This window comes from Cohnella phaseoli (genome assembly GCF_003386235.1).
Classification (GTDB): Bacteria; Bacillota; Bacilli; order Paenibacillales; family Paenibacillaceae; genus Cohnella; species Cohnella phaseoli.
This window is the reverse complement of the sequence record NZ_QRDZ01000023.1, coordinates 115,343-169,444: the sequence shown is the minus strand read 5'-3', so window position 1 is coordinate 169,444 and position 54,102 is coordinate 115,343. Positions and strand designations below refer to the sequence as shown.

Below are 54,102 nucleotides of genomic sequence, written 5' to 3'. Positions count from 1 at the left end.
TCCGTAACTCAAGCATACAAAAAAACGCCCAAGGCTGACGGATTTCATTCCGTTTTGTGCCTTGAGCGAAGCGAAAGGAATGGGAATAATCATGAAAATTACCGAAGTTGAAGCGATACATTTGCGCTTGCCCGATCTGGACGCGGAGCAATGCGACGGCACGCAGGATACGTTAATTATCCGCATTCATACCGATGAAGGAATCGTTGGCGTAGGCGAGGTCGACTCTTCTCCGCTTGTCGCCAAAGCGGTCGTGGACGCCCGCGCTTCCCACTCGATCGCGACCGGTCTTCGGAGCTTGCTGATTGGGGAAAACCCGATCGAGATCGAACGGCTGTGGGACAAAATGTACCGGGGCACGATTTATTTCGGCCGCACCGGTCCGGCTTTGCACGCGATCAGCGGCGTGGACATCGCGCTGTGGGATATTTTTGGCAAGGTGATGAACCGTCCCGTGTGCGAGATGATGGGCGGCATTTTCAACCGTAAATTGAAAGCCTATGCAAGCGCGCTCATGCCGGAGACGCTTGAGGAAGCGGCTCGCATGGCGGAGCAGTACGCCAAGCAAGGCTATAAAGCCATGAAATTCGGATGGGGACCGATCGGTCGCGATCCGAAGTTCGACGAGGCGCAGGTCAAGGCGATCCGGGAAGCGATCGGCGACGACATCGATATCATGATCGACGCGGGACTCGCTTGGGACTTGAAGGGCGCGCTGCGGATGGCCGACGTCTACGAGAAATACGGCGTCTATTGGCTGGAGGAGCCGGTGCATTCCAACGATATCGCCGGATACCGCGAGCTGGCGGACCGCACGAGAATTTCAATCGCCGGCGGCGAGCAGGAGAGCGGCAGAATGGCGTTCCAACGGCTGCTCGACGAAGGGCATCTGGACATCATTCAGCCCGACCTGGCTCGCGTAGGCGGATTGACCGAGGGCAAGAGAATCGCGTATTTGGCATACGATCGGCACAAGAAGGTTGTCCCGCACGCGTTCAAAACCGGCATTCTGGTGGCGGCAAGCACGCATTTTGCGGCAGCGATTCCGAATGGCTTTATGATCGAATATACCGTATCGAATTCGCCGTTGGCGCGGGACCTGGTCAGCCGCGAGGTGGAGTTCAAGGACGGCTACGTAACCGTTCCGGTCGATCGTCCGGGCTTGGGCGTGGAGATCGACGAAGAAGTATTGAACCGTTATCGGGTCGAGTGAGGAGGCGATAAGCATGTCATCGATGATGCGAGCGCTTGTATATGAAGGCCCCAGGCAGATGAACGTCCGCAACGTTCCGGTTCCCTCGCTTGGGGAGAGGGAGGTTCTCATTCGGGTCGAGCGAGTCGGCATATGCGGCTCCGAGCTTGGCGGCTTTCTTGGTCATAACTCGCTGCGCGTGCCGCCTCTCGTCATGGGCCATGAATTTTCCGGCGTTGTGGCGGAAGTAGGGGCAGGAGCGACGAAATTCCGGCAGGGCGACCGGGTTACGGTCAACCCGCTGAGTACATGCGGCGAATGCGAGGATTGCCGCGCAGGCAACGAGCAGCTGTGTCAGAGCCGCAGTCTGCTCGGAGCGCATGCTCCGGGGGCCTTCGCGGAATATGTTGCGGTACCCGAGCGAGACATTCACCCGATTCCCGATTCCGTCTCCTTCGATCAGGCGGCCTTCGCGGAGCCGTTCGCGTGCGCGGTTCATCTGTGCCGACTGCTGTCTTTGAAGCGGGAAGATCGTCTGCTCGTCCTGGGAGCGGGCCCGATCGGCCTGTTCGCGCTCGCCGCTGCAAGAACTTTAGGATTGGAAAACATCGTTGTAGCGGATCTGAACGCCGATCGGCTGCGCATTGCGGCGGAGCTGGGCGGCATTCCGGCGCGGGGTGACGAGGAGATTGAGGCGCTTAAGCCTGCGGAAGGGTTTCATGCGGCGGTGGATGCGGTCGGAGCCGCTTCGACCCGCCTTCGCTGCGTGCAATCCGTACGACGCGGCGGCAGAATCGGGCTGACCGGCCTTCACGAGGCCGATACGACGCTGCCGATCAATTCGATTATCCGCGAAGAGCTTAAGCTGTTTGGCGCTTTCGCGTATTCGCGGAGCGATTTCGAAACGGCTCTGCGCTGGATCGGGGAGGGCAGAATCGATTTGCTGCCCTGGACGGAGCATCGTCCGCTGGAGGATGGCCAGAGCAGCTTCGAGAAGCTGGTGTCCGGCCCGGGCGCTATCGCGAAGATTATGCTCTGTCCCAACCCATAGAAGGAGGAGTTAACTTGAAGCTCGCTGTGATCGATCAGGAAGGAAAACAGACGCTCGGCATATGGACGAGCGTCGGCATCGTTAATATGGCGAAGGCCGCAGAGGTTTACGGAAACGGCGGGACTTCGCTGCCCGGCGAGATGATGGACGTCATTCGCGAGGGTGAAGCAGCGGTTGAAGCCCTGCGGTCCCTGCTGGCGCAACTGCCTCCGCAGCCGGATCGCTCCGTCCTTATTAGCGACGAGGAGCTATCGTTCGGCCCTTGCGTTCCGGTCCCTCAGAAAATCATCTGCGTCGGCTTGAATTACCGCAGGCACGCCGAGGAGACGAACTCGCCGATTCCCGAGTATCCGATTTTGTTCAATAAGTTCAACAACTCGCTGACCGGACACCAGGCTTCAGTCGCGGTTCCGGGCGTGACGGCCAAGCTGGACTACGAGGCGGAGCTGGCGATCGTAATCGGGAGACGTGCGAAGAACGTATCCCAAGACGAGGCGCTCGATTACGTATTCGGCTATACGGCCGTTAACGATCTCTCCGCAAGAGATTTGCAGCTTCGCACGCAGCAATGGCTGCTTGGCAAAAGCTGCGACGGGTTTTGCCCGATCGGACCGTATCTCGTAACGGCCGATGAAGTCGGCGATCCGAACCGGTTAGCGATCCAATCGATCGTGAACGGAGAAATCCGCCAGGATTCCAACACGTCGGATATGATTTTTGCGTGCGACGAAATTGTCAGCTATATTTCCCGACACATGACGTTGGAGCCCGGCGACGTGATTCTGACCGGCACGCCCGAAGGCGTCGTCCTCGGATTGCCGGCGGAGCGGCAGGTTTACCTGAAGCCCGGCGACGAGGTCAGCATTTGCATCGAGAAGATCGGAACGTTGACGAATCGTTTTGTCGCGGAAGCTTAAAGCGATTTCTCGGAATGGGAGGAAGACAGGATGGATGTCTTACCGTTTCTATCAAAATATGCCTTGAACATGAGAGCCTCCTGTTTTCCCGCGCTGACCGCCAGACGGAGGAAGCATGCGACAACGGATTTAGAAATTCTGATGCTGGGGGACAGCCATGGCTGGGGCCAAGGCGCACCGGGCTACGACGTGATTTTTCCCGCTTATTCCTCTCATATGGCCGTTCCCTATAACAAAGGTTTTTTTGCGAAGCTGCGGGAACATCTTTTGAACAAGTACGACTTCTATCCTTCCGCGATCATTCCGGAATCGGACGATCGCGCCGAAGATAGCTCCCCTCTTATCCGGGGAAACTACCAGATCGTTCGAGAAAGCATAGTCGAGCCGGTTGCGGCTGAGGGCTTCTACGCATCGCGCGGTGAGGATCGTGCAGCGGTGAAGCATCTGGGCGATTTGGCCGCGACCGATCGATTTACCGACTGCTTGTATGCGATCGTTCCGGAGGAAAACGGAAGAGGCGGGGCGTGGTGCTGCGTGGATATGAAAGCCCATGCGACCAAGGCGTATATCGGCGTGCTTGCAGGCAGATGCGGGGGAAGGCTGGAGATCTTTTTTCGGGAAAAGGGAACGGGTAATCGCCGGAATACCGGCGGCTATCTGTATCCGCAAGCGGAAGGGTATCCGAGGGTGACCAGACTTCATCAAGGCCAGCACGTCGCGATCGAGGTCCCAGAGGTTGAGATAGGCTCTACAAGCGTCGTCCTTGATACGTATAGACCCGACGGCGACGAAGAAATCGTCTATTGCATCGATTACGGTCAGAAGCAGATCGGCAGACTTTGTCTCTCCTATGGCGGTGCGCACCCGGATGCTGTCGGTTTCGAGCATCCGCAGGTTGCGGCTTTCGGACAAGCGCGACCGGCGCTTAGAATCAGAGGAATCGTGTTCGACAGCTGCGACGTTCGCAATTTCTCGATGGGGGGACATACGGTCGGTCAGTGGCTGGGGGACGGAACGGCGAGCTTTAACGATCCGTCTTATCCGCATATGGATGAGCTGCTCCGTTTCGTCCGGTTCACGCCGACCTTGGCCGTTATCCAAGCTCCCATTGTTAACGAATACTTGCGACAGACGCCGATCGACGTGTTGAAATCGAACTTGCGCGCCTTGATCGAGAAGCTGAGCCGTCATCTTAACCCGGAGGGCGACAGGAAGACGGATATTCTCTTGTTCACGACCGTGGGCGACAAATCCGTTATTTTCGAAAACGCGCCTTCCGCTACGATAGGTTACGAGGAATATTTTCAAGCGGTGCAAGACTTCTCCGTATCGAACGGGTATGGGTTTATCGACTTCGAACGATATTTCCGGGAGAATGTGTCGGCCCAATTGCTGGACTACGAATTCCTGTACGACGATGACATTCATCCCGGACCGTATGCGAATGAGTTCATCGGGAAAATGCTTGCGGAAACAATTGATCTGATCATGTGATGACTAATAGTTGCGCATTCCATGAGCCGCGCGGTACGATGTACACAGAACAAAGCGGGGGGATGAGTTGCGTGAAGAAGCAGGCAGAAGCGATTAACGTGGAAAAATCGGCGCTTGGCGAAGGGCCGTTATGGCTTCCGGAGAGCGGTCAGCTCGTATGGGTAGACATAGAAGGAATGAAGATTCGGATGTGGAATCCGAAGACGCGAGAGGACGGAAGCGTTTCTGTCGGGCAGCGGATCGGCGCGGTCGTGCGGGCATCGGACGGGCGGATGGTATGCGCGCTGGAGCACGGATTTTACTTCCTGGATCTGACGACAGGAGAACTGGAGCCGATTGTCGATCCCGAGGCGCACTTGCCGGGCAACCGGTTTAACGACGGCAAATGCGATCCAGCCGGCCGTTTCTGGGCCGGTACGATGCCGAAATCCGAAGATGCTCCCGAAGGCTCGTTGTATCGCCTGGACACGGACGGCTCCGTGCATCGGATGGTCGGCGAGATCAGCTGCTCGAACGGTTTGGGCTGGAGCCTCGACGGTCGGACGATGTATTACATCGATACGGGGACAAGACGGGTCGATCGATTCGACTACGACGCTGCCAACGGCAATATTTCCAACCGCCGCGTCGTCGCGAATATCCCCGTCGATCAGGGATTCCCCGACGGCATGACTGTCGACGCGGAAGGCAAGCTGTGGGTTGCGCACTGGGGCGGCTATGCCGTCAGTCGCTTCGACCCCGACACCGGCGAATGTCTGGAACGTATCGAGCTGCCCGTATCCCAAGTGACCTCCTGTTGCTTCGGCGGCGACGATCTGGACGAGCTGTACATTACTTCCGCAAGCGTGGGGCTCAGTGAGGAGCAGCTGCGACAGGAGCCGCTGGCCGGAAGTCTGTTCGTGTACAAGCCCGGAGTGAAGGGGCAACTCGCCCACGATTATCAGGTTCAGGGCAAGTAGAGTGCAACTGGATGTGGATAAACGAAGAAGCTAGGCCATTGTAGCGGCTTAGCTTCTTCGTTTATTTTTACAAGCATAAAACCTCTTCGTTGCGTCGCTTCGGGTGCGCGCTCTACTGGCTACCGTCGATTTTCCCGATAAGCCTTGCGGTAATTTTCCGGGGACAGTCCTTTGTTTTCCTTGAATATTTTGCAAAAGTAGGCCGAGTTGAACCGCCCGACCAGCCATGCGATTTCATGCACGGGCTTGGCGGTATTAGCCAAAAGGAAGCAAGCCTCGCGTATACGGCGGAGCGTTAAGTAGCGCGAAATCGTAATCCCCGTATTTTGCTTGAACAGATGAGAGACGTGATAGGGGGACAGATGCAGTTCATTGGCCATCCCATCGAGGCTGAATGGCTCCTGGTAGTGGCGTTCCAGCCACTCGGTCATACTCTCCATATATCGCTGCATTCGCGGGCTTGGATGGCTTCCGGCCGGCAGAGCAGGCAAAACCTCGCGTTTCAACTGCCGCAGCAGAAGCAGCAACAGCAGCGCGCGATTCTCCTCGGTTCCATTCAAGTGTTGATTCATTTCCTCATACAGCTCGTCGAGCAGGCCGATCACTCGGCTGTCCGGATTAAGCTTAAATATTTGTTGTGGCATTCCGCCGCGCCATATCCACTGGAAGTATAGCTTCAGCTCCGGGAAGGGCACCAGATAAGGCTCCAGCAAATGCGGGTCGAACGTCAACACAGACCGCGTATAGAGACCGTTGTGGGGAGGTACTTCGACACGATGCATCTGATAAGGCTGAAACCAGACCAGTGTGCCCGGCTCCAGCGCGAAGGTCCGGTTATCCAGCATAATCTCGCCTTGGCCGGTATAGACATAGAGCAGCTCGATTCCGTGGTGGGCGTGAAAAAAGTACGATTCGGACGCCGTCTGCTTATGGTTATAGTAGAAGATGCCGGGATTCGCGGCTTTCCGCGGTGTATCGTCGTCGGGCATGGGCTAAACCTCGTTTTCGCAATATAGTTATATAATAGCACAACAAAATATTACGAGACCTCCTTATAATTAAAGGCATTAGCAAAGCTATTCGATGCGATTGGGAGGAGAAAATTTGTGATGTGGACGCAAGTGATCGAACAGGCGTTAAACACGACTCGGGCCAATATTAGACGGTTCGGAGACCATTTTCCGCATGTCAGCAACGGCGATGGAAAATATGGCCTTAATCCGAATGACGATTGGACGGACGGCTTCTGGACCGGCATTCTGTGGCTAGGTTACGAGTACAGCGGGGATCCCGAATTCCACGAGGCGGCCGTGAAGTCGGTCGCATCCTTCAAAAGCAGGATGGACAACCATATCGTGCTGGATCATCATGATATCGGCTTCCTTTACTCGCTGTCGTCCAAGGCTCAATGGATTGTCGAGAAAGATAAGCAGGCCAGAGCGTTAACGATTCAAGCTGCGGATACGTTAATGAAGCGGTGGCGCGAGAACATCCGAATTTTGCAAGCATGGGGACCAAAGGACGATCCGCAGAACGGCGGCCGCATTATCATCGACTGTCTGCTGAATTTGCCGCTCCTATACTGGGCAACCGAGCAGACAGGCAACCCTCGTTACGCTGAGGTTGCTCGCATTCACGCCGATCAAAGCCTGCGTTTTCTCGTACGCGGGGACGGCAGCTCGTATCATACTTTCTACTTCGACCAGGAGACGGGCGATGCGATCCGCGGCGGCACGCATCAGGGCTACAGGGACGGCTCTACATGGACGCGTGGACAAGCGTGGGGCATCTACGGCTTTGCACTGGCTTACCGCTACTTCCGCGATCCGGAATACTTGGCTGCCGCCAAACGGCTGGCCGAATACTTCATTAAGCATCTACCGGAAGACAACGTCGCTTATTGGGATTTCGACGTGCCGCAAAACCCGACCTCGCCGCGGGATAGCTCTGCGTCCGCGATTGCTGTTTGCGGCATGCTGGAGATCGCCGACCATTTGGATCAGGCGGATCCAGCGCGCGCCAAGCTGCTGGAGGCTGTTCAGTTGGCGATGAAATCGCTGACGGAAAACTACTTCACGGCCGGCAGCGAGACAGAAGAGGGCTTCTTGCGCCATGGCTCTTACTCCGTTAGAGGCGGCGCATCGCCGGACGACTTCGTGATCTGGGGCGATTACTATTTCCTGGAGGCGCTGATGCGCTTGGAGAAAGGCTTGCCGGGATACTGGTACGAGCGTACGTAACCACGAGAAAACTAGGCCGGCTGGGCAAACTGTCGGCATATTGGAATTGGACACGGTTCGCGATTGATGCGGGCCGTGTTTTTTTGGGTTGGAGTAGAGCGCATTCCAAGCTAAGCCCTACTTTTGGCGGCCGTCTATAGGCGGGCCGGTTTAAGGCATCCCGGCATAAGGCGGGCCAGCTTAAGGCGACCCGGTATAAGGCGACCCGGCATAAAGCGACTCGGTATAAGGCGACCCAGCTTAAGGCGGGAAATCCGCGTTAATTTCAGATGTTGGGCGAAAAACATCGATTTAAAGCGGAAAACCCCCTTTATTTTCTCTAAACGGGCGATTTTTCGGAATTATGGTGGAAAATCCGCCTTATTTGGCTCGGAAAGGGTGTTTCAGCCCATTTAAAGCGGGTTTTCCGCTTTAAAGTCATCCCACTCCTGAGCGGATCGAGCAGATCAGGCAACGCGGATTGAACGGGATGTCCGCAAGAATGAACATGCTTCGATGGCGATCCAATCGTTATTTTTTTTGGCCAAACGATCATGAATTCAATCTATATACATCCGAGCCTGAACCGAGCGCGCGTATTCCGACGGCGTCTGGTCCGCGACCTGCTTGAAATGGCGGGAGAAGCTGTGGATGCTCGCATAGCCCAGCAGGTCGGCGATTTCGGTAAAGTTATGGCGACGCTCGCGGATGAGCGTTTTGGCTTTTTCGATTTTCAGGCCTTTGTAATATTTCATGACGCTATGGCCGGTTTTCTGTTTGAACAGACGTACGAGGAAAGTTTTACTGATATGCAAGTATTCGCACATTTCGTCCAACGTGAGATCGTCCGCGAGATGCTCGTTCATATATTCGATGAGCTTCCCGGTCACGTCGTTCTCGCTCCGCTCCTTGGCGGCGGTGGACAAGCGTTTGCCCCCGGTATCCGCGTATCCTTGAGAGACGATGCTCATGAGCAGCAGCTCCAGATAGAGCCTTATCTGCTGCTGCGCGCCGAAAACGGCGTCGGGTTTGGGGACCAGTCGGTGGTTGCGCGGATCGTCGAAAGGAGGCTCGAACGCCTGAAAGCCGAATTTGACGACGGATGCGAGCAGGTTGCGTTCGCGGTCGCCGAGATGGAACGTTTTGTTCTCGAAGCGGCGCATGGCGGGACTGCGACATTCGAAAGCGATAACGATCACGTTAGGCGCGATTCGATTGTTGGCCCATAGACTGTGATGCTCGTTCGGTTTGTGGAAAATGATATCGCCTTGCCGCAGCACGTACCCGTTATCGTCGGCCGTCGCTTCAATTTCGCCCGCGTCGACATAGACGAGCTCCCAGAAGTCGTGCCGCTCACCCGCGAACAGATAGTCTTTGGCAAACTCGAAGTAGTGCAAGGAAATCAAGTGTGTAATTTCAATATCGAGCTTTAGCCGGGTTTTCGCGAATTCCATATCGTATTCCTCCGGGAACGGGGTGACAGGGTATGATCAATGTTGCCAGGTTAAGGCTAAGACTTGTCTCTCCGCGATTCAGGCGAATAGATTGTTCTTTAGCGGATCGAAGCCGTGGAGCAATGGCCAAAATGCTTATTCCCTGCAAACTGAGACGAACCTGCCCAATAAGACCGCACGGCGTGCATATTCCCCACAAATTGAGGCGAACTTGCACGTTATGCCCAAGCCGTGGAACGAACAAAAAAGTAACTTAATGTCCAACTGGCCGGTGTCGCGGAAAGCCAGCTTAACTTGACAAATCGGGGGTGCGATGCAATCTTCTCCTTAAGGTTCTATGTGCGAAACGCCGAATCCTGCGCGATAAATAGGTTGAACCAAAGATTCTTCGAGGAAATCACCCCATGAAATGGAGAAAGGGAATGGTTTTGCCCTGGTTTTGCATGCGCCTTTTGTCTTTGAGTTAAATACCTACAAAGGTATTATTGATCCAGCAACTCAAAACAACCTGTCTGAAGTCGGCAAAGCCATCCCTTTCGGAATGCAATGGGCGTACTCTCCCACTGGTCCAACCTATACAGGGCGGCCAGCGGGCAGATTTGATAAATAATCGGGCATTCTCGGCAAAGCCTCGTCCGAAGATTAGCTCTTATAATGAAGGGGCAATCGAACTGACGAATAGCGGAGGGATTCCGATTATGAAGAAAGGCATTAACGCCTGGTCGTTTCCGGCCGGGATGGGAGCGAAGGAATGCATTCGGCTGGCCAAGTCCGCCGGATTCGACGGAATCGAGCTGGAGCTGGCCGAGACGGGCGAGCTCAGTCTGGCCGGCGGCGAGAAGGAAGCGTTGGAGCTGAAAGCTTATGCGAAGGAAACCGGCATCGAGCTTTCCAGCTTGGCCAGCGGACTGTATTGGGATTATCCGCTCACCTCGAACGACGAAGCGATTCGCCGCAAAGGGCTGGACGTCGCCAAGAAGCAGTTGGAGATGGCAGCGGCGATCGGCGTGGACACGATACTGCTTATTCCGGGGGCGGTGGGCGTCGACTTTATTCCGGGAGCCGAAGTGGTCCCCTACGACGTCGCTTACGATCGGGCTCAGGAAGCCGTATCTCAGTTGGCTAGTATAGCGGCCGAACATCAGGTCAACATCGGTCTGGAGAACGTATGGAACAAATTTCTGCTGTCCCCTCTGGAGATGAGAAATTTCATCGACGAGATCGGTTCCCCGTGGGTCGGCTCGTATTTCGACGTCGGCAATACGCTGGCGAACGGTTATCCGGAGCATTGGATCTCGATTCTTGGCAAGCGGATCAAGAAGGTGCATTTCAAGGATTATCGCCGACAAGCAGGCGGATTGCACGGCTTCGTGGATTTGCTGGCGGGAGACGTGGATTATCCGGCAGTCGTCAAGGCGCTTGAAGCGGTCGGATACGACGATTACGTCATTGCCGAGATGATCCCCGCCTATACGCATCATTCCGAACAAATCATCTACAACACATCGCGGTCGATGGATCGCATTTTGGGAAGGGAGGCGGCACGATGATCAAGATCGGGTTAATCGGGACGGGTTTTATGGGGAAAATGCATGCCGCATGCTACGAAGCTCTGGCCGGAAAGGCAAATTTCCAAGTGACGGCGGTCGCCGACGACAATGCCGACAACGCAGCCAAGATCGCCGAGAAGTTCGGGGCGAAGGTCTACTCCTCGGGCGAGCAATTGATTCGCGAAGCAGACGTCAATACGATCGACATCTGCCTGCCGACTTTCCTTCATACGAAGCATGCGCTGCAAGCGCTGGAGCGCGGACACGACGTTTTCATCGAGAAGCCGGTTTGCTTGGAAGAGGAAGAGGCGGCGCAATTGCTCGAAGCGAAGGCGAAGTCCTCCGGCAAAGTGATGGTCGGACACTGCATCCGCTTCTGGCCGGAATACGAGTACTTGAAGAAGCTCAAGGACGAGGGCACCTACGGGGCGATGATTTCCGGCGTGTTTAAGCGGGTCAGCCCGCGTCCGACATGGGGCTGGAACGATTGGCTGCTGGACGGCAAACGCAGCGGATCGGCAGCGCTTGATTTGCACATTCACGATGTCGATTACGTACGTTACCTGCTCGGAGAGCCGGATTCGACGACGAGCACGGCGGTGAATAACGGCGGTTACGCCGACCATATTTTCAGCACGTATAAGTACGGGAAGACGGTCGTCTCCCTGGAAGGAAGCTGGGGCTATCCGGAAGGGTTTCCGTTCGAAATGTCCTATCGCGTCAAGTTTGAGCAAGCGACGGTAACCTTTACTTCCAGCGGGTTGGACGTGTATACGGAAGCGGGAGAGCATCTCCGGCCCGAGCTGGCCGGGGACGCGCCCGAAGACGGAGCTTCGTCCGATGTCGGCGGCAACGTCTCCTCGCTGGGCGGCTATTATAACGAACTGCTTTACTTCCTGCGCTGCTTGGAGGAAAACAAAGAAATTACCGTGTCCCCTCTAGAAGAGGGCGTAGCCTCTTTCCGGCTTGCCCGGCGCGAGATTGCGGCGGGGATTCGAGAATAAGCTAAGAAAACAAGAGAGACCGTAACGGCCGCATAGCCGAGACGGTCTCTCTTTCGCTTAACACGAACTAAGAAAATGAGCTCAGCCCTTCCGAGGTCCCGTCGTGCCTCCCTCATGACGGGAAAACTCTGTAAAGCTGCAGGTTCTTCTCCCCGAAGCGGGCCGATTAATGAGATCGACGAGCATCGTTACCACTTCGGCTTTCGCCGTCTCCTCCACGTAATAAGTCGTTAACTGAGGGACGCTGACCTTCGCCAGTTCGGTGAAACCCGCGCTGATCAGGCTAACGTCGTCGGGAACGGAGACCCCCATGACTTGCAGCCGCTGAAGGACGCCGAATTGAATGACGGTGTTGGCGCAAAAAACGGCCGTGTAATCCAGCCGCAGCATCTCGGCCCGCTTGCATAGCTCGTAGCCGTTCTCTTCGTTGCTGATCTGAATCAGCGACTTGTCGAGCGTAATGCCGCTGGCTTCATAGGCTTGGCCGAATCCTTGTAAGAAGCATTGGTGGATTTTGTAATCCAAGCTTCCCGTAAACAGCGCTATGCGCGTATGACCGAGCGAGATGAGGTAGCGAGTCGCGTCGTAGGCAAGCTTAACGTCATCGGTCATTGCGTAGCTCAGATCGTCGATATTGTCTTTAAGAGGCAGCCCGAGGAGCACGAAGGGGGGGGGATACCCCCGCAAAACCCGGATCAAATACTCGTCCACATCGCCGGAAACGACAGAGCCATCGATTTCCTTACTGTCCAGCGCTTTGCGCAGCTTGTCCATCGATTCAGGAGCGTTCGTTACGTTCATGTAAATCAAGCCGTACCCGTGCCGGCTGGCCGCTTGTTCGACGAGATGAAGCTCTCTCATATAACGCGGGTCGTTGGCGTCCCGTTCGTACAGGATGAAGCAGAGCTTGGGAGAGCTCTCGACATCCCGATATCCGAGTTCCTTGGCCGCCTGCAAAATTTTGCTGCGGGTTTCAATGGAAATCGTGCTGCTGGGCGTATTGTTCAGCACGAGGGAAACGGCAGTACGCGAAATGCCGAGATGCTCCGCAATTTCTTTTTTTGTAATCATAAGTCAGGCTCCTTCAGCTTCAGTCCGAAGCATAACGTCTGTTATATTATAACGTCAATAGGTAGGAAACGTCAATTTTCAATCCATATCCTAACCTGAATATGCTTTTTTTTAAATATGAATGCGATTTCATTTCAAAAAAATAAATATAAAAAGAGCGTTGACACTTAAATATAACGTACGTTATGATTGCCGTGATCAAGCTTAAACCGTTACATACGAAGGGTGGGGTCAAACAGCGTTGTGCATCAGATTACGGCAGTGCTCGTAGGCGCGGGGGCGAGGGGCAGATTCGTTTACGGCGCATACGCGCAAAAGTATCCAGACCAGTTGCAAATCGTGGCGGTCGCCGAGCCGGACGGTGAACGAAGAAGCATCGCGGCGGAGGAATACCGGCTTTCGTCCGACAGGCTCTACGCTAGCTGGGAACAACTGCTCGCAGATCGGCAGATCGCGGATATCGCGATTATCGCCACGCAAGACCGAATGCATTATGCACCTACGCTTAAAGCCTTGGCACTAGGGTATGACGTATTATTGGAAAAACCGATGTCCCCGGATATCGACGAAGTGATCGGGATGGCCGAGGCTTCGGTCAAGCATAACCGATTGCTTATAGTCAGCCATGTTTTGCGGTACACGCCATTCTGGTCCAAAATCAAGGAACTGATCGTCTCCGGGAGGGTCGGCCGGGTCGTATCCGTGCAATTAAGCGAGAATGTCGGATACTTTCATATGGCGCATAGCTTCGTACGCGGCAACTGGAGCAGGTCGGAGGAGACAAGCCCGATGATTCTGCAGAAGTCCTGCCACGACATGGACATTCTGTCCTGGTTGATCGACAAGAGGTGCTTGAAAATCAGCTCCTACGGCTCCTTGCTGCATTTCCGCCCAGAGCACGCTCCTCCGGGTTCGACGATCCGCTGCACGGATGGCTGCGCCGTCGAAAGACGGTGTCCGTACTCGGCGATCCGCATTTACGAAGAAGCTGAGACGCAGGAATGGACGCGTTTCATTGCCAACGATCCGTCGCCGGAAGCCGTAAGGCAAGCATTGCGGGAAGGTCCGTTCGGGCGCTGCGTTTACCGCTGCGACAACAACGTCGTTGACCATCAGGTCGTCAACATGGAATTCGAAGAAGGCGTTACGGCTTCGTTCACGATGTCCGGCTTCTCGCACGACATCTCCCGAACGGTCCAGATCATGGGAACCTTGGGCGAGATCAGAGGCTGCATGGAAAAGGGCGAAATCGCGTTATATCCGTTCGGGGAGGAAGGGTGTCTAGTGCCCGTATCCGTCGAAGAGGGCGGACACGGAGGCGGCGACGAAGGGTTGGTGCGCGAGTTTCTGAAGGATGTGCGCAGCCGGCGACGCGAAAGCGGACAAGGGCTGACCTCCGCGGGAGCTTCGGTGCAAAGCCATCTGATGGCTTTCGCCGCGGAGCGTTCCAGGCTGGAAGACGGTCATTCCGTCTTGATCATGGAAAGAAACTTAATTGGGGGGTCAACACAATGAAAAAGGTCAACGCATTAACTTCCGTACTTGTTACGTTCGCCGTTCTGCTGGCGGGATGCTCGGGCAATAACGACAAGCCGTCGGCAAGCTCGTCGGCACCCGAGTCCGCACCGGCTTCGTCGGCAAGCGCCTCAAGCTCGGCAAGCGGTTCCGCAGAATCCGACGTATACCCGGAGAACGGCTTGTCCAAGAGCGAGAAGGTTACGCTGAAGATGGGCTATTGGGAGAGCGGCTCCGGTCGCGCCTGGATGGACCGAGCGGTCGAGAAATTTACGGCGAAATACCCGAACGTGGAGTTCGACATCACTTCTTCTCCTACGCTGGAGACGATTCTCGAACCGAAGATCGCCGCGGGCGACGACAACGATATGTTCGACCTGTTTATTCCGCGTTTCTCCGGCGCCAATCAGCACGAGCGGCTGGTCACCGCCGGGAAGCTGGAACCGCTCGACGACTTATGGGAGCGGGAGCTGCCGGGCGAGTCGGGCAAGACGCTGCGCTCCGTGATTTCCGACGACGCTTACGAGGCTACCGTCAGCCTCGGCTATACGGCAAGATTGCCAGTAGCCGGATATACGGCGGGACTGTTCTTCGATCAGAAGCTGTTCGAAGAGAAAGGCTGGAACAAAAATCCGGCGACATGGGACGAGTTCGTCGCCCTGCTCGATCAGATCAAGTCCGACGGCGTCATTCCGATTACGTTCCCGGGGGTCTATTCGGGTTACTTGACGGATTACGTCTTCAACATCCTGCAATTCGACTTGGCTAAGGCTAACGGCAATTTCGATACCTACCTCCAGAACTTCCGTAGCTTCACCGGTCCGCAGCTGACGACGCCGGAAAATAAAGAGGCCTGGAGCAGAATGTACGATTTCGGCAAGAAGGGGTATTTTCCGTCGGGGGTAGCGGCGTTGAACCATACGCAATCGCAAATGCAAGTGCTGCAGCATAAGGCTGCGCTTGTCGCGACAGGCGATTGGGTCGGCAACGAGATGAAGAACGCCACTCCGGAAGGCTTCACTTGGGGATTCATGGCGGTTCCGGCGGTGAACGACGTTAATCAGACGATCTTCGTCAATTCCGGAATCTCCGATATCGCCTTCATGATCTGGAAGAACAAGCCCGAGCTCAACAAACAATGGGCCAAGGAGTTCGTAATTAGCCTGTACGATTTCGACATCCAGACTGCGATTGCCTCCGAAGCGGGAGCTTACCCGGCGCGTCTCGATTTCGGAGACGATGCCGCCCGTACTGAGAAGCTTCAGCCGACGCAAGCGGCTGTTATGGCCTACTCGTCGGCACGTAACGTGCAGTACATTTCTTATCGCCGCGACTTCGGCTTGACCAGTCCGGAGAACGGCACGGCGGATAAAATGCTGAGCGAGCTCATTACAGCCGTAGCCACCGGCAAGAAGGACCCGGCTCCCGTGCTTGAAGAAGCGGAGAAGCTGAAGCAGACCGCGATCGAGAAGGATCGTCCGAAGTCGTAAGCCATATTCAATCGGGCGCGCGGATGACGCGCGGAAAGGTTCGTTCGGGAGGAAGCCATCTTCCTCCCGTTCGTTTAATTTTATTGCGAAAGGGGATTACCAGAGTTGAATGCCGGTCAAGCACCCTTGTCGCGGAAACCTCACGGTTCCGGCAAAGCCGCCAAACAGAAAGCCGTTTTCCTGATCGTTGCAATCGCGCCGTCTTTGCTCGGATATGTTTTATTCACCTTGTACCCGAACATCATGTCCGTCTACTACTCCTTGCTGGAGTGGGACGGATTAACGGACGCCAAGTTCGTCGGTCTTGATAACTATGCCTACCTGTTCAAGGATCATTTCGTCTGGCGAGCGTTGTACCACAATCTCATTTATATCGTTGTCGTACCCGTTCTGACCGTTCTTATCTCGCTGCTGCTCGCTTATTTACTGAACAATAAGTCGTACAGGGAGAACGCGTTCTACAAAGTCGTTTACTTTTTTACGAACGTGCTGTCGACCGTCGTCGTGGCCCTGCTATGGTCGTTTATTTTCGACGGAACGTTCGGCTTGCTGAACGGCTTCCTGGAGTTGTTCGGGCTCGATATGAACGATTTCTACTGGCTTGGGGATTCCAGAACGGCCATCTGGGCGCTCGTGATCCCGATGGTGTGGGGAGGCGTCGGTCTTTACGTTGTCATCTTCATCAACGCGATAAGCGCGATTCCGAAATCGCTGTACGAAGCCGCTCATCTGGAAGGAGCGAGGCCGATGACGATTCTGTTCCGCATCACGATTCCGCTTATCCGCAACGTCATCCGGGTGTGCGTCGTGTTCGTCGTTCTCGGCACGCTAAAGGGCTTCGAGGTCATTATGATTTTGACGAACGGCGGTCCCGAAGGCTCGACGGACGTAGCCGGCCTGTACATGTTCAATCTGGCCTTCGGCAAGGAAGCGCACAGTTACGGGTACGCGTCCGCCGTAGGGATGCTTCTGTTCGTCATTCTGGTCGGCGCGAAGCTGATCATCGATAAAGCATATCCCGAGAAGGAAGTAGAATTCTAGCATAAGAAAGGAGGCTTTGACAGAATGGCCGAACGAAGAACGCTAGCCGACGGATTCTGGAGAGGGATCCTATTTTTGTGGGCGTTGTCGATTTTATTTCCGGTGGCGTGGATTTTCTATCAGTCGCTTAGAACGAACGTCGACTTTTTCCAGAATATTTGGGCTTTGCCCTCTACCCTGAATTGGAGCAACTATACGAAAGCCTGGAACGGGTACGGCATCGGCAAATCTCTGCTGAATACGGTCTATTACGTCGGCGTGGGGCTTGTGCTGGGAACGTTCCTCACGACGCTTAACGCATACGCTTTGACCCGCATGAAGTTCAAGGGAAGGAAGTTCATTTGGGGACTCGTTATGCTGTCGCTGTTCCTTCCGGGGGTCAACGCGCTTGTGCCGCAGTACGTCTTGATGAAGTCGCTTAGTTTAACGAATAGTCTGACGGGGCTGATCGTCCTGGACAGCTTCGGAGAGAACGTGTTTTTTCTTATGCTGCTCGGCGGCTTCATGTCCTCCTTGCCGAAGGACTTGGAGGAAAGCGCGCACATGGACGGAGCGACGCTGTTCCAGACGTTCTGGAAAATCATCGTGCCGTTATCGATGCCGGGAATCGTAACCGTGGCAATTTTCAAGTTTCTGGGCTTGTACAACAACTTCCTCGGACCGTTCATTTACTTGTCCGATCCGGCCAAGTATACGATTGGGGTCAACATGTACCAGGCGAACATGAAGATGCAGTACACGTCCGATTGGGTGACGATGTTCGCCGGCGTCATGATTGTCATGATTCCTTCCATTATTTTCTATATTGTGTTTCAGAGAAGGATTATGGAAGGCGCGACGATGGGAGCGATGAAGGGGTGAGCGCTGAACCGCTGGCTTGAAGACGGAACTGTGCAGGATCAATCCACGACAAAGCGAGGGAATGAGAATGAGGAAAAGTCTGAAATTGCTTTTGGCAGGAATGGTTGCGATTACCGGGGCGTGCCCTGCTCCGCCGTACGGGGAACGAACGGCAAGCGCCGCGCAGCTGCTCGCCGACGACATGGAAGACGTAAGCGATTGGACGCTGTCGAACCCGGCCAATGGAATGCTTAGCGCTTATCCCGGCGAGGATCGGGTGTTCCAAGGCTCGTACAGCATGAATTTCAGAATTACGGACGACAACGACGGCGTTGCGGATCCCGTCTCGATCGCCAAAACCTATGCATCTCCTCAGAATCTCTCGAATCACGATGTCCTCTCTTTCTGGCTTCAGACGGATGCGCTCGATCCGCTGCTGGAGATTTCTTTGCGGGATACCGACGGAACAGTCAGCACGGTTAAGCTGTCTCATGTGCTGCGGAGCGCACATCTCCCTTCGGAGGTTAGACCGGACAGGTGGCTGCAGGCCTGGTGGCATTTCAAGGAATACGACGGAGCCGTGAGCGGCGGCAACGGCACGATGAACTACGACGCCATCGAGCAAATCTCGTTCTCCTCCGCGGACGGACGATCGGTCAACATGAAGTCGGAGCAGGTCAATTTCTATATCGATGAGCTGAACTTTTACGCCGATTCGGATCTCTACGACACAGCTCAAATCGATGCCATGGATTCCATAGCCGCTTGGAACACGACGCTTGGCTCCAGTCGCGCGCTCTCGACGACACAGGTAAAACAGGGTAATTCCAGCATCAAGTACACGGTATCGAACAATAACAACGGCATTGTCGAGTATCCGGTCTTGTACAGGACGAACGTCAACTTCGACTTGACGGGGTACTACGAGCTGACTTACTGGATTAAGCCGATGCAGAACCTCACCTTCTTCAACGTGCGAATAACCGATACAGACCAGACCTCGGAAGAATTCAATCTGGCGAAAATGTTCCCGACGGCGGGAGGCACGCTGCTTGCGGGCAAGTGGTACAAGGGCACAATTTCGTTCCGCGAGGACCCAGGGACGATCGTCGGGGGCGACGGCATTCTGAACTTCGATCGGATGAAGGAAATCGTCTTCGTAACCCGGGATTCAGAGCTGCCGGTCGGCGTCAATACCGATATTTACATCGACGACATTCGGGCTGTCAAGACCAAGGACCGCATGATGCTCGAATCGTTCGACGGGCTCGGCGGATGGACGACGCCGCCGGGCTCGAGCGTCATCTTGAATACGAACAATTATCGCGACGCATCCAGAGCCTCCATCACCTTCCAGGTTCCGAACGACAACGACGGAACAGCCGATTACTATACTGCGGCCAAGAGCCTGTCCGCCAATCTGTCTTCTCAAGATGTGCTGGGCTTCTGGATGCTGGTCAGCGAACCGACTGACAAAATGGTGTTTGCCCTTCGCGATGCTGACGGAACGGCGAACTACATCCGTTTGGATTCCGTCTTATGGGGCTCGCAGCTTGTCGCCGGGAACTGGTGGCATATCGAATGGCCTTTCAAGACGCAGACGGACGAGATCGCCGGCGGCAACGGCACGATGGATTACGCCAATATTACCGGCTTCGAAGTCATTATTGACGATAACACGCTGGTCAGGGGGATCGGAGGCAATTATTATTCGTTCGATAACCTGGAAGCAATGACGAGCAAGGAGTGGGCGCGGAGCCGCGAGGACGTGCCAATGCTTGCGCCGACCTCGCACGATTACGCTGCGGACGACTTCAAGATCGGAATGTATCAGCATTCGATCGTGCAGACGGAGCAAACGCTGCATGATATGGCGCGGCATGGGGTCGATTTTATCGTCTCTCATGTCGATCATCGAGGCGATGCGACTACGAAGCATGCCGATCTCGCGGATAAGCTGGGGCTGAAGGTCGTGCGTCAGGCGTTCCCTGTGGCGAACGACAATTCGCTCGACCATGCAGGCCTCGACGCGCTGGCGGTCAACGATTCGAACCAGACGTTCCTCTACGATCCGACGAATCGCATCGTCAGCTACTTGAACGCCAACGAGTTGGAGGTCTACTGGCCGAACAAGCTGCAGCCAAACGCAGCGGGCGACTACTCCTACTATGCGGATCAAGCGCGGGCGAACGATGCCGCCAAAGGCGTCGACAGGCGGGTCAATACGCACCATATCAACTATCTCTGGTACGATACGGGCGAGGATCAGCCGTGGTATATGGATTGGTCGACGCTAGGCAATTACGGAGGCTTTCAATGGACGGACCGCCTTAAACAGACCGCTTGGCGCATGGGCAAGACGAACGCGACGAACACGCAGTCGTGGTCTCCCAGCAAGCTGGTGACGAATATGAGCGATCGGATTTACAGGCATGTCGGCGATGCGCCGCTTAATCTGGACGAGATTGCAGATTTCAAGGACTCTCTCTGGACGAATTTCGAAGGGGGCTTAAGCGGAATCGCGTTCTTTACCTATGACGGAGACGATTGGGCCAACGAGTGGAACTTCGTCGACAATGACGGCAATCCGATGAACGATCGGCGTTGGGCGGCGGTGAGCGACATATCCAAGCAGATTCGGGCGGCGGAGGGCAAGCCATACGCGGAGAAGCTCTACCCGCGAAGCTTCGACGTTGTGAATCGGGGCAGCGTAGCCGTGAGCGCGCTGGCGGCTCCGAGCGATGCGCCGGTCGTTTCGGTGACGTTCGAATACAACGACGGCACGAACGATGCATGGACGCCAATCGGTACGACTGCGTCTAGCCCTTTCACGGTGAATTGGAATACGAGCGGACTGGATTCCTCGAAAAAGTATTTTGTGCGGGCGACGTCTTTCGACGGAACCCATTATTCGGTCGCGGATACGAGCTACTCGGTATCCGTTGCGGCCGCGTCCGGAGGTCCGATCGTCTCTGCGGCAGTCGTATCGTCCAATCCTACGAACGGGGCGGCGGCCTTGTCGCTCTCCGCGACGGCGACGAGCAGCGGTCAACCTATCGCCAAGGTTCAATATTACGTGGACACCGTTCAGAAGCCGGGCCAAGGAATCGACCTTGCGGCTGCCGACGGAGCCTTCGACAGCGTGAACGAAGGGGCTGCGGCAACGATTGATATCCCTGCGCTTGCCGCGACGGAACCGATCATGATCGACGATATGAGCGACATAGCCGATTGGAGCGGGACCGCGGCGAGAAGTCTGGATGCCGGCTCGCTGCGTCTGGACGTTAGCAACGACAATAACGGCATCGCTGATCCGCTGACGGCGGTTAAGGACTTCGGCGTTAGCCTGCAAAATTTCAGCGGACTGGATACGCTGTCGTTCTGGCTGAAGGCTGCGACGAGTCCGCTTGAACAGATGCAGATCAAACTCGCGGACGCCGACGGCACCGTATTGGAAGCTTCGATGCCAACGTACTACGGGGAGAGCCGCTTCCCTTCCGATCAGTGGCAAAATATCCGCTGGAACTTCAGGGAAAATTACGATTCGATCGCCGGAGGCAACGGCGTATTTGACTACGGAAGCGTGAAATCGGTCGAATTCGTTCTGGACGACAGCACGCTTCCGGCCACCGGAACGAAGCAAACGCTCTACGTGGATCATATCCGGGCATTCGCGGAGACGCGTTGGCAAGAGCAGACGACGCCGATCGTCTATGTGCGCGCCATGGACGCCGCGGGCAATTGGGGACCGACGCAATCGGTGAAAGTGAACGTGACGAAGTCGTCCTCGGGGGATATGCAAGGACCGGCAACGATCGTCGCGGGAACGAATCCCCGCGGCATTACAGACGGTCTCGATGTTATCCTGCTCACGGCCAATGTGGACGACGGGGTAGACAACCGTGGCGGATCGCGCATCGCGGCCGCGGAGTATTTCATCGACGCGCCGGGCGCGAACGGTTCGGGCACGCCGATGAACGCGGTCGATGGCAGCTTCGACGCGATGAGCGAATCGCTGACAGCCGTCCTGTCCGTCGCAGGATGGGCGGAGAACAGCGAGCATACGATCTACATCCACGGTCAGGACGAAGCCGGCAATTGGGGGCCGTTCTATACCGAGAAGATCGTGAAGACGTCGGCGCAAGGTCCGCGGATTCAGAACGCCGCCGCCGCGCCGAGGGAAACGCAAGGAAGTCCGACAGTGACGATCCGGGCGCTCGCGGACGAGACGGACACCGGTTGGGGCACGATCACGGCTGCGGAATATTTCGTGGACTCGGTCGGATTCGAGGGAAGCGGCACACCGATGGCCGCGCATGACGGAACGTTCAGCGCGAGGACGGAGCAGGCAACGGCGCAGATTAACGTCTCGTCCTGGACTCCGGGCTACCACACGGTGTACGTTCGCGCGCAGGATTCAAGAGGGAAGTGGGGACCGCCGAAGGCGATCGCCGTACGGAAAAACTAAGCCTGGTGCGGCGTACCCGCATGGAAGGCACGAGCCATAAAACGACCCTATCGGCATTATGCCGGTAGGGTTTTTGGCGAGTGAGTTTATTTTTCCTCTATCGCACTAGGGCGTGTATGCAAACCCGCTCAGGGGCATCTTTCACCGCCTTTTCACCCCCTGCTTCGTCACTTTTGCTTACGTACGTCCGGTACGCCTTCACAAAAGTTCCTTGCATGGAACGAAAATTCGATGAACTCTGCTGTCCTCGGAGTATGCATACACGCCCTAACGAAAATGGTGTATGATAGTGGCAAACTATGTCGAATGAACGATACTTCTTCCATTCCACTGAGCCGGGTGATGAAATATGTTTTCCAGAGCTCTTTCCTACTATGGTCGTTACAAGCTTCGTATCCAATTGATTCTGATCAACGGAATGATCGTATTGACGATTATCGTCGTGATGGGAGCCATAGCGGCATTTCACAATTATAATTCAACGAAAAAAAGCGTATCGAATTCGGTCGATCTGCTCTTTAATCAAGTGAACGGCCGTTTGGTGGAGTTTCTGGAGAGCGTTGATCTTGTTTCCGGAGCCGTATTTCTGAATAACGATTTTCAGAAAATGGTCTTACTGGAAGCCGGGGAGAGCGACGGTTACGATCGATATTTGAACGTGAGAAATTATATGAACGGCTACAGGGAATTGAACCACTCCATTAAGGGCTTCGTATTCGTCGATTCCTCCGGCAACCGTTACGTCTCTTCGTTTTCGGTTCCCTCCGAATTGACCGCTTTTCTGGACGCGAACGAACGAGACGGTTTCGGTGACGGCAGCATGATGCTTCTGCCCTTGTTCTTGAGGGAGGATCGGGTTTCCTCCGTGTACTTGGGCATCCGCGAGGTGCGGTCGATCCTCGATATGAAATATATGCAAAAAATCGGAGTCGGCTTCGTCGTGTTGGATCGCAATAAACTGGATTCTTTGATCGACGATAAATTTTTGAAGCCGGGTTCCGAGGTTCTCATCGTAGGCGACGGAAGAAGAGTGATTTCCTCGACCGATAAAGCCGGCGTTGGAAAGCGGATCGATGAAAGCGTATCCACAGAGGAGCAGCGCGATCAATTCGTCACGATTGACCGTACGAGGTACATGGTCAAAACAAGTCGGCTAAGTCAAACGGGATTAACGCTGGTGGCCAAGATCCCGACCGACGAACTGTTCAAGGAAGCGAGAACGATCGCGTATTCGTTGTTATTCGCCATCCCTATCCCCATCGTGCTCGCCATCTTGATTAATCTCTATTTTAATATTCTCATTACCAAGCCTTTGAAAAAATTAACGGACGCCTTTCGGCGTTTCGCATCCGGAGATATGACTATCCAAATCCGTTATAGCGATAACAATGAATTGACCGGGATTGCTAGACAATTCAATAAAATGGTCGGCGAGATCCACGAGCTTTCCCGCCGCAATTTGGCGACTCAGCAGCAACTGTACGAATCCGAATTGGCCAAAAAGCAGTTCGAATTGGATGGCTTGCACAGTCAGATCAACTCGCATTTTTTGTATAACACGTTGAACAGCATGGTCGGCATGGCTTTAACCGATTCCAAGCAGGAAATCATTCGGACTGTGGAAAACCTAGGAAACTTTTTTCGCTATAGCGTGAATGTAAACGATTTTGTGGAAATCGTAGACGAGTTGAAACATCTGGATACGTATCTGGACATCCAAAAGCTTCGCTTTCCGCGAAAATTTCGTTACCTCAGCGAAATCGAGCCGGCGCTTCTTCATCATCGCATGCTTAAGCTGGTCTTGCAGCCGCTAATCGAAAACGCGCTGTTTCACGGACTTGAGCACAAGCAGGGAAAGGGATTATTGAAGATTAAGATGTTCTCGTCAGGGGATGACATGCTCCTGCAAGTTTTCGATAACGGCATGGGCATGGATATCCAAACGTTATCGCGGCTGAATGCTTCGTTACTGTCCGGCGACGAGGAATCGGATACTCGGGATAAGGATAGAAGAGGCGTCGGTCTGGTTAACATTCACAGACGTATTCGTCTGCATTACGGGGACGGCTATGGAATTCGCGCAAAAAGCTGGGAAAATATCGGCACGGTCGTCAGTGTCGCGATTCCGAAAATGGAAAGAGGAGGGATCTGAATGTATAAGGTATTAATCGCGGACGACGAGGAATGGACGCTTAAAGCGCTGCGTCTGATCGTGGATTGGAGTCGGTTCGACATGGTGATCGCAGGTGAAGCGAATAACGGCGCGGACGCGGCGAGACTGTATCGGCAGATCCGACCGGATCTGGTCGTTAGCGATATTCGGATGCCCGGATTAAACGGTATCGAGCTGCTGAAACGGATCCGGGGAGAAGACAAGCGTTCCGCGGTCGTATTCATCAGCGCTCATAGCGACTTCGCCTATGCGCAGCAGGCTCTAAGCTTGGGGGCTGCGGATTATTTACTTAAACCGATTACGCAGGCGGGCATGGAGCAGATGCTCGCCAAGGTTAAGGAGCGGCTTCAAGAGGAGCGCCAGATCAGGAGCAAGCTCGAAAATTATGAAGCGCTGCGGCTGATTGAAGAATTGACCGGAGCGAGGTCTCTCACGCCCAACCTCGGGCAACGGCTGGCGCAAGCCGGCTTCTCTCCCGAATCGGGTTATTTCCGATGCGCGGTTGTCCGCACGAATTCCCGCGCGATATCCGCCCTCTACGTGGAGACGGAAACGGCGAACCGGAGCTACGGCGCTGCTTCCCTCGCGATCCCGACTGGCCCGGGGCGATGGTTGGTCGTCGTTCAATTCGACCGGACAGCGAAAGGCGAACCCTATTCCCGATGGAAGAGGATCTTCGGAAGGTGCGCGAACGAAGGCGCCACGATCGGACTAAGCGAGCTTTGCGACGATTGGTCCTCGTTCAGGGAGGCTTATCGGCAGGCTCAAGCAATGGCCAAGCAAGCATTCGTCACGGGAAGGCCCGGCATGTATTCGTATCGGGATCCCGGTCCGATCGTTCGCAAGCTGGCTCGTCTCTTACAGAGCGCCAAGCAGCCGGCGCAACTGGAGGCGCTGATCGAGCGGATCGGCGAAGCGTCCAAAGTCCGATGGAATCTAGAGGTGCTTACGAAACTTTACAATATGGCAAACGCGCAGTTGGATAAGCTCGTCGACCCGACGGAAAGTTTCGTCCCGGTCGGCGAAGAGGAGCTTACGGAGACGTTTGCCGACGGACCGGACGTCTTTCGGTACTTGAAAAGCCGGTTCGTCCGAGAGGCCGCGAATCCGGACAAAGCGCCCTCTCATAAAACCGTGCAGCAAATCGTGAACGAGATTCGCGAACATTATAACCGGAAGATTACCTTAAGCGAAATGGCCGAGAGGTACCATATCAACCTTTCGTATCTCAGCCTCTTGTTCAAGCAGGAGACCGGTAAAACTTTTCTGCAATACTTGCTGGATATTCGTATGGACAAGGCGGAGGAGCTGCTGAAATCGGGAGAGCTATCTACTTACGAAATCTGCGAACGGGTCGGGTACGACGACTATTTCCATTTCATCAAGCAGTTTAAGAAAGCCAAGAAAACGACTCCCGGCGAGTTCCGGAAAAGCGTATCGGAGCCCCGGTAAGCAAGAGCCTTCGACTGTCTCCCCGCATGGGGAGATTTTTTGTACGGAAAGCCCCGGGAATACAAAAAGACGACATAAAGATCTAAAACGCTTTCATATGCTTGCCGTTCCCCGTCCGGCATAATGAAGTTGCCGAAATCGAAACGCACACAAGAGGGGGAAGGCATGAAAGAGCAAAGCGCAATGAAGCTGGCATGGAAGAACAGGGCCCTATACGTCTTGTTAGCCCCGGCCATCGTTTTTTACGTCGTCTTTTGTTATATCCCGATGTACGGGATCACGATTGCTTTTAAGGATTTTATGTTGTCCAAAGGCGTGCTGGCAAGTCCCTGGGTCGGCTTCGACCATTTTCAAACTTTATTCGCGCTGGATAAATTTTGGAGCGTCTTTTACAACACGTTTTATATTAATCTGCTGAAAATCGTCTGGGGGTTTCCCGCGCCGCTGATTCTGGCGTTATTGCTCAATGAAGTGCGCCGGATGGTGTTCAAACGCACAGTTCAGACGATTATCTATTTGCCCTATTTCATTTCCTGGGTGACCATCGCCGGAATTGTAACCGCGTTCTTGTCGGTCGAAGACGGATTGGTCAACAAGATCATCCTCTCCTTCGGCGGGGAAAAGGTCAATTTCCTGATGAGAAGCGATCTGTTCCGTCCGCTGCTCGTCGTGACTTCCATCTGGAAGGAAGCCGGTTGGGGGACGATCATTTATTTTGCGGCGATCAGTTCGGTCCCTCCGGAGCTGTACGAGGCCGCGAAAATCGACGGGGCCAACCGCTGGAAGCAAATGCTTCATGTTACGCTGCCCTGGATCGCGCCAACCATCTCCATTTTGCTCATTCTCAATTTCGGTTCGATGATGACGGGGGGATTCGACCAAGTGTTCAACCTGTACAACTTGGCGGTATACGAAACCGGAGACGTGATCGATACCTACATGTACCGAACGGGACTGGTCGAAGGCAAATTCAGTTTGGCCGCGGCTGTAGGACTGTTGCTGAACGTCATTAACTTCATTTTGCTGGTTACGGTCGATCGCATTTCCAAGAAAATAAACGGAACGGGCATCTATTGAGAAAAACGAGGTTGATGCAATGAAAATGAAGCGCACCGCATCCGGAATCGTATTCGACGGTTTCAACTATTTCTTGATGGTCTTGATCGCGTTCCTAACGCTGTATCCGTTCTGGCACTTGCTGGTTCAGTCGGTGCTGCCGTACGAAGAAGCGATCAAATCGAATTTTTACTTGATTCCGCGCAAAGTGACGTTCGAAGCCTACCAGTACGTGTTTACGAACTTTCAATTTTTTCGAAGCTTGGTCATCTCGGTTGGCGTTACGGTTCTAGGCATTCTCTATCAACTGCTGATTACATGCATGGCCGCGTACAGCTTGACCAAGAAGAACTTGCCGGGCCGGAATTTTCTCTTATTCTTTATCGTGTTTACGATGTTCTTCGGCGGGGGGCTGATTCCTTACTACCTGCTGATCAAAAATTTGAATCTCGTCGGCAGCTTGTGGGTCATGGTTCTGCCTTTTGCGGTTAACACGTTTTATCTGATCATCGTCAAAACGTCGTTCTCGTCGCTGCCGGTCGAATTGGAGGAAGCGGCCTTCATTGACGGAGCGGGTTACTACCGGTGCTTCTTCCGAATCGTGCTCCCGCTGTCGATCCCGATGCTGTCCACGATCGGATTGTTCATCGCGGTCGGGCAATGGAACAACTGGTTTACTCCGATGCTGTTTCTTAACGAACGGCAAGATTGGCCGCTAGCCTTGCTGCTTAGAGACATTCTGGTCGTGAACAACACGGACTTTGTACGAAACGGCGGTATGCAGCCGCAACGGCAGTTGTTATCCAACTCGATCAAGGCAGCCGTCGCCATTGTCTCGATCTTGCCCATCGTTGCCGTCTATCCGTTCATTCAAAAGTACTTCGTCAAGGGGGTGATGATCGGGGCCGTGAAAAGTTAAACGGTTCGGCGGTTGGAAGAGAACATTATGCTCGCAAAAATGACTTAGGAGGGTCTACATGCGCAAGGGGTATATGAAAAAAGGAATTGTGGCTGTATTACTTGCAAGCCTTATTGTAATCCTGTTAGCCGGGTGCAGCGGAGATAAAAAAGAAGGCGGAGCGACCGGCACGAGCAGCCAAGCTCCTTCGGAGAAGGCAAACGCGGAACCGGTAGAACTCACGATCATGACGTACGATGGAGACACGATCGCCCAGGATGAGAATTCTCCGATCTACAAGGCTGTTCGGGAGAAATTGAACGTCAAGTTCAAAGTCATCACAGCGCCGTTCAGCGGCTACGACGACAAAGTCAACGTAACGATCGCTTCGGGCCAAGTCCCCGATCTGTTCAACTACTGGGGAATCGCGCGTCTTGCGCAATACAAATCCTGGATCAAGGAAGGGTTCGTGCTTCCGTTAAGCGACGTGGCCGACAAGTATCCGAATATCGCCAAGCAATTAAAAAGCTTCGATTCGTTCGCGAAGATGACGGACGGCAAGCATTACGGATTGCCGATTATTTCCTACAGCCAGATCGACAGCCCCGCCGTGAACGACCATACGATCTACGTTCGCAAGGATTGGCTGGACAAACTCGGATTACCCGTACCGACGACGATCGACGAGTTTGCGAACGTGGCGAAAGCGTTCGCGCAGAACGACCCCGACGGCAACAACAAAGCGGACACGTACGGATACACTTCGGACGGCTTGTGGTGGGATTATCCGATTTTTAACGCGTTCGATACGAGCTTCGACCGCTACAGAAAGGCGGACGGCCAATGGATTCCGGAAGTCATCCAGGACGAAACGAAGCAAGCCGTCGCTTTCTTGAAGAGCATGTACGACGACAAAATCATGGATCCCGAGTTCGTTATCAATAACGGAGACAAAAAAATCGAGAAATTCGTTTCCGGCAAGGCAGGCATGATCATTCATAACGGCCGGCATTTTTACAACGACCTGTACGATAAATTCAAAGCGGCCTATCCGGACAAAGACCCGAAATCGATGTTCGTGTCGACAGGGATCTTGGAAAGCAAACAAGGGAACAAACGGCTGGACGGTTTTCCGAATTTCTGGTTTTACACTTTCGTTAGCAACAAAGCGTCCCCTGAGAAACAGCAAAAGGCGCTTGAACTGCTGGATTTCCTAGGTTCGGAAGAAGGCATCAACCTGATGCGCTGGGGAATCGAGGGAGAACATTATACCAAAGAAGGAGACAAGTTCGTCAGCACGCTTCCAATAGACGAGAACGGCAAGCAACAAACGATCAAGGAAATCGACGCGACGGCCAAGCTGATGAACTACGTGACATGGGATTCCGACTTCGTCTCGGATCAATTGCCCAATCGCGAGGAAGTGCTGAACAACGGGAAAGAGGGCATCGAAAGCTCCAACCCGGACCTGCTGTACGGGATGTACATCGACGAAAACGTCCTTTCTCCGGAGATCGGCAAAGAGGTTAACGATTATATTTTCGAAACGTTGGTCAAATTGATCGTCAGCTCCAAAAACTTCGATCAGGATTGGGAAGCGTTCGTCCAGATGTGGCTTGATAAGGGCGGACAAAAAGTATGGGACGAAACGTCCAAGCAGGCGTTGGCGGAAAATAGGTAGAGAAGCAAGCAGCCGGATTCCGCTGAAAGTTCCGGCTGCTTGTTTGAAAGACAAAATAAGAGAAGAGAGGGATGTTGATGTTCGCGTCTTCTATCCGCATTGAAAGGCTGATCTTGCCGATCGCGATTGCCGCCCTTCTTACGATTGCCTCCTTCCTGATTCCGAATAAAGCTTCAGCCGCGGATTTTACCTGGACGTACGGAGCCGATACGACGCAAGACCAGTTCACCCACGTAGACCTCAATCCCGGCATTGCCCGAGATGCGCAAGGAAATCTATGGGTGATTTACACGGACGGTTCCCTGATTATTCACCGCTTGAAAGGTACGACCATCGACGATCTGATCGAACTGCCGAACGGGACGAGAGACACTTCGTTTAATCGGCCGCACGGCGACGATAATTATTGGCTTAACGGTCTATGGATCGATCCGGCGGACGGCAAATGGTACGCTACCGTGCATATGGAGTTTAATTACAATCCGAATTGGCCGTCGGGGAGATGGACGCGCGGGATCGGTCTGGCCACCTCGACGGACGAGGGCTTGAACTGGCATTACGAAGGCGATATCGTGACGAGCGACAACCCGACCAAACGCGATGAATTCGCGGGCGATTATTGGGATTGGGGAGTGGGCGATCAGAGCTTGTATGTGGACGCGGCCGGCGGATATTTCTATTTGTTCTACGGTGCCGGCTGGCAGAGCAAATCCGAATGGCGGGATTACCTGTCGACAAGGGTGGCCCGTTGCGAGATCAGCTCCAAGATGATGCCCGGCTGCTGGCAGAAGTGGCATAACGGAAGTTGGAGCGAACCTGGACTGGGCGGGCACGACACCGATTTGTTCAACAATTCGGGAATAAACGCGGTATTTTACAGTACGTATTTAAATAAATTCGTCGCGGTCGGCCAGACGATGATCCCCGGGCGGCACGACGGAACCTTTGCGACAGCAACCGATCTCTCGACGCAAAACTGGACGGTGCCCGAGAAGTTCATCGATGCCGATCGGCTGTACTGGTACAATTGGGCGGTTGATCCGACGACAAGCGATCGCATGCAAATCGGGCAGAACTTCCGGCTGTATTCGGCCCAGAACTTCTACGAGAATAAATCCGGCAAATACATTAATGTATCGCTGGGGCCGGGCACGACCGTCCCGATTACGTTCCCGGGTTCTTACCCCGAAGTAAGCGTTCCCGATTATTCACCTTTATGGGACTGGACGCCGGCGGGGGCTTACAGGCAGGATTTCAGCAATAACGGGATCGGCGGTTGGCAGAAAATTTACGGAACGGCCGATTGGACGGTCGAGGATAAGCAGTTGAAAAGCACAACCCAAGACGGCGGCGCCACGCTAGCGGTCGACAACGCTTCGCCCTCGATCTCGGACGGATACATGAGCTTTACGGTTAAACCGGTCTCCAATCAACGGTTCAAAGCGGTGTTCCGCTACCAGGATTGGAACCGATTCGCCGCCATCCTGTACGACAACGGAAACATCGGATGGGATAACGGAACAAGCGTAGGAAATCTGTTCTCCATCCCGCCGTTCGCGGACAATTCCGTGCACCTCATCGATATTTATTTCAAAGGCGATCTTATAACCGTTTATATCGATCATGAGCAGAAATATAGCGGGAAGATTCCAAGCTTTCCGACGGAAGCGGGGAAAATCGGGTTCAGTACGTGGTATTATTCCACGATCATGTTCGATAACGTAGTCGTCTCTGCTTCGCTTCCTGTGTCTCCTCATCCCCTTCCGCCATATATCGCGTCCTACTCGAACGATTTCGGCGGGGGAATCGCCGGTTATCAGGAGAGGTTTGGATCGGGCGGAACGTGGGCGGTCGAGAACGGCGAACTGAGCGGAACGGCCGGAGCGGGAACGACGGTCGCGATCGACTCGAACTCCCCGAGAATCAAGAACGCGACCATTAAGGCGAAGGTCAAGCCAATCAGCGGCCAACGTTTCGGAATTGTCGCCCGATTCAATCAGAATGCCACGGCGGTTTCCTATAACGCGATTACCTACGAGAACGGGAATATCGGTTACGATACGAGTTCGGCAACGGGCACGCTCGTAAGCGGGATTAACCTGGCCGACGGATCGTGGCACGATCTGGAAATCACCTTGAACGGCTTGTTCGTCGTCATCAAGGTGGACGGGGTGATCCGGTACAGCGGAGAGGTTGCCGCGTTCCGAATGGGGGAAGGAAACATCGGGTTTATGACCTCGAATAACGCTCACGTCCACTTCGATGAAGTAAGCTACAGGATGTCCGAGGTCTATCACTTCCAAAAAGGAATCAATGACTTCAGGAACGCGGCTGGCAACGGAACGTGGCTACATGAGAACGGCATGCTGAGCGGTCAAAGCAACGCAGGGGAATGGACGACGAATTTGAACGAAACGATGGGAGACGTCGCCGACGGCAAGCTGTCGTTCTCGGTCACGCCGATCGCCGAAACCCGGTTTATCGCTCTTCTTCGTTATACCGGGGATACGCAGCTAGGCCTGATGTACAACGATGGCGAATATTTGCTCTATGCCTATCAGAACGGTCAAAGCACGATGCAGTCGCTGTTTAACGGCCCGGTTCTTCCGCTAGGGACAAACCATGATATCGATATCGCTTTCAGCGGTCAAAACTTAAAGATCGCGATCGACGGGGTAGAGAAATACTCCGGAGCGCCAAACATTCCGACAACGGCGGGCAAAATCGGATTTTCCCTGTGGGCTAACTCGCACGTACATTTCGATAATGTCGTCGTCGCACGAGATTAATGACCGGTATGGAGGAAAACGCATGGACAAGATTCGGGAAGAGGATCATAACCAATTGATTAATCAAGCTTACGAGAATGTGATGGGGCTGCAGCAGCAGGCTGCAGCCGATCCTCACCGTCTGCAGTTCCATATGATGGCTCCGGCGAATTGGATGAACGATCCGAACGGATTGATTCAATTCAAAGGGGAGTACCACCTTTTTTATCAGCACCACCCGTATTCCGCCAAATGGGGTCCGATGCACTGGGGGCATGCCGTTAGCCGCGATCTTGTGTGCTGGGAGCATCTTCCCATTGCGCTGGCCCCTAGCGAGTCCTTCGATCTGGATGGTTGCTTTTCGGGCAGCGCGGTCGACGATGAGGGGACGTTAACGCTGATGTATACGGGAATCGCTCCGGAAGGAAGTCTGCATCGGCAAATTCAATGCCTGGCCATGAGTGAGGACGGAAGGACGTTTTCCAAATTCGATGGCAATCCCGTCATCGGCGCTCCTCCGGTCGACGGCTCGGAAGACTTTCGCGATCCGAAGGCATGGAAGCACGAGGGACAATGGTATGTTGTAATCGGCTCCGGCAAGGAAGGAATAAGGAACGTACTGCTCTATCGCTCGGCTGATTTGCGCGAATGGCAATATGTCGGCGTCGTGGCCGAGAGCGATGGAACGCAGGGGGCTATATGGGAGTGTCCGGACTTGTTTGCGTTAGGCGACAAGTATGTGCTAGTCGTATCCCCCAATGTCGAAAAAGCTAAAAACATTTATATGATCGGCGATTTCGACTATACAACGGGCAAGTTCGTACAGGAAAGCATGGGGGAGCTCGACTACGGCTTCGATTATTATGCGGCTCAATCGTTCGAAGACGATACCGGACGGCGAATCGTCATCGGGTGGATGGATATTTGGGGAGCGAACATGCCGACGCAAGCGTACGGTTGGGCCGGGGCGATGACGGTTCCAAGAGTATTGAGTCTATTGCCTGACGGGGCCCTGAGCGTCTTGCCTGTTCCGGAGCTGCATTCGCTGCGGAAAGAGCCGACATGCTTCAATAATATAGTCGTTGATTCGGGTTCAAGCGGGTATTTGGGCGAGTTGCGGGGCGACTGTCTGGAGCTAATCGCGGAGTTCGAGCTTCCGGAATCGAGAAATGCGGAATTCGGGCTCAAGGTGCGTTGTTCGAGCGACGGTCGGGAAGAAACGCGGTTCGGCTATCGAGTCGCGGAAGGCGAGCTGATCGTCGATCGAAGCCGTTCCGGACTCGACGCCTCGGGGATCTCCCGATGCGGATTATCGCTTCCGGACGGCGAGACTTTAAAGCTTCATATCTATCTCGACCGTTCGTCCGTCGAAGTATTCAGCAACGAGGGAAGGGGCGTAATCTCCAATCGGATCTACCCGGGGCAGGATTCGCTGGGCGTGGATCTGTATGTTTCGGAGGGACGGGTTCGATTAATCAAACTAGAGGTCTGGAAGCTAAAACCGATCTGGAATGGATGTGCGAAATAAGTGAGCGGTTTGATCGAAATCACGGAGAACGGGTTGTACGTCATCATCGAGATTACGGAAGCGGGAGATGTCAGACTGTTGCATTTCGCGGCGGTGCCGATGGCCTCGGATGCCATTACAGAGCGGCGGAAGCCGGAGTTTAGGCTGCTGGAGCTACAGCTAACGGGAGAGGATCGCGGCGAGTATCACGGACGAATGCATCGCGGATCGTATCCCGGTTTACGGATGGTATACGAGTCGCATGCGGATTACCGCAACGAGCTCGGACGCAAGTTGGAGATCGCGCTCTTCGATAAGCCGACCGGATTGAAGACGGTACAGCATTTCCAATTTTACGACGGCGTTCGGACGGTTCGATGCTGGAACGTTCTGACAAACGAAGGGACCTCTCCGGCAGCTATCGAATATGTGTCGTCCTTTGCCCTAACGGGTCTGGACAAGGAAGGAAGCTGGGATCGCGATATCAAGATGAAGCTGTCTATCGCTCATAACGGCTGGCAAACCGAACTGCAATGGAGGACGTACACGCTGCCGGAACTCGGACTGTCCCATCTCGGCGACCGCAGCTCCAAGAGAATTTCATGCAGCAATACAGGCTCTTGGTCTTCGGCCGAGCATATTCCGATGGGCGTGCTAACGAATGAAGAGGCAAGAACCGTCTTCTTCTGGCAGATCGAGAACAATGGATCGTGGCATTGGGAGCTGTTCGAGCAGGCCGATCGGCTAGCGCTGCTCGTCAGCGGACCGACGGAGCAGGACAATCACTGGTGGGTCAAACTTGAGCCGGGCGAAGAGTTCGTTACTGTCCCGGTCGCGGTCGGAGCAGCGGAGGGCGGATTCGAACAGGCGATCGCCCAGCTCACGGCCTACCGACGGATCATTCGTCGGCCTAATGCGGATAATCGCGAGCTGCGCATTATTTTTAACGATTACATGAACTGTCTCTGGGCCGATCCGACTACCGCCAAGCTGCTTCCGTTGGTCGACTCGGCGGCGGAGGCGGGGTGCGAGTACTTCTGCATCGACGCGGGGTGGTACGCTCCGGGAGACTGGTGGGACGGCGTCGGAGAATGGCTGCCTTCTTCGGAAAGATTTTCCGAAGGGATCAAGTATGTTCTCGATTATATTCGCGCCAAAGGGATGGTTCCGGGGCTGTGGCTGGAGCTTGAAGTGATGGGAATCAACAGTTCAATGCTGTCCCGGACGAACGACGGTTGGTTTTTCATGCGCCATGGCCGGAAGGTGAAGGATCGTCGCCGGTATCAGCTGGATTACCGCAATCCGGAAGTCGTCGCCCATGCGAACGAAGTCATCCGACGATTGGTCGAGGACTACGGCGTCGGTTACATCAAGATGGACTACAACATTAACGCCGGAATCGGGACGGAAACCGACGCCGATAGCTTCGGGGACGGCCTGCTCCAACATAATCGCGCGTACTTGGCGTGGATGGACGCGCTTTTCGAACGGTATCCCGATCTCGTAATCGAGAACTGCTCCAGCGGAGGCATGCGTATGGACTACGCAATGCTAAGCCGCCAAAGCATCCAATCGACGAGCGATCAGAGCGATTACGTTAAGTATGCGGCAATCGCGGCAAGCTCGCCCGCGGCCTTGACGCCGGAGCAATCCGCCATCTGGTCCTATCCTCTGCGCGAGGGCGACGACGAGGAAGTCGTCTTCAACATGGTGAATGCGCTCCTCCTCAGGGTTCATCAAAGCGGGCACTTGGCTGAGCTGAGCCCGCGCCGCAAGGAACTGGTCAAGGAAGCGCTGGATTATTATAAGAGCATTCGCAGGGAGATCCCCGAAGCGTTGCCGTTCTGGCCGCTGGGACTTCCGACGAACCAGGACGATTGGATCTGCCTAGGCCTACAGAGTAGGGATCGGGATCGGGTTTACCTAGCCGTATGGAGGATACGGGGAGACGACGATCGGATTCTCCTCCCGATCGAGCGGCTCCGCGGCTATGAAACGGATGTCCGCTGCGCCTATCCGCAAGTCAACGATAGCAGTTGGGGCTGGAACGCCGAAGAAGGCCAATTAACCGTGCGGATGCCTTCAGTGACAACAGCCAGATTGTTCGAGCTCCGCATTGCGAATCGGGAATGAAAATAACGGACGGAATCGAGGAGTATCATGAAGACGGAATTGGAGCTTCCGGCATTCGCGATGGCGGAAACGGCGGACGGATGGACGAAGCTGTCCCCCGCGGGCCGGGGGAGATGGCAGGGGGACGGGATCGAGGTCGAGATCGCGTCTAGAGACAAGCAGTTGGAGATCTACATTCAACCTACCGTGAAGCCGTTTTTGACCCTCAAGTTGTTCTGGAATTGGGATTACGAATATTCGGATCGCTGGGTCTTGCTGGGGGATCAATGGGAGAGAGGCTTCGGGGATCTCGAATGGCGGGGGATTGCTCCGGAGCGAACAATGCCTTGGTATTTCCTAGCCCATAACGGCAAGACGACGCTCGGATACGGGGTGAAAACCGGAGCGAATGCCTTGTGTTATTGGCAGGCCAATCAAGAACAGATCGTCCTCACAGCGGATTTGAGATGCGGTAGCGAAGGCGTCGTACTGGGGCAACGGCAGCTGCATGCGGCGACGATTGTTCATTTTGCGGAATCGCTGGACCGTACCGCGTTCTCTTGCGCGCAGGACTTCTGCTCAACGATGTGCGAACGCCCGCTGATGCCCCCTTATCCGGTCTACGGGGGGAACAATTGGTATTATGCATACGGGAAAAGCTCTCACGAGGCGATCCTGAACGATTCCCGTTTTATCGCTTCGCTCGTACCGGAAGAGGAGACCAACCGCCCCTTCATGGTGATCGACGACGGCTGGCAGCTGACTAGCGGAGACGGCCAAGCCTGGGGCGGACCCTGGGTCGGTAATTCTCGGTTTCCCGATATGCGGAGGCTCGCGGAAGAAATGAAGGGGATCGGCGTCAGGCCGGGAATCTGGTTCCGACCCTTGGTGACGGCCGAATACGTCCCGGAATCGTGGAGAAGGTACCGAGGTCCCGAAGGGCACGTGCTCGATCCGAGCATTCCCGAGGTGCTGTCGTTCATCGGGGATAACGTAAGAAAGATGACGGACTGGGGATACGAACTGCTGAAGCACGATTACTCGACCTTCGACTTGACCGGCAAGTGGGGGTTTCAAATGAAATCCCAACCGAACGCACTGCCTTATTCTTTTCAAGATCGATCCCGTACGACGGCCGAGATCGTGACTTCCTTGTACCGGACGATTGCGGACGCCTCGGGAGAAAGCTTGGTCATCGGCTGCAACACGATCGGGCATCTCGCAGCGGGCTTGTTTGAAATTCAACGCACCGGCGACGATACGAGCGGCAAGTCGTGGGAGAGAACGCGTTTTATGGGGGTGAATACGCTCGCTTTTCGAATGCCCCAGCACGGCACATTCTTCAGCCATGATGCCGATTGCGTCGGCATCACGACGCAAGTGCCTTGGGAATTGAACGGGCAGTGGCTTAAGCTGTTGGCCGCGAGCGGAACGCCGCTATTCGTTTCCGTCGATCCGGCTATCGTTAATGAGGAGCAGAAGCAAGAGCTGCGGCGCGCCTTCGCCGTTGCGGCAAAACCAATGCCGTCGGCGGAGCCGCTGGACTGGCTCGCGACGACTTCTCCGAATCGATGGGTGCTGAACGGCAAGGAAGAAAGGTTTTCCTGGCATAACGATTCGTTGGACGTTCATCGTTACCGCGATGCGGAATGGTGGAAATAACGGCCTAGCCATCTTATCGTTGAGGCTGTCTCATTTTGTTTGAGACAGCCTCCTTTTCCTTGTTAAGTAGTTGCATACTTACTTCTGAATTCCGCAGGAGTAATCCCATGAGCCTTCTTAAATAGCGTAAAGAAATAGGTGCTGTTCACGTAACCTACTTGTTCGGAGATGTTCGCGATAGACAGCGAGGTGGATAGGAGCAGGTGCGTCGCCTGCTCCATGCGCGTTCTGCTAATATAATCCGCAATAGATGAGCCCGTTTCCTTTTTGAATAATCGCCGCAGATGCGAGCTCGATAAATGAACAAGGTCGGCGATGGATTCAAGGGAGAGATTGACGTCGCGGTAGTCCCGCTGAATAATCCCGATAATCTCTTGGACCAATTTCTCGTTCTTCGATTTTTTCTTCAGTTCCAGCTGCGCATCCATTTCGTCGAACAATCGAAAAAATAAGTTCAGCAGCTCTTCGACGGACCCCATATTGTTAATTTTGGCAATGAACGTATTGAATTGAAACGGAAGGGTAAGCTCATTGGCTTTCTCCAGCAATTGGATCGTGTTATTCAGCTCCAACGTAATCGTTAGAATGATTTGAGAGAAATAGTCGTAATGGGCGTCCTTCAAATTCTCGATCATCTCGGACAAGAGCTTTTTGGCCGCTTCAAATTTCCCGACCATGATCAGATCGGTTAGCTGCTTCTGCCTTGCCGGCTGATATTCCGAATGGCCTGCGCGCTTTTTGGCGGTCTCATCGCTTGCATAGACGATACAGCCAGGCCCCTTGAAGAACTTGTTTAGAATGCTTTCTCGAGCAGTCTGGTAGATTTGAGAAGCATCGGCAATCGTATGTCCGGATTCCGCAACGCATACGCTAACGGATAATTTAAGATCCTTGCGGACAGTCTGCTGAATTTCTTTGACGAGAGGAGTGAGCCGTGTCTGCAATTCGGAAGTTTGATTGAATAGCATGCACACGCCATTCCTATCGATCTGAACGGATTCGGCGCCAACCACCTTCCCGATGATCTCTTCGGAAATATTTTGAATGCAATAGGTAATCAGAGCGCGATCCCGTATCGGATACTGGTCGCAGAAATCGGCGAAGCGATCGATCTGCAGCAGCAGCATGGAGTAGGGCTGGTCAAAACGGACTTTGAATTGATTCGCCGCTTTGAGCTGAAGCACTTGAGATTCCGAGAAGGGAGAAGGAAAAACGAGCAGCGCATGCAGCTTGTTTTGCTTCTCTACCATATGATTCGATTTGTATCTGACCTCTAAGTCAACGAGTTTATTTTGGATGACGCTATAGGGAACATACAATCTCTTGGTGACGATCAGGCAGATCGGAATGCCGCAAATCATAATCGAGAAATAAATCGCAAAAATGATCGTTTTCAAATTGGCGAAGCTGCCAAGAATGGTCGAGTAGGGCGTTAGCAGGACGAAGCTCCACCCCGTTTCGGGAGAGGAGGTATAGGTGACCAACTGCTTCTCGCCATCCATGCTGGACAGGAAATAGCCTTCATTAACCCGCTCATTTAAAATACGTACGATCATGGGATCTTCCTTCAGGTCGGCAAGCACGGGAGCGTATGCGTTTTGATTCACGACGACGCCGTTAGAATCGATAATCAAAATCATATCGTCTTGCTGATTCCCGATAGATTTATACGTATTTTCCAACCATTTCGCTGAAATATTAATCATGATTGAATTTGAAAACATCAGGTCGGAGCTTCTGGAGGACGGGAGCAAGAAGGAATAAACCAGCTTGTCGTTGCTCGTAATCCTGGGAAACGGGATGAAGCGGGAAGACTCGTTGGCTTTCAGCGTTTTCAAGTAATCGGAGTCATAGAAGTCGTCGATATGCTCAAAACCCGACCCGTTCGTTTTGCTTGAAAAGCTCACGTTTCCGGTTTTGGAGCTATAGATATAGACCGATTCGATGAACAGGGTCGATTTCACATAGCTGTTCAAGGTGTTGAGCGAAATAATGGTATCGATGTCATTGTAGTCCAAAGCATAAAGCAACTGGTTAATCGTACTGTTGAAAAATAATTGTTCGGCGACCGTATTGGCGGATTCCTGCATAAACTCGACGCTATAGCTGGTTTGGGACAATGTTTTAAGAGAATGGGAAGAAACGGACTTCACAATCGAGTTTTGGAAACTGATGTATAAAGGGATGAAAAGCAGCGTAAGCGATACAAGAAAGAAACCCAGACACGCGAGCAGCAGCAGCTTAAAATAAGAAGTTTTGATTTGTCTGAATTTAGCGAGCATCCGGTTTCCCCCGAAGTTCAATTTCACCTGGTGAAGAGAGTTGGCTTATTTTTTGTTTGAAAGCGCCCTCTCGGTTTGTTGCTGACGTTATTATAGGGCGATCAATTATTAAAGTAAATGCAATAGTCGGATTCCCAAGAGAGTGCCACAAATCAAAGAGTCTGCTCTTGATAAAAAGCAGATATAGCCGTTAATCAAAGTGGGGCCGCGACATTCTCCTTGTTATGATATGGTGAGCGCCGACTGAGAGGCATCGGTTTAAGGCGCTTAATCTAACCTGGAGGTGCGAAAATGAAAGGAAATGGTAAGCGCTTACAGATGGTCGTGCTTGCGATTATGATGGTGCTGAGTTCGTTTCCGAGCTTGGCGGCGGCTAATCCGAATCCGCCTTATCTCGAGTATTGGGTATCCCCTGACGGAAACGATCAGAATGCAGGCAGCGAGTCAAGTCCGTTCAGAACGATCGAGCGGGCAAGAGATGTCGTCAGAGGCCAGATCGGCGGTATGACGGGGGACATTGTCGTCTATCTAAAAGACGGGTCATATGCGATAGACGACACTTTGCAATTCGGCCCGGAAGATTCAGGCGTCGGCAATCATCGCGTTCGATACACAGCGGCGCCGGGAGCCGCGCCTGTCCTGACAGGAGGCAAAGAGGTAGGGCAATGGTCGCTGTTCGATGCAAGTCTGGGCATCTATAAAGCGACTGTACCGGCGGGAGCCGAAGGCGCAAGACAATTCTATGTCAACGGCGAGCGGGCAACGCGCGCGAAGAGCGAACAAAGCCCCGTGGATTGGCTATGGTCCGGTTCGGACGGATACCTGAGCGAGGCGCATACGGGACAAAACGCAAATGAATGGGTTGTTGTAGATCTCGGAGAAGTTAGGGATGACGTGTCAAGAGTGAAGTTGTATCCGTCTTCCTTAAAGACGGTTAACAATAAAGCAGCGGGATTTCCCGTCGACTTCACGATTGAAGTCTCGCAGGACGGCGCTAACTTTACGGTTGCCAAATCGGTTTACGGACAGACGACTCCTGATTTGCTGACTGAGCATATCTACGATTTCAGCAATCAGGAAGCGCGCTACGTGAAACTCAACGTAACCAAGCTGGGCGAATCCAATCGATTGGAAGCGGGCAAGCATCGCCTGATTTTGTCCGAAATCATCGTGGGCAGCAAGGAAAATACGTATTCGCCCAACCTCGACCTGGTCGAGCGAACGGATTTCAGCACCAATATTGCGCTGAATAAGCCCGCCGTCATTCAGGATCAAGCGCTGGTCGACGACTGGCCTGCAAGCTTCCTGACAGACGGCGATCCGAATACCGTTATTACAACGGTAAGCAGTCCCGATCCTTCCGTTCCCAGAATCGCTTCGATTACGTTGAGTACCGGACGGGCCGAGTCGATCTCCGCGATTCGCTTGCAGGCTCGAACGATCTCGGGCGAGGCTGTGCATGTACCGGTAGATTTCGATATTGAGAAAAGCAATGACGGAACAAACTGGACGCTAGTGACGCAAGTTAACGATGCTCAGTGGACGGATCAACCGTTGACGGTAGCCTTTGCGCCAACCGAGGCCAAATCCATTCGTTTAAAAACGCGTGAAATCGGCAATGGAGAGCCGTATGAAGGCGTAACCTACTATAGACTTCAACTGGCCGACTTCGCCGTATATCGTTCTGCCAACCTTGCTCTAAATGCGCCGGTCGACGCTCCAAGCTCATGGGAATATCCGGATTGGTCATTATCGAAAGATAAAATAACCGACGGCATCCGGAATGGCGCGGAAGGGTATTACACTTCCGGATCCGACCTAACGCCTTACAGGGCTGACGCCAAGGTTACGATCGACCTTGGAGCGCCGCAAGAAACAGGCGGAGTAAGGCTGTATCCGATGGTGACTTCGCTAGGGGAAAACTATCACTATCCGGAAGAAATTATCCTCCAAACCTCGCTTAACGGCGTAGATTATCAGGACGCATTAAAATTGAATCAAGTTCCGGATAGTCACGGCGCCGCGCAGGAGTTTATTTTTGCCCAGCCTGTCGAAGCCAGATACATTCGGATCATTCCGCAGAAAACGAGAAATGGAGAAGTTTACGAGGGGCAAACCTATTATCGTTTCCAGCTTGCGGAGGCGGAGGTGCTGCTGGCTGCTACATCGGCAACTTTACCGGCTCCCGGGGGGATCGTGTCAGCGGCGGGGGCCCAACTTGCAGGCGAAACCTATTCCTTTAATCGATCAGTAACCTCCTCCTCTTCGTCCGGAAATGCAAGCAACGGACCGGCGAAGCTGACGGACGGCGTCATTTTTAATAAGGCCGACAAGTCGGGATTCAAAGTTCCGGCGAGCTACAATCTTAAAGATTGGCATAACGCGGATAATCTTGAAGTTCACATTTTGCGCTGGTGGTACCATAACATCGTCAGGGTTGAACGGGTGAACGCAGACGGCACCAATGTCGTATTGGATCCGGTATATTGGACGCTAACGACAGCAACGAGCGATCGGCCAACCTGGATCGAGAATGCTTATGAACTTTTGGACCAAGAAGGAGAATGGTATTTGGATCGCCGGGGAACGGTCGATCAAAGCGGTGTTCCTACCTTGTATTATAAGCCCAAGGCAGGAGAAACGATCTCGAGCTTAACTGCGGTTTTACCGGATACGGAAAAGTTGCTCGTCGTGAAAGGAACGCTTGAATCCCCTGTACGGAATCTGACATTCAGCGGTCTTACGTTTGAATATGCAGGCTGGAGCGGACCGAATAGCCATAGTTATGCGGATGCCCAAGGCGGTACTTATGTCGAACCGAACGCGGATAATTTTGTTTCCGTGCCTTCCGCGGTAGAGATGAGTTACAGTCATAATATCCTTGTAGAGAACAACACCTTCAGAAACCTGGGCGCCGGCGGTCTGCGTATATGGCGGGCAAGCAGCGACAACCAAGTGGTCGGAAACGCGTTTCATGATCTCTCCTCGGGCGGAATCTTTATCGGCAGCATTGAGGATCATCACGCTTATATTAGCGATGCGCGAGATATCGTGAAAGATAACGTAGTCAGCAATAACTATATTACGAGAATCGGCGCGGATTATTTCGACTCTGTGGCCATTTTCGTAGGCTTTACGAAGAATACGGTTGTTTCTCATAATGAGATTCATGCCGTTCCTTACACCGGAGTTTCTCTTGGATGGGGATGGGGGCAACCGGATCCGGGAGGAACGCAAGGATACACGACACCGACAAGCGCCCAAAATAATCGGATCGAGAATAACCTGATCTACGATGTGGGCAAAACGCAGCATGACGGTGGATTAATCTACACGCTCGGCGCCCAACCCGGCACAGTGATCTCCGGGAATTACGTCTACGGGAACAACGACGGTCAGTATGACAAGGATGTCGGCATTTACCTGGACGAGGGGTCAAGCAATATTGAAGTAAAAAATAATGTGGTGGGCGGTCCCGTTTATTGGTGGCAATCCATGTGGACGACTTCAATTCACGATAACCATATCCACGATAACTATTATAGTGTCAATCGCAGCAGGGATCATGGCGTCAACAACTCGGTAGTGAACAATACGTACGTTCCGGGAGGGGACTTTGCGTCCGTACCGGGGGCGGCGTCGATTGTGGCCAATGCGGGGCTGGAGCCGAGCTACGCGCATATTGCCGATGACGTTCCGCCAAGAGTCGTGGCCAGACACCAAATCCAATTGGAGATGTACCCGGATTCTCCGGCTTTTTATTTGAAAAACGATTATGGGCTGCTGAATGTATCGATATTGGACGAAGAGAGCGGCGTGTCGATCCGACCGCTCGAGCAATCGGTAAAAATCTTTGTAGCGGAGGATGCGGATTTATCGGCGCTTACGCCTGTATTTACGCTGGAACCGGGCTATTCCGTTGTTGGTTATGGCGGCAGTCCGATTGATTTTTCGCAGGGTCCAATCACTTTTACGCTTTCTAACGGAAGCAAATCTTATGTGTGGACGATTACGGCGAAGCATACGAGCAGCGCAACAGGACCGATTACAGCGCCGGAAGTTTTGTTGGACGATGCGATTCAAGACGTTTCGGCATGGAGCGCTCCCGTGACAGTGCTGCCTTCGCCGGAAACCGGCATTTCCATTGCGGGGAACAGCGGGTATGCGGGCAACCAATATGGCGACGTCGTGCTTGCTTTCGACATGGAATCCGATTTGACGACGGATGGGAAAGACTGGATTGCCTTTACGCTGCGAGATCAGGATCCCTATTCGACGTATCTGGACACTTCCACCCAAGCTTATGCAATCGGAGTCAACCATGACAGCTGGGAATTGCAGAAATGGACGAATGGCGTTAGGGAAATGCTTATCGGCACGATACCGGGCTACACGCCGAGATTCGGAAATGTAGATAATGTGCATTATTTTCCTAATCAGCGTCACAGCATTCAAACCGGTGCCATTAATATCGATCAAGGCGTGCGGATATTCCTTTATGTGGACGGGGTTAAAGTATTCGACGTGGTCGATAACGATAATCCCATTACCGAGGAAGGATTCTTCAGTGTCTACGGGATGACGCATGCGGTTAACCTGTATCCTTACAGCAATTGAATAACGCAATACGGAACAGAGAGCGCGGCCTGATGGGGGCCGATGCTCTCTGTTTTTGATAAGAGACAGTGTACCGCCGCCTTCAATTGAAGGGAATACCGCAAATGAAAGCCCGTTTTTGATCGCGAATACAAGCAAATGCCACTTATCAAACTTCTCTAAATCCGTTTGCGGGTCCTATGATAGAACCGAAAGCCGGTACAACGGAGCGAGAGCATGAAGAGGGAGAGAGAGTTGAGGATGAGAACGAAGAAATTAACCGGGATCGACAATATCTATTTGTCGTTCATGTCGGCGCCGGGCATGTTGTTGATTCTTGTATTTAGCTACTTTCCAATGTATGGATTGATCGTGGCCTTCAAGAAATATTCTTTCGACAAAGGCATTCTGGGCAGCCCTTGGGCGGGGTTTTCCAACTTTGAATTTTTTTTCTCTTCAGAGAGCTTTTGGCCGGTCATCCGCAATACATTGCTGCTTAACTTGGGAAGTATTGTCGCGACTACGATCGCATCGGTTGTTATGGCGCTGCTTCTTTATGAAGTCACGAGGTCGTTGCTCATTAAAATCTATCAGACGACGCTGTTCTTTCCGTTCTTCCTGTCGTGGGTTGTCGTTTCCTTCGCCTCCTACGCTTTTCTGAGCGAAAATCTCGGGATTTTCAACAGTTTGTTGGAGAGGTTCGGCTTTGATGCGGTTGGCTGGTATAGCGAGCGGCAATATTGGCCGATCATTCTTATTCTGGCAAGCGTGTGGAAAAACGTGGGCTACGGGACGCTCATTTATTATGCTTGCTTGATCTCTATCGATAAAGAGTATTTCGAAGCGGCACAGATTGACGGAGCTTCCCGCATACGCACTGTTTGGTTCATTTCGCTTCCGTTCTTATTTCCGGTATTGACGATTTTGACCTTGCTCTCGATTGGCCGAATTTTCTATTCCGACTTTGGTTTGTTTTACTTCTTGCCCATGCAGTCCGGGATGCTGATGTCCGCTACGGATGTCATCGATACTTACGCATACAGAACGTTAAGAATCTTGGGCGATTTCGGCATGTCTTCCGCGGTGAATTTCATTCAGTCCGTGCTGGGGCTGGTCGTGATCTTCCTCGCCAACTATGCGGCCAGAAAAATAGATAAAGACAGCGCTTTATTTTAGAGAGGAGGATGAGTTTTGAAACGAAGTTTCCAGCGGCGCAGCGCCTCTTCTATCGTGAATATCACCCTGATGTGCGTATGCCTGCTTTGCGTGATTCCTTTGCTGGCGATTGTAACCATTTCGTTCAGCAACGAGAAAATGCTGGTCGATAACGGTTACCGGCTATTGCCGCAAAAATTCGACTTTACCGCTTACAAGTACATTTTCAGCAACACGTCCATTATGGTTCAGGCCTATAAGGTGACGATTCTCGTTACCGCCTGCGGAACGATCATCGGCTTATTGGCGACCAGCTTATTCGCGTATGCGTTGTCCAGGAGCGTATTTATTTTTCGCAAACTCTTTTCTTTCCTTGTCATTTTCACACTGCTGTTTAATGGAGGACTCGTCCCCAGCTATATTCTGATGGTTAACTATTTGGACTTGAAGGATAGCCTGTTGGCGCTGATTCTGCCTTATTTAATCGGCGCGATGAATGTTCTCATCTTACGAACCTTTTTTCGCCAAATACCGGAAGCGATCAGCGAATCCGCGAAAATCGACGGGGCAAGCGAATGGACGATTTATTGGAAAATCGTGTTCCCGCTATCCAAGCCCGCGCTTGCGACGATTGGCTTGCTAATTTTGCTCGTCTATTGGAACGATTGGTGGCTGGCTCTTCTCTATATCGATTCGCCCAAGCTGCTGCCTTTGCAGCTGATGCTGCACCGGATGATGGCGAACATTGAATTCCTCCGCTCCAACATCGGCAATCTATCCGGGCTGAATACCTCGCAGATTCCATCCGAGTCGGCCAGAATGGCGATGTGTGTCCTTGCGGCAGCGCCTATGCTGATTATTCTGCCTTTCTTTCAGAAATATTTTGTCAGAGGGTTAACTTTAGGGTCCGTGAAAGGTTAGGATAGCGGCGTTTAAACCCGGCTAGTTGTGAAATGCGGTTAGCTGGTTTAAAAATAAATAGAACACTCAAGGAGGACGTACACAAATGAACAAGGGGTACAAAAAAACATCTGTATGGCTATCCATCGTCGTACTGCTGACACTGCTCGTATCCGCCTGCAGCAGCAATGGGAACGCAGGCAAACAAGAGGGGCAATCCGGCGAATCGCCCGCGGCGACCGGGACCTCAACGCAGGAGGCGCCATCCGAGACGGCCTCGGGAGAAAGCTTGGAACCGGTCACCTTAAAATGGCTTGTTCCCAAAACATTTAACATGAACAAGGCGGACGAAGTATTCGCAGCGATCAACAAAATCACGCAAGAGAAAATCAATGCCACGATCGATTTTACGTTAGTCGAGCTTGGAGAATACGATCAGAAAGTAAGCATGATGCTTGCGGCGAATGAAAGCTTCGACATCGCGTTTACCTCCAATTGGATTAATCCGTACATTCCGAATGTAGCAAAGGGCGCCTATGCGGCGCTGGACGATATTCTGGAAAAATATGCTCCGCAAACGATCGCGGGCACGAATGCGGCGGTTTGGGACGCTATTAAAGTGGACGGAAAAATCTATGCTACTCCGATCCAGCAAATCTATGCAAGGCAATTCGGATTGATGTTCAAGAAAGAACTGCTGGATAAATACAAATTTGACTACACCAATGTAAAGAAGCTGGAAGATTTGGAGCCTTACCTGCAGCAAATCAAAGAAAACGAGCCCGATCTGTTCCCGATTGAAGGCGTTGGCAGCAACATCTGGGAGAACGGGTTAAACTACTTCGGTTTCGACGCGCTTGTCGGAACCAGAACCCCCGGCGCAGTGAAAAGCTTTGGCGATCTGAAGGCCGTAAATCAATACGAATCGCAGGAATTCAAGGATTACGTGGAATTAATGAGAAGCTGGTATCAGAAAGGCTACATCCAGAAAGACGCAGCAACGACAACGACAAACTATCGTTCGCAAGGCAAATACGCGATCGTAACGGATCCTGTGACCAAGCCGGGCGGAGACGTGGAGTTCTCGAGCTCGCAAGCCGGGGGGATTCCCTATGTCGCTCATGGAATGGGCGATCGACCGCTTACGACGGGCTCCATCCAAGCTTCCATGAACGCGATCAACAAAAATTCGCAGCATCCTGAGCGGGCCTTAATGTTTATCGACTTGTTGAACTCGGATCCTGAGATTTTGAATCTGGTTGTTTTTGGTCTGGAGGGCTTAAGCTACACGAAATCGGCCGACGGAAAAGTCACACAGAAGATGGATGGCGCCTATGACGGCGTTTACAATTTCTTCGTCGGAAACGTATTTAACACGTTCTATACGGAAGGTCAGCCTGACGGCATGTGGGAGGAAACGGCCAAGATCAATATGGAGGCCAAGCCTTCCGTCGCGCTCGGTTTCGTGTTCAATTCGGACCCGGTATCGAATGAGCTGGCGAAAGCGCAAGCCGTTATCGACCAATATCTGAAGGCGCTTGCCAGCGGCTCTGTCGATGTAGATAAAGTATTGCCGGAATTTATTCAGAAGTTGAAGAATGCGGGCTCTGAGGCGATTATTGCCGAGCTTCAAAAGCAATTGGATGCTTGGGCAGCCAAGAAATAATCGAACGTAGCAGGATCGATCCTCGCGAGCAATTCGGCTGGAGTTGCCATCCGGCTGTAAGCCCTCGCGAGGATGATTTGTTTATTGAAGAGGAAAAGAGGAGGAAGAGGATCATCATGTCGGAGCAAATTGAAATTCATGTCGTGCCGCTTCCAAAGTCGGTTCATATCGAGCAGGGGACGAGATCCTTACGCCATACTGTCGTCCATGCTCTGCATACGTCGCTTGTGCCGCTTGCGCCGATATTCGAGCAGGAGCTGGAAGCCGTGCTGGGCGAGAGAACCGGAACCGGGAACGAGACTCGAACGATCGTTGAATTAAATCTGGATGAAGCCATGCGGGAAGAGCAAATTAAAATCGCCGTTGCGGAAAAGGTACAGATCGTCGGAGGAAGTTATTCCGCTGTTGCGGGCGGAACGGCGGTCCTGCTTCAGTTGATGTCGAACGAAGGGGAGCTGCCGCTGTGTACCGTTGAAGACGAGCCGGATCTTCCGTATCGGGGTTTAATGATGGATCTGGGGAGACATTGGCATTCGACGGACTGTATTCGGCAGACGATTACATTTTGCCGATTCTATCGATTTTCGCACTTGCACTTACACCTAACGGATGACCCGCTGTTCACGTTTCCGCTGCGGTCATTTCCACAAATCCCCGTATCGGGTATGAAATATACAAGACAAGAGCTCGAGGACCTGATTGAGTATGCCCAGCGTTGCGGGGTTCAGCTTGTGCCCGAAATCGATTTGCCGGGCCATTCGCGTCAGCTTAATCTCTCGGAGCCCGAGCTCTTTACATCGGGTATAGGGGAAGCCCACGAGAATGCGATTTGTTTGGGCAATCCTGCGGTGTTGAACGCGGTTCAACAAATGCTGCGCGAGTTATGCGAGATTTTCAAGTATTCGAAGTACATTCACTTGGGCTGCGATGAGACGAAGCTGGAGATTTTCGAGCAATGTCCCTATTGCCGGGAAAAAATGAAAGAGCTGAACGTTAACGATGCAGAGGGCTTATTGCGCGACTTTATTGTTCGGGCTGCGGAAATTGTCAGAGAACAGGGCAGACAGCCGATCGTCTGGGAAGGTTTCTCACCGGCACAGGGAATCGAAATCCCGAAAGACATCGTCGTTATTCCTTGGGAGTCCTATTATCATCCGGCGGACTCGCTAGCGGAAGCGGGCTATGCACTGATTAACGCATCCTGGCAGCCCTTATATGCCACCCCGACCTTAAAATGGTCGCCCGAGCACATATACGGCTGGCACGTGAGGCGTTGGGAGCATTGGTGGGATCAATCCAAAGCGACGCTCCAGCCTATTGAATTGGATGAGAGTGCCAACCTTTTGGGGGCACAGTTCTGTTCATGGGAGAACGAGGAAAGCGCCGAGCTGGAGCTGATCCGTCTGCGCGCGCCGACGATGGTTGAACGGGTTTGGAACGTTGTCCGGCGCGAAGAGTGGCCATCCTTTGCCAAGCGGCTTGAAGCATCCGATCGCAGATTGCTCCAAGTGTTGTCCGGCAAACCGGAACAGGTCAAAAAAGTCCAAAAGGAAGCGTAAGTTTTGTGCAAGCGGATTTTCTCGTCGCCGCTTATAGTAGAGTTATATATGTGAACGCTTTCAGGCGCGTGGTGAAGCGCGGCCGTTCATTCTTTCGATTACGACATAAAGGGGACTGGATATAAATGAATACGAAAATCGCGGTGGAGTGGAGGAAGGGGCCGATTCGAGGGAGCGTCTCGACGACCGCCGGAATAATAAGCGCCGCAATCATGAGGGGGAGCGGCAAGTCCGAGGGAGCTTGCTTCTCTACCGACGGAAGTCAGGCGCGGCTGGAAGTAACGGTGCAAGCGGAGGATGGGAAGGACTTGCGGTCCATTCTGGTGAAGATCGATACGCCGGAGCGCCCGTTCAGCTTTTTCCTGCGCGATGTGAGCAAGGCCTATCCGATCTACATTCCCGCTTACGGAGTCGCCGTCACGCAAGCCCACGACAATCGGACATACGAGCAAATCGAGCTCGACGTTAAGGCGATGAACCTGGTTACCGAGCTGCAGCGCATAGAGAACGAGCCGGAGGAAACCTTCGCGAATGCAGCCGCCCATACCCGCAAGCTCGCTTCGCAGACATGGCTCGGGTTGTCGCGCGATATTCGGATTTTCGGCGTCGGGTTTCGCGGCGTCGGGGGAGAGGAAAGGCTGTGGGATTGGGTGCAGCCGCGATTTCACGGCTTCGAAGCGAAGCTGCCGGAGAATGAGGACAAGCCGGTCTGCTACCGATATATGCTTGGTCGAGGCGTCGGCTGCGTGGAAGGCGTCTCCCGCAGGCTCGAAGACGGATCGCTCCCCATCCTGCACGCATCAATCCAGGATAACGACGTAGTCTACGACACGGTATCCTTCGTCTCCTACGAAAGCAGTCCTTTGAATGCCGATACGTTGAGGGGCACTCATTATTTGGCCGCCGACGGCTTCGGCCACTTTCATATGCTGACGGAAGAGCAGACGGCGCTGCGGGAACGGATTCTTCCGCAGGAGATGAACCGGGAAGAGGAGACGGTGCTCTACTTCCGGGCGGTAGCCACGAACAAAGCCCGAGTTCCCAGATACGCCTGGTTCAAAAACGTCGTTCCCAACGCTTTCGTCTTAAACGACGACAAACAATACGAGTTCGACGGAGATAACGGGTTTGTCAGCTACTCGGAGGACCGGGTTTGCTGCGTATCCAAGCTGGGCGGACGGCCGCTTGGAACGGAGGAGACGGCCGTTCTCCTTCCTCCGGGAGAATCGGTCACGTTTGAATTTTATTTGCCTCACCGTCCGATCTCCAAGGAACGCGCCGAAGGGTTAAGCCGGCAGTCTTTTGAAGACAGATGGGCGGAGTGCCGTGCGTTCTGGCAGGAGAAGCTTTCCCGGGCGGCGTCGATCAAGCTTCCCGAGCCGCGGATCGAAGAGATGATCAAGGCCGGATTGCTCCATCTCGATCTCGTCTCCTACGGCCTGGAGCCCGGCGGAACGATCGTTCCGACGATCGGCGTCTATACGGCGATCGGCTCGGAGAGCTCGCCGATTATCCAATTCATGGAGTCCATGGGCTGGAACGGCGTTGCGGAGCGGGCCTTGCAATTTTTCTTGGATAAGCAGCACGAGGACGGTCTGATGCAAAACTACGGCGGTTATATGCTGGAAACGGGAGCCGCATTATGGAGCCTCGGAGAGCATTACCGGTATACCCGAGACGAAGATTGGATTCTTAACGTAAAGGACCACCTGCTAAAGGCGTTCGATTATCTGGCGAAGTGGAGAGACCGCAATAAAACGGAGGAGCTGCGAGGCAAAGGCTACGGCATGCTGGAAGGGAAGACGGCGGATCCGGAAGACCCGTTCCGTTCCTTCATGTTAAACGGGTATGCGTATATGGGGATGAGCCGGCTGGCGGAGATGCTGAGGAACGTCGATCCCGACAGTTCTGCACGAGTGGAAGCCGAAGCGCAAGCGCTGAAGGAGGATATCCGTCAGGCTTTGTTCGCCGCGATGGGGAGTTCTCCGGTCGTTCCGCTGGCCGACGGAAGCTGGGTGCCGACCGTCCCTCCTTGGGTGGAGCACAGAGGACCGCTTTCTGTGAACGGGGAAGGCGGGAAATGGCTGACGCACGGTTCGGTCGCCGCTCGGGATTCCCTTCTCGGCCCGCTCTACCTCGTTTTTCAAGAGGTTGTTCGTCCGGACGAAGCCGCAGCGGAATTCATGTTGAATTATCATCATGAATTGATGTGTACTCGCAACGTCGCGCTAAGCCAGCCTTACTACAGCATTCATCCTTGGGTGCATCTGAAGCGCGGCGAGGTCAAGCCGTTCCTGAAAGCCTACTATAACGGCTTCGCCGGATTGGCGGACCGGGAGACGTATACGTTCTGGGAGCACTTCTGGCACGCCAGCCCGCACAAGACGCACGAGGAAGGCTGGTTCCTGATGCAAACCCGTTGGATGCTTTATATGGAAGACGGGGAGGAGCGGTTGAACTTGCTGCCGGGAATTCCGAGCCAATGGCTGGAGGACGGCAACGTGATCGAATTGGACGGAATCGCGACTTATTTCGGAGCCGTCTCGCTGCGCGTCGAATCGAATTTGGAGCAAGGAGCGATTACCGCGAAAGTCGTCTGTCATTCGGACAGAAAGCCGAATACTGTAAGCATTCGGCTTCCGCACCCGGAAGGCGCGACTCCTACAACGATCATTGGCGGATCTTATTCCGCATCGCGACAAGCCGTCGTGATCGACCAATTCGACTGGAAATCCGAAATTACGCTAAAATTCGACAGGCGATGATATAATGGGAGCAGCGTCCTAACTTCAAAGCTCCGACTTCCGCGTCAGGGGGTTATCTTATACGAACGAATCGCGTTCAAGCTTTCCAAAAGAGGATGAGACTCCTCTTTTTTGGTTTGCGAAATAAATTTATCTTATTCAACACGATCGTCGGCATCGTATTTATTACCGCCTTAAGCGCCCTGTTATCGCATTTTATGGAGAAGTATACGAAGGAAAACATCAATCAGTACGTTACGAGCCTGAACGCGCAGATCAGCAACAGCATCGACCGCTACGTCGACGATATGCAGAAGGTGCTGATGATCCTCTCCGAGGATGCCAACCTCCCCGTGATCGCGGACAAGAAGTTCGTCGGCACCTATGAGGGCTATGCGGCTTACAATCATTTTTACGATAACATTCGCTCGCTGATTTTTTTCAAAGGCTACAAATCGCTGTCGGTTATCCTCTTCGACAGGCAGGAAATTCTGACGACGGATTTAAACGACGGTCAGGATTTCAAGTATATTCGCAATGCCCTGAATACGAACATGTACCGGGAGATCACCGATTCCGAGCAATCGATGGTGCTGCTTCCCGGATTTTCCCTATTGCCGGGTAAGGACAACAATACGTTATTCTCCCAAGCCATCAAGCTGTGGGGCAACCTGCCCGGAGAGAAAGACTTTATGGTGCTGAGCGCCGACAAAAATCTGTTCTCGCAGTTTCTCAACGGGGTCAACAACCAAGCGTTCGATGATATTCTCATTACGACCGAGGACGGGAAGGTGATTTTCAGCCTGAAATCCGACGTCTCGGCTTACGCTGAATTCAGCGACAAGGACATTAGCCGGCTAGCCGAATTCGATACGCTGCGCCTCAATGGGGCAAGCTATTACGCCAACGTTAAAAATTCCGCGACGACGGGCTGGTATGTCGTCTCTTTGATTAACCAAAACAAAGTCGACAAACAAATCAACGATTCGAAAATCATCATCATATTGACGGGAATCATCGTGATGGCTATTTTGATTGTTGCCGTTCATCTCTTCGTGACGAGGAGCACGCGGGACCTCAAGAGATTATCCAAGACGATGAAAAACATAGAGAAGTCGAACTACCAGATCCGCAGCGACATTAACCGCAACGACGAGATCGGCGATCTCAGCCGAAGCTTTAATTTGATGATCAAGAACGTGCTCGAGAACCAGGTGCTGCGCAACGAAGCCGAGATCAAGAGCTTGCAGGACCAGATCAATCCGCACTTTCTGTACAATACGCTCGACGCGATCAGCTCGCTGGCCATCAAACAGGATTATGTCAGAATCAATGCAATGGTCGAAAAGCTCGCCGATTTTTACCGCTACAATATGAACATCGCGAGCAACAACGTCGTGGAAATCGGAACCGAAATCCAGCATGTAAAAAATTATTTAGAAATTATCCAGGTTCGCTACAGCAGCCGTTTAAGCGTGATCTATGAGATCGACGAAGGCGTGTCGGAATACCGGACGATTCGGTTCACGCTCCAGCCTGTCGTCGAGAACGCGATCAAGCACGCGTTTAACGAAATGTCCATGGCCTACGTCATTCGGATAAGAGCCTACGAAACGGAAAATGCGA

34 protein-coding genes (1 of these 34 running past the window's edge) are annotated in these 54,102 nt (G+C 53.4%); 30 read left to right on the top strand and 4 right to left on the bottom strand.

Going from position 1 to position 54,102, the window contains the following annotated elements:
• Positions 1-91: 91 nt before the first annotated feature.
• The 5 genes from DFP98_RS25420 to DFP98_RS25400 all read left to right on the top strand — a co-directional run bounded on the left by DFP98_RS25420 (position 92) and on the right by DFP98_RS25400 (position 5,613).
• A complete protein-coding gene (locus DFP98_RS25420) occupies positions 92-1,213 on the top strand; it encodes a mandelate racemase/muconate lactonizing enzyme family protein (protein WP_116063430.1) in 1,122 nt (373 codons plus the stop codon).
• A gap of 13 nt (positions 1,214-1,226) precedes the next feature.
• Entirely contained in the window at positions 1,227-2,243 is a 1,017-nt protein-coding gene (locus DFP98_RS25415) for a zinc-dependent alcohol dehydrogenase (protein WP_246016700.1), read from the top strand.
• Between the two features lie 14 nt (positions 2,244-2,257).
• Entirely contained in the window at positions 2,258-3,160 is a 903-nt protein-coding gene (locus tag DFP98_RS25410) for a fumarylacetoacetate hydrolase family protein (protein ID WP_425455549.1), read from the top strand.
• A gap of 30 nt (positions 3,161-3,190) precedes the next feature.
• Positions 3,191-4,654, top strand: coding sequence for an SGNH/GDSL hydrolase family protein (locus DFP98_RS25405; protein ID WP_116063429.1), 1,464 nt, complete (start codon positions 3,191-3,193; stop codon positions 4,652-4,654).
• Between the two features lie 62 nt (positions 4,655-4,716).
• On the top strand, positions 4,717-5,613 hold the full coding sequence (locus DFP98_RS25400) for an SMP-30/gluconolactonase/LRE family protein (RefSeq protein WP_116063428.1): 897 nt from the start codon (positions 4,717-4,719) through the stop codon (positions 5,611-5,613).
• A 119-nt stretch (positions 5,614-5,732) separates the two neighbouring features.
• Here DFP98_RS25400 and DFP98_RS25395 read toward each other — a convergent pair whose 3' ends face one another.
• Entirely contained in the window at positions 5,733-6,602 is an 870-nt protein-coding gene (locus tag DFP98_RS25395) for an AraC family transcriptional regulator (protein ID WP_116063427.1), read from the bottom strand.
• A gap of 120 nt (positions 6,603-6,722) precedes the next feature.
• Between DFP98_RS25395 and DFP98_RS25390 the strand changes: the two genes are divergently transcribed.
• Positions 6,723-7,853, top strand: coding sequence for a glycoside hydrolase family 88 protein (locus tag DFP98_RS25390; protein WP_116063426.1), 1,131 nt, complete (start codon positions 6,723-6,725; stop codon positions 7,851-7,853).
• Positions 7,854-8,392: 539 nt separating this feature from the next.
• On the opposite strand, the gene DFP98_RS25385 is transcribed toward DFP98_RS25390, so the two are convergent.
• Positions 8,393-9,286, bottom strand: coding sequence for an AraC family transcriptional regulator (locus DFP98_RS25385; protein WP_116063425.1), 894 nt, complete (start codon positions 9,284-9,286; stop codon positions 8,393-8,395).
• A gap of 409 nt (positions 9,287-9,695) precedes the next feature.
• Here DFP98_RS25385 and DFP98_RS25380 point away from each other — a divergent pair, with 409 nt between their 5' ends.
• The 3 genes from DFP98_RS25380 to DFP98_RS25370 all read left to right on the top strand — a co-directional run bounded on the left by DFP98_RS25380 (position 9,696) and on the right by DFP98_RS25370 (position 11,840).
• Entirely contained in the window at positions 9,696-9,896 is a 201-nt protein-coding gene (locus tag DFP98_RS25380) for a hypothetical protein (protein ID WP_116063424.1), read from the top strand.
• 88 nt (positions 9,897-9,984) lie between these two features.
• The gene (locus DFP98_RS25375; RefSeq protein ID WP_116063423.1) at positions 9,985-10,836 is read left to right on the top strand and encodes a sugar phosphate isomerase/epimerase family protein; all 852 of its coding nucleotides are present in this window, start codon (positions 9,985-9,987) and stop codon (positions 10,834-10,836) included.
• Positions 10,833-11,840 (top strand): Gfo/Idh/MocA family protein, encoded by a 1,008-nt coding sequence (locus tag DFP98_RS25370; protein WP_116063422.1) that lies wholly within the window; start codon positions 10,833-10,835, stop codon positions 11,838-11,840. The genes DFP98_RS25375 and DFP98_RS25370 overlap by 4 nt, the downstream gene beginning before the upstream one ends.
• A gap of 81 nt (positions 11,841-11,921) precedes the next feature.
• Here the strand turns inward: DFP98_RS25370 and DFP98_RS25365 are convergent, their stop codons facing one another.
• Positions 11,922-12,911, bottom strand: a complete 990-nt coding sequence (locus DFP98_RS25365; protein WP_116063421.1) for a LacI family DNA-binding transcriptional regulator — start codon at positions 12,909-12,911, stop codon at positions 11,922-11,924.
• A 243-nt stretch (positions 12,912-13,154) separates the two neighbouring features.
• On the opposite strand from DFP98_RS25365, the gene DFP98_RS25360 reads away from it, so the two are divergent.
• From DFP98_RS25360 to DFP98_RS25295, 14 genes are all read left to right on the top strand, one after another.
• On the top strand, positions 13,155-14,426 hold the full coding sequence (locus DFP98_RS25360) for a Gfo/Idh/MocA family protein (RefSeq protein WP_116063420.1): 1,272 nt from the start codon (positions 13,155-13,157) through the stop codon (positions 14,424-14,426).
• On the top strand, positions 14,423-15,916 hold the full coding sequence (locus DFP98_RS25355; protein WP_116063419.1) for an ABC transporter substrate-binding protein: 1,494 nt from the start codon (positions 14,423-14,425) through the stop codon (positions 15,914-15,916). Before DFP98_RS25360 ends, DFP98_RS25355 begins: the two co-directional genes overlap by 4 nt.
• A gap of 105 nt (positions 15,917-16,021) precedes the next feature.
• Positions 16,022-16,957 (top strand): carbohydrate ABC transporter permease, encoded by a 936-nt coding sequence (locus DFP98_RS25350; protein WP_116063418.1) that lies wholly within the window; start codon positions 16,022-16,024, stop codon positions 16,955-16,957.
• Between the two features lie 24 nt (positions 16,958-16,981).
• Positions 16,982-17,818: a carbohydrate ABC transporter permease gene (locus DFP98_RS25345; protein ID WP_116063417.1), complete on the top strand. Its 837-nt coding sequence runs from the start codon at positions 16,982-16,984 to the stop codon at positions 17,816-17,818.
• Between the two features lie 67 nt (positions 17,819-17,885).
• A complete protein-coding gene (locus DFP98_RS25340) occupies positions 17,886-22,265 on the top strand; it encodes an Ig-like domain-containing protein (protein WP_116063416.1) in 4,380 nt (1,459 codons plus the stop codon).
• A gap of 349 nt (positions 22,266-22,614) precedes the next feature.
• Positions 22,615-24,417, top strand: coding sequence for a sensor histidine kinase (locus tag DFP98_RS25335; RefSeq protein WP_116063415.1), 1,803 nt, complete (start codon positions 22,615-22,617; stop codon positions 24,415-24,417).
• Entirely contained in the window at positions 24,418-25,890 is a 1,473-nt protein-coding gene (locus DFP98_RS25330; RefSeq protein WP_116063414.1) for a response regulator, read from the top strand. It abuts the gene before it with no gap.
• A gap of 165 nt (positions 25,891-26,055) precedes the next feature.
• The gene (locus DFP98_RS25325; RefSeq protein WP_246016698.1) at positions 26,056-26,967 is read left to right on the top strand and encodes an ABC transporter permease; all 912 of its coding nucleotides are present in this window, start codon (positions 26,056-26,058) and stop codon (positions 26,965-26,967) included.
• Between the two features lie 19 nt (positions 26,968-26,986).
• Positions 26,987-27,865 carry a carbohydrate ABC transporter permease gene (locus DFP98_RS25320; RefSeq protein WP_246016696.1) on the top strand — a complete coding sequence of 293 codons (879 nt, stop codon included), beginning with the start codon at positions 26,987-26,989 and terminating at the stop codon, positions 27,863-27,865.
• A gap of 58 nt (positions 27,866-27,923) precedes the next feature.
• The gene (locus DFP98_RS25315) at positions 27,924-29,525 is read left to right on the top strand and encodes an extracellular solute-binding protein (protein ID WP_116063412.1); all 1,602 of its coding nucleotides are present in this window, start codon (positions 27,924-27,926) and stop codon (positions 29,523-29,525) included.
• 77 nt (positions 29,526-29,602) lie between these two features.
• Positions 29,603-32,314, top strand: coding sequence for a LamG domain-containing protein (locus DFP98_RS25310; RefSeq protein WP_220377167.1), 2,712 nt, complete (start codon positions 29,603-29,605; stop codon positions 32,312-32,314).
• A gap of 22 nt (positions 32,315-32,336) precedes the next feature.
• Positions 32,337-33,821, top strand: a complete 1,485-nt coding sequence (locus DFP98_RS25305; RefSeq protein ID WP_116063410.1) for a glycoside hydrolase family 32 protein — start codon at positions 32,337-32,339, stop codon at positions 33,819-33,821.
• Positions 33,822-35,933 carry a glycoside hydrolase family 36 protein gene (locus DFP98_RS25300; protein ID WP_181917940.1) on the top strand — a complete coding sequence of 704 codons (2,112 nt, stop codon included), beginning with the start codon at positions 33,822-33,824 and terminating at the stop codon, positions 35,931-35,933.
• Positions 35,934-35,960: 27 nt separating this feature from the next.
• A complete protein-coding gene (locus tag DFP98_RS25295; RefSeq protein WP_116063409.1) occupies positions 35,961-37,574 on the top strand; it encodes an alpha-amylase family protein in 1,614 nt (537 codons plus the stop codon).
• Between the two features lie 62 nt (positions 37,575-37,636).
• Here DFP98_RS25295 and DFP98_RS25290 read toward each other — a convergent pair whose 3' ends face one another.
• Positions 37,637-39,856, bottom strand: coding sequence for an AraC family transcriptional regulator (locus DFP98_RS25290; protein WP_116063408.1), 2,220 nt, complete (start codon positions 39,854-39,856; stop codon positions 37,637-37,639).
• 291 nt (positions 39,857-40,147) lie between these two features.
• On the opposite strand from DFP98_RS25290, the gene DFP98_RS25285 reads away from it, so the two are divergent.
• From DFP98_RS25285 to DFP98_RS25255, 7 genes are all read left to right on the top strand, one after another.
• On the top strand, positions 40,148-44,473 hold the full coding sequence (locus DFP98_RS25285; RefSeq protein WP_116063407.1) for a discoidin domain-containing protein: 4,326 nt from the start codon (positions 40,148-40,150) through the stop codon (positions 44,471-44,473).
• A 240-nt stretch (positions 44,474-44,713) separates the two neighbouring features.
• Positions 44,714-45,628 (top strand): ABC transporter permease subunit, encoded by a 915-nt coding sequence (locus DFP98_RS25280; protein ID WP_181917939.1) that lies wholly within the window; start codon positions 44,714-44,716, stop codon positions 45,626-45,628.
• A 15-nt stretch (positions 45,629-45,643) separates the two neighbouring features.
• A complete protein-coding gene (locus DFP98_RS25275) occupies positions 45,644-46,528 on the top strand; it encodes a carbohydrate ABC transporter permease (RefSeq protein WP_246016694.1) in 885 nt (294 codons plus the stop codon).
• Positions 46,529-46,613: 85 nt separating this feature from the next.
• Positions 46,614-48,173: an ABC transporter substrate-binding protein gene (locus tag DFP98_RS25270; RefSeq protein WP_181917938.1), complete on the top strand. Its 1,560-nt coding sequence runs from the start codon at positions 46,614-46,616 to the stop codon at positions 48,171-48,173.
• A gap of 116 nt (positions 48,174-48,289) precedes the next feature.
• On the top strand, positions 48,290-49,732 hold the full coding sequence (locus DFP98_RS25265) for a family 20 glycosylhydrolase (protein WP_116063404.1): 1,443 nt from the start codon (positions 48,290-48,292) through the stop codon (positions 49,730-49,732).
• Positions 49,733-49,857: 125 nt separating this feature from the next.
• On the top strand, positions 49,858-52,497 hold the full coding sequence (locus DFP98_RS25260; RefSeq protein ID WP_116063403.1) for a glucosidase family protein: 2,640 nt from the start codon (positions 49,858-49,860) through the stop codon (positions 52,495-52,497).
• A 95-nt stretch (positions 52,498-52,592) separates the two neighbouring features.
• On the top strand, positions 52,593-54,102 hold the 5' portion of the coding sequence (locus DFP98_RS25255) for a sensor histidine kinase (protein WP_116063402.1). It continues 236 nt past the right edge of the window; only the first 1,510 of its 1,746 coding nucleotides appear in the window; it begins with the start codon at positions 52,593-52,595; its stop codon lies off the right edge, out of view.

Bases quoted from the DNA above. Each gene is read 5' to 3' on its own strand.
- DFP98_RS25420 (WP_116063430.1), top strand. From the start codon at position 92: ATGAAAATTACCGAAGTTGAAGCGATACATTTGCGCTTGCCCGATCTG.
- DFP98_RS25415 (WP_246016700.1), top strand. From the start codon at position 1,227: ATGTCATCGATGATGCGAGCGCTTGTATATGAAGGCCCCAGGCAGATG.
- DFP98_RS25405 (WP_116063429.1), top strand. From the start codon at position 3,191: ATGGATGTCTTACCGTTTCTATCAAAATATGCCTTGAACATGAGAGCC.
- DFP98_RS25400 (WP_116063428.1), top strand. From the start codon at position 4,717: ATGAGTTGCGTGAAGAAGCAGGCAGAAGCGATTAACGTGGAAAAATCG.
- DFP98_RS25395 (WP_116063427.1), bottom strand. From the start codon at position 6,602: ATGCCCGACGACGATACACCGCGGAAAGCCGCGAATCCCGGCATCTTC.
- DFP98_RS25390 (WP_116063426.1), top strand. From the start codon at position 6,723: ATGTGGACGCAAGTGATCGAACAGGCGTTAAACACGACTCGGGCCAAT.
- DFP98_RS25385 (WP_116063425.1), bottom strand. From the start codon at position 9,286: ATGGAATTCGCGAAAACCCGGCTAAAGCTCGATATTGAAATTACACAC.
- DFP98_RS25380 (WP_116063424.1), top strand. From the start codon at position 9,696: ATGGAGAAAGGGAATGGTTTTGCCCTGGTTTTGCATGCGCCTTTTGTC.
- DFP98_RS25375 (WP_116063423.1), top strand. From the start codon at position 9,985: ATGAAGAAAGGCATTAACGCCTGGTCGTTTCCGGCCGGGATGGGAGCG.
- DFP98_RS25370 (WP_116063422.1), top strand. From the start codon at position 10,833: ATGATCAAGATCGGGTTAATCGGGACGGGTTTTATGGGGAAAATGCAT.
- DFP98_RS25365 (WP_116063421.1), bottom strand. From the start codon at position 12,911: ATGATTACAAAAAAAGAAATTGCGGAGCATCTCGGCATTTCGCGTACT.
- DFP98_RS25355 (WP_116063419.1), top strand. From the start codon at position 14,423: ATGAAAAAGGTCAACGCATTAACTTCCGTACTTGTTACGTTCGCCGTT.
- DFP98_RS25345 (WP_116063417.1), top strand. From the start codon at position 16,982: ATGGCCGAACGAAGAACGCTAGCCGACGGATTCTGGAGAGGGATCCTA.
- DFP98_RS25340 (WP_116063416.1), top strand. From the start codon at position 17,886: ATGAGGAAAAGTCTGAAATTGCTTTTGGCAGGAATGGTTGCGATTACC.
- DFP98_RS25335 (WP_116063415.1), top strand. From the start codon at position 22,615: ATGTTTTCCAGAGCTCTTTCCTACTATGGTCGTTACAAGCTTCGTATC.
- DFP98_RS25330 (WP_116063414.1), top strand. From the start codon at position 24,418: ATGTATAAGGTATTAATCGCGGACGACGAGGAATGGACGCTTAAAGCG.
- DFP98_RS25325 (WP_246016698.1), top strand. From the start codon at position 26,056: ATGAAAGAGCAAAGCGCAATGAAGCTGGCATGGAAGAACAGGGCCCTA.
- DFP98_RS25320 (WP_246016696.1), top strand. From the start codon at position 26,987: ATGAAAATGAAGCGCACCGCATCCGGAATCGTATTCGACGGTTTCAAC.
- DFP98_RS25315 (WP_116063412.1), top strand. From the start codon at position 27,924: ATGCGCAAGGGGTATATGAAAAAAGGAATTGTGGCTGTATTACTTGCA.
- DFP98_RS25310 (WP_220377167.1), top strand. From the start codon at position 29,603: ATGTTCGCGTCTTCTATCCGCATTGAAAGGCTGATCTTGCCGATCGCG.
- DFP98_RS25305 (WP_116063410.1), top strand. From the start codon at position 32,337: ATGGACAAGATTCGGGAAGAGGATCATAACCAATTGATTAATCAAGCT.
- DFP98_RS25295 (WP_116063409.1), top strand. From the start codon at position 35,961: ATGAAGACGGAATTGGAGCTTCCGGCATTCGCGATGGCGGAAACGGCG.
- DFP98_RS25290 (WP_116063408.1), bottom strand. From the start codon at position 39,856: ATGCTCGCTAAATTCAGACAAATCAAAACTTCTTATTTTAAGCTGCTG.
- DFP98_RS25285 (WP_116063407.1), top strand. From the start codon at position 40,148: ATGAAAGGAAATGGTAAGCGCTTACAGATGGTCGTGCTTGCGATTATG.
- DFP98_RS25280 (WP_181917939.1), top strand. From the start codon at position 44,714: ATGAGAACGAAGAAATTAACCGGGATCGACAATATCTATTTGTCGTTC.
- DFP98_RS25270 (WP_181917938.1), top strand. From the start codon at position 46,614: ATGAACAAGGGGTACAAAAAAACATCTGTATGGCTATCCATCGTCGTA.
- DFP98_RS25265 (WP_116063404.1), top strand. From the start codon at position 48,290: ATGTCGGAGCAAATTGAAATTCATGTCGTGCCGCTTCCAAAGTCGGTT.
- DFP98_RS25260 (WP_116063403.1), top strand. From the start codon at position 49,858: ATGAATACGAAAATCGCGGTGGAGTGGAGGAAGGGGCCGATTCGAGGG.